Consider the following 57671-nt stretch of genomic DNA (forward strand, 5'->3'; position numbering starts at 1 on the left):
GCCCGGGCAGGTAGCCCATTTGCGCGGCGAGCACAGGGCCGACCAAGGGCCCGGCACCGGCGATGGCAGCGAAGTGGTGGCCGAACAGCACGTGCTTGTTGGTGGGCACGTAATCCAGGCCGTCGTTGTTGGCGACCGCCGGGGTGGCACGGGTGATGTCCAGTTGCATCACCTTGTCGGCAATGAACAGGCTGTAGAACCGGTAGGCGATCAAATAGATCGACACCGCCGCCACCACGATCCACAACGCGTTGATGTGCTCACCACGCCGCAGCGCGACGGTGCCCAGGCAGAACGCGGCCAGTAGCGCCAGCGCGCCCCAGGCCAGCTTCGAGAACCCTTTCATGCATGCCCCTCAGGAACGATTCGCCCAAGGGTCCACCCACGCCCGGCTGCGGTCAATGCCAGCCGGGCGCGAGGGGGTAAAACTTTGGTCGTAGGGTGCTACGGTCACAGATAGGTTAGGGGCGCTGCCGCGCTGGCGGCGTTTGGAACGATCGGTTGGAGTGGTCGCGGTTGGGTGTCGGGCGGCACGCACCCATCATTGGCGCTTCGCAACACAGAGCACAGGGGAAGCGATGAGCACCACGACCACCACAGCGGCGCACGTGCTGCGCACGATCCGCGGCATGCCGACCTCCGACGGAGCCGGCGTCAAGCTGACCCGCGTGATCGGTACGCAGCAGCTGCCGGAGCTGGACCCGTTTCTGATGCTGGATGAATTCGGTACCGACAAGGCCGAAGACTATCTGGCCGGTTTCCCCAGCCACCCGCACCGCGGCTTCGAGACGGTGACTTACATGCTCGACGGGCGCATGCGGCACAAGGACAACCACGGCAACGAAGGCCTGCTGACCCCGGGCAGCGTGCAGTGGATGACTGCCGGCCGCGGCCTGATCCATTCGGAAATGCCGGAGCAGGAATCCGGGCGTATGCGCGGCTTTCAGCTGTGGGTGAACCTGCCGGCGCGCGAAAAGATGACCGATCCCAAGTATCAGGAGTACGCACCCGACCACATTCCGGTGGCGCATCCGGCGCCCGGCGTAACTGTGAAGGTGATTGCCGGTACGGTGGGCGAGGTGGTCGGGCCGATCGTGCAACCTGCCACTAGCCCGGTGTATCTGGACATCGCGTTGGAACCGAACATGGAGTGGGAGTACCTGCTGCCCAGCGGGCATAACGCGTTCGCGTATGCCTTCCAAGGCGCGCTGACGGTGGGCGAGGGCGATGCTGCGCGTGCGCTGCCGGCGCAGCAACTGGCGGTGCTGGGTGGTGGTGAGCGCTTGCGCCTGCGTGCCGGTGCCGATGGCGCGCAACTGATTCTGGTCGCCGGCCGCCCGCTTAACGAACCAGTCATGCGGCATGGCCCGTTCGTGATGAACACCAAGCAGGAACTGATGCAGGCATTCGTCGATTTCCAGGAAGGCCGGTTTTGAACCGGCCCGCTTGCACGACAGTGGGAGCGCGCAATGAGTGACCGGCTTGTTAGCGTCAGTACCGGCGCGGTGCCGTACACGGTCAGCATCCACGATGGGCAGCACACCTGGAGTGGCGACACGCAGCCGGTCTACGGTGGCGCCGACGCCGGGCCGGATCCCGAATCGCAGGTGCTGGGTGCATTAGGTGCGTGCACGGCGATCACGGTGTCGATGGTGGCCGCGCGCAAACAGTGGTCGCTGACGGCGGTGCACGTGCATCTGCATTACACGCAGCGCGGCGCTGCCGGCACGGCGATCACCCGCGAAATCGTGCTCGACGGTGCGCTGGACGATGAGCAGCGCGCCCGCTTGATGGAGGTGGCCGACAAATGCCCGATCCATCGCCTATTGACCGGCGAGGTACGCATCGACAGCCAGTTGCAGGCGGCTGGCGGCAGTGACGACACGGCGATTCAAGGCGACTGACAGACGTTTGGCAGTGGTCTTTGAGTTGGGCCGATGGCGAAACCGGAATCGGAACGGGCGATCTTTCCGTGCCGGTTCCGGGCGCGTGCCGACCTGAGCTACTGCTCCAACGTTCGCGCCTGTGCGTGGTCTCGCGCGCCTTGCCGGCGCACGCGGTGGCAACCGGAATCAAAACCGTTGCGCTGCTGGACGCAGCCGGCGAGTTTTGGTGCACGTGCAAGCAGTCTGGTGGTGCCTCTCGCGTGTCGCATCACACGGGTGAGACGCAGGCATGCGAGCACGCAATGGTGATCCGCGGCGACAAGCTGGCCGCACATACCGTCAGATAGTTTCTGCAGTGCGCCGGGCAAACCGGCGCGCTGCTAGGGTGCTACAAGCGACAGTCAGCAGTGCTGTAACGCGTGCTGCGTTAGCGCTGCAGTGCCAGACTGGCCGGCTGCAGATCCATGTTCTGCACCATTGACTGCATCGAAGCGAGTTCTTCGGCGCTGGCGCCATCGATCCACAACTGCGCGTAGCGCTTCTTGCCCAGCTCGACAACGGTGACGCGGCGCGATTCCATGCCCGGCACCTTGCTGCCGCCGAGATCGAGCTTGTACCAGTAGAACTCTTCCTGCTGGATCTGGCCCTTTTCGGCGCGGCGGTCGCGTGCCAACGCTATGTTCGGGTCGCGGGTGGTGAGCATCACCCCGACCACCTGCCGGCCATCGGCAGTCATGGCCTTGCAGACCAGGTAATCGGCACCGGCGAGCTCGTTCCACTGCAAGCCGGAGGCCGGCGGCAACGGCGGGCAGACCGGCGAGCTCTGAGCGTGGGCGGTGGCAGCGGCCAGCAGCAAGCTCAGGCCGACAAGGCAGAATGCAGACTTCATACACGATTCCCCGGCATTGGATGACGATGCGGGCGCGCCACTCTCGTGCCGTTGCAGTGCCCCGAGCTCCCCCCCCGCTCAAGAGCATGCCGTCCACGTAACGCGCTCCGTCTACGCAGCCATCACTACCACAGTTTCGCGAATTGGCTCAAGTGATGTCGCAAACCTGCGTGGCATCGCATGTGCAGCGTGGCACCTCCATTGCGAGACCTGGTGACGGTGCATGTCAGTCAGTGCGCATCGCGCACGGTTTCAAGGGTAATTAACCGGTTTCGGGGCAGGCGTTTCCGGTAACGGAATGAATTCCTTGTCGTCACCGGGAATGCTGCCGAAGCGGCCGGCCTGCCAGTCGTCCTTGGCTTGCTCGATGCGTTCCTTGGAGCTGGAGACGAAGTTCCACCACAGATGGCGCGGCCCATCCAGCGGCTCGCCGCCCAGCAGCATCGCCTTGAGTGGGGTCTTGGCGCGCAAGCGGCCGCGGGCGCCGGGCGAGGGAACAATGAGATGCCGAGACGGCACGTCGGCACCATCCAGTTGCGCCTCGCCTTCGAGGATGTACAGGGCGCGCTCGGCGTGCCCGGTGTCCAGATCGAGCTCGGCATCGGGCGCCAGATCCAGCGCCACATTGAGCGTGCCGCTGAACACCTGCACCGGCGATTCCTCGCCGTAGGCGCGGCCGGCAATCACGCGCAGCCACACACCGTCGCGGCGCTGCTGCGGCAGGCTGGCTGCCGCGTGGTGATGGAAGGCTGGCGCGGTTTCTTCGGCCGAACGCGGCAGTGCGATCCAGGTCTGCATGCCGTGTAAGGCGTGTTCGCGTGCGCGCTCCGGGCCGGGGGTGCGTTCGGAATGCGCGATGCCGCGGCCGGCGGTCATCCAGTTAACGTCGCCGGGGCGGATCACCTGATCCGAGCCTAGCGTGTCGCGATGGCCGATTTCGCCGGCCCACAAAAACGTCACCGTGGCCAAACCGATATGCGGGTGCGGACGCACATCGATGCCGTGATCCGGCTCCAGCACGGCCGGGCCCATGTGGTCCACGAACACGAATGGCCCGATGCTGCGCGCCTGCAAGGTGGGCACGGCGCGGCGCACTTCCAGCCCGCCGATGTCATGCACGCGTGGAGCGATCAGGGTGGTCATGGTGGCGGCTCGCGACGTAATGGGAGCCAGAGCTTGGCATGCGCGCGGTACGGCATGCGCGTGTTTGACCGCGACGGAATGTTCTGTGCGCGGCGTGCGAACAGTCGCGCAAGTGACGCGCTGCGTGGCGTGGCGTCTGCCTGTCGCTAAAGCAGGCTTGCCTGCGTGGGCACCTCGATCTCGCCGCGGCGCGAGGCCAGCCGGTCGGCCAGACGCGTGGGCTCGGGCAAGCGATACGCTCGCAGCATGCGCAGGGTCCAGTCGAGTGCGCCTTGCATCGACATGCGATGGCCGGGCGAGACGATCAAGGGATTGCAGCGCAGCTTGCTGCGCAGCGCCCAGCCGATCTGCGCGCCACCCAGCAGGATCGGCGTGTGGTCGCCACGTTCCGGGCCGGGCTCGGTGAAGCTACCGGCCAAACGTTGCTTGGCGATGCCGATGCACGGCAGGCCGGTCACCACGCCGAAGTGCGCTGCGATGCCTAGCTTGCGTGGATGCGCGATGCCCTGGCCGTCGATGAAGACCAGATCTGGCATGCGCGAGAGCAGGGCTAATGCCTGCAGCAATGCCGGTAGTTCGCGAAAACTGAGCAGGCCGGGCACGTACGGCATCGAGGTCGGCACGCGCGCCACATGCGTTTCCAGCGGTAGCAACGTGTGCGCATCCAGCAACACCGCGGCCGCGCGCGTGGTCTGGCCCTCGTCTTCAAACCCGACGTCGAAGCCTGCGAGCAACTGCGGCGTTGCGCTTACCTCATCGCGCAGCAGCACGCGCTGGGCCAGTTGCTGTTGCAACTGTCGCGCCTGAATCACGCTGCCGTCCCAACCGGCGAAGACGGGGTCGTTGGTGTGCATGGCAATAGCATCGCGCGCTGTCCGTGGCGATCTCGTGCACGCCTGCGATGCACGCGCTGCCGCTACAATCGCAGGCTGATCGGCCCCAATCGGAGAACCGTAGTGACCCGCAAACTCGTACTGCTGCGCCATGGCCAGAGCCAATGGAATCTGGACAACCGTTTCACCGGCTGGGTGGATGTGGAACTCACCGAGCAAGGCCGCCAGGAAGCTGTGGCGGCCGGCAAGCTGATGAAGGACGAAGGGCTGCAGTTCGATGTCGCCCACACCTCGGTGCTCAAGCGCGCCATCCACACGCTGCAGGGCGCGTTGAAGGAACTCGACCAGGATTGGTTGCCGGTGTCCAAGAGCTGGCGCCTCAACGAGCGCCACTACGGCGGCCTGCAGGGGCTGGACAAGGCCGAAACCGCGGCCAAACACGGCGAGGAGCAGGTCAAGATCTGGCGCCGTTCATACGACATCCCGCCGCCGGCGATGGACGTCAACGATCCGGGTCACCCGTGTCACGACCGTCGCTACGCCACGCTCGATCGCAATGCGTTGCCGGGCACCGAGTCGCTGGCGACCACGCTGGTGCGCGTGTTGCCGTACTGGCACGACGCGATTGCGCCGCAGTTGAAGGCCGGGCAGACCGTGTTGGTGACCGCGCATGGCAACTCGCTGCGTGCGCTGTACAAGTACCTCAACGACGTCTCCAACGAGCAGATCTTGGAGCTCAACATCCCCACCGGCATCCCGCTGTTGTTCGAGCTGGACGACAACCTGCAGGTGCGCAGCTTCCGTTACCTGGGCGACCCGGAAGCGGCCAAGCGCGCAGCCGAAGCGGTGGCCAACCAGGGCAAGGCGAAGTAATCGCCGCTGGTGGTTACAGCGCTGCGTGCATCGCGCGCAGCGCGTGTTTGTTGCGTGGGCATGCGGCTGCAAGATGTTGCGTGCTGTGTTGAATGGAAGCGGTGCGTGGGCCTGAAGCGCACACGCACTGCGCTGATGTGCAGGCGAGACATGATGTCCGGCAAACGTAAAACGCGGCAAATGACGGCTGTTTACTGTCGCGCCTATCTGGTGACGTTGGGCATGCTGGTGGCAGCAGGCAGTGGCTTCGTCGCTCTGGCCGCTGGCGACATCTCAGGCGCCGGGCTGGCGCTGGCGTTGCTGATCTGCGCGCTGGGCGTGCTGCTGCTGGGGTTCGGCGTCATCGGGCCGGTGCGACAAATGGAAGCCGTGGCCGATGCGACATCCGGGCATGAGGCAGCCCTGGTGCTGATGGTATTGGCGTATCCGGTGTACCTGTTGATGGCGCCGTTTTACGCACGGCGGTGACTGCATGCGATGGCGCGCGCTGCGCCGGGGTGCAGGTGTTGCTTGAAGCAGCGTGTTGTGGCGTTGGTGAGACGCGCACGCAGCGTGTGGTTGCAATGACTTTCGCTAAGGCGCGGCAGCGGATGTTAGGGCGCTGCGGTGCTGCTGCAGCGATGTGGTTTAGCCGGTTGCAGAGTGACTGATGAAGAGGCAAGCGCCGTTTGATGCGCTGTTCTTCGTCGGCTCCTGACCGGCTGTGGACTTTTTTCGACCGTGCATGCGCGGTCATGCCTTGGAGAATTCAATGAAGTTGAGCAAGTTCGCCCCGCTGTCGCTCGCGGTGGCTATTGTGGCTGCGCTGTCTGCGTGCGGCGCCTCCGACGATACTGCCAAGGTGGCGCCCACCGCAGCGCAGGCGGTAGCGACCAAGGTTGATGTGTCCAAGCTTGATGCACCGATCGTGGCATTCGGCAGCGGCGATCTGGATCCGTCCATCGCGGCGTGCCAGGACCTCAATGGGTTCGTCAACGCCAAATGGCTCAAGGCTAATCCGGTGCCATCCGATCGCACCAGCTGGGGCAGCCTCGAGGTACTGGCCGAGCGTTCGTTGACCATCCAGCATGCGCTGGTGGAGCAGTTGGCGCGCGGCAGTCTGTCGGCCGGGTCGGTGGATGCCAAGATCGCCGACCTGTGGCGCACTGGCTCGGATGAAGCGGCGATCGACAAAGCCGGTATCACGCCGCTGCAGCCGCAGTTGACGACCATCGATGCGCTGACCGATGCGCCGGCCATCGCGGCCTGGTTGCGCAACAGCTATGCGCAAGGTCAGGGATTCGTGTTCTCGTTCGGCGCCAATGCCGATTACAAACATTCCGAGCAGATGATCGCCTATGCAGGGCAGGGCGGTCTGGGCTTGCCCGAAAAGGGCTATTACACCGACCCGGCGCAGGCAAAGATCCGCGCGCAGTACGTGGCCTATATCGCACGGGTGCTGGAGCTGTCGGGCATCCCGGCCGCGCAAGCGGCCACCCAGGCCAAGGCGGTGATGGCGTTCGAAACGCGTTTGGCCAATGCGTCGTTGTCGCGGATCGAACTGCGCGACCCGGCCAAGCGCTACAACCCGGTCGATGTGGCCGGCGCCAATGCAATCACGCCGCACTTCGACTGGAAGGCGTTCTTCGCCGCGCTCAAGGTGCCGGCCGGCACGTTCTCGTTGAGCCAGCCGGGCTATTTCGCCGAGCTCGATGCGATGTTGGCTGATACACCGGTCGACACCTGGAAGGCGTATCTGCGTTTCCATAGTATCGACGAAGCGGCGCCGTATCTGGCCAAGCCGTTCGAACAGGCCAACTTCGATTTCTATGCAAAGACGCTGCGCGGCCAGCAGGACATGCTGCCGCGCTGGAAGCGCACGTTGAATGCGGTGAACGAGGCGATGGGCGAGGCACTGGGCCAGCTCTATGTGCAATCTGCATTCCCGGCCGAATCGAAGGAGCAGATGCAGCAATTGGTGCAGAACCTGTCGGCAGCGCTCAGGCGCGGCTGGAAAAGCTCGACTGGATGAGCGCAGGAACCAAACAGCGCGCACTGGAAAAGTGGGCCAGCTTCACGCCGAAGATCGGTTACCCGGACCAGTGGCGCGATTGGTCGGGCCTGGAAACGCGTGGCGACGGATTCTTGGCCAACATGCAGGCTGCGCAGGCATTCAACTACCGCTACATGCTGGACAAGATCGGCAAGCCGGTCGACAAGCGCGAATGGCACATGACGCCGCAGACGGTGAATGCGTACTACAACGCCACCCGCAACGAGATCGTGTTCCCGGCGGCGATCCTGCAGCCGCCGTTCTTCGACCCCAAGGCCGATCCGGCGTTGAATTACGGCGGCATCGGTGCGGTGATCGGGCATGAAATGATGCACGGCTATGACGATTCCGGCAGCCAGTTCGATGCCAAAGGCAACTTCGACACGTGGTGGACCGCTGCGGACCGCAAGCTGTTCACCGAGCGCACCGATCAGCTGGTGGCGCAGTTCGACGGCTATGAAGCGATCAAAGGCGTGCACGTCAAAGGCAAGCTGACCTTGGGCGAAAAGATCGGCGACCTGGGCGGCCTGACCGTTGCTTACGATGCCTTGCAGATGGCATTGCAGAAGCAGCCTGCTGCCAACAAGGAGATCGACGGCTATTCGCAGGACCAGCGCTTCTTCATAAACTGGGCGACGGTGTGGCGCCGCAACTTTACCGATGGCGAATTGCGCGTGCGCTTGAATACCGACCCGCATGCGCCGGCGAATTTCCGGGCCAACGGTGCACCGTCGAACATGCCGGCGTTTGCGCAGGCATTCCAGTGCAAGCCCGGCGATGCGATGGTACGCGGCGACAAGGAGCGCGTGGCGATCTGGTAAGTCGATAGCATAACTGGTATGCCTATATTTAATTATTTGACGACTTTCTTCGTTAAGGACGACATGTTTGACTTGATTAAAATTTTTCTGTTAATTTAATAGGGCCTGAATCACAGGCATACAAGGATGGCCGTATGAAAAAGTTACTTGCTCTTGCCGTAGCTGGATTTGCAATGGTTGGCTCGTGGGGCGCTATCGCCCAGACTCTTCCCAACGGCCCTGTCGCAAGTCCGCCTGGATGGAGTTGCGCTGCTAAAGGAGGAGCTGTTTACTGCGTGAGGAAAGGTCCCAACTGAGTAACAAGTGTGCAGGGTGTCCCTGCACACTTCTTCTTGCAGGCTAGGGTGATGGTTAAATGACACGCTTAAAAATAATTCTCTTGTTGATTTTCTTTAATTTATGTGGATGCGCAACATCTACAGTGCGGAAAATTGAGAAGGGTATGATTCTCCCTGATGGTGTTGAGCAGGTTAAGTTGAGCTCTAATCAGAAGTTTTTAATGGCTACCCCTGTCGTTAATTCGATGCCGCCATTTCCAGTTGAGGCAACTGGCTTGGTCGACATTCTTATATGCATTGAATTTGTGGTTATGGAAGATGGCTCCGTCAGTTCTGTACGACAAATTGATGCCTCGCCTGGATGCGAGCGAGTCAATAGCGAGAGTAGTAAAATATTCGCTCCAGAAGTATTAGGTGCTGTTACCCATTGGTCTTTTCTGGGTGCGGCAATCTGTAGCTACAAAGTAAATGAAGCGGAGTGTGATGGTCAAGGTGTGGAAATAACCCCGATACCAATCAAGCTTGCTTACAAATTTAATTTTCTACAGTCGAACGGTGTTCGGAATGTATCTGCAGGCAAAGTCGAATAATTCTTATTCGGCTAGAAGAGTTTATTATTTTGAAAATTTCCTCAAATTGGAAGAAGGTTCCGTTAGTATTTTTTTTGATACTCTTAATAGGAGTGTCGACTATATCTTTAAAAGATCTATTTTACCCTGATTCGGTAGTAGTCACCGAAACCACATCTCATCCGCATGTAGGGCGGATTCTCGTTTCGATCTCGGCGATGGGGCGTATCAGTGCTAAATCTACTGTGGCAGTCGGGACACAGGTTTCTGGTGAAATATCAGAGGTAAGTGCAGACTTCAATCAATCAGTTTCAAAGGGTGAGATCATAGCAAAGATTAATCCAGCGCGCTATCAGGCACAGCTGCAATCAGCCGTTGCTTCGCTTTCTGGCGCGCAGTCATCTTTGGAGCGAAGTAGTGAGCGTGCGTCGCAATCGCTACGAGATTTACAGAGAGCGCGTAAACTTGCAGATCAACAGTTAGTAGCTAAAGCCGACTTGGAGAAAGAGCAGGAAACACAGCGTATTGCCGAATTAGACATGCGTGCAGCCCAGTCATCGGTCCAGTCACTCCAAGCTGCAGTGCAAAGCGCGCGATATGATTTGGATCAGACTATTATTCGTTCTCCTGTTCATGGGGTCGTTCTGGAGCGCTTGGTCGAGTCTGGACAGACAGTAGCATCGTCTTTCGAAACTCCCACCCTATTTCGTATCGCCGAAGATCTTTCTAAACTAAAGATCGAGTTGGCAGTTGATGAGGCTGATATAGGAAAAATTATTGAGGGAAATCCCGTGTATTTTTCAGTTGACGCGTATCCGAATCGCAAGTTTGAAGGGGTAGTGGTGCAAAGGCGCATTGCGCCAAATATTCAGGGGAATAATGCAACTTTTCCAGTTGTTGTTGAAGTTACTAATCCGGAAGGTTTTTTAATTCCTGGAATGTTAGCGGACGCTACAATCAGCGTGGCGGAACGAATCAATGTCCTAAAGATACCGAGCGAATATCTGGTTCCAAGCGCCGGTGGCAATGAGATCCCCACATTTGGTGCGATCCAAGACGCGATCAAGGAGAACTTTAGTACGGTCGGGCTAACTAAGAGGCAGCAAAAGTCGCTTGAGACTGAGCTGGTAATGAAGTTGCCTGAGCAAGGAATAAAATCACGTGTTCCTAGTGAATTGGTGAATTTTTTTGGTGCAGCGGCTGCGTCGCGTATTGTTGTGATAGATGATGAAAGTGGTGATCCAGTAGCTGCAATAAGGAGAGACAGAAAGCAGCGGTTGGGTGAGAAATTTTTTGCTTTTCGATCAACTTTAAATTCTTCTCAGCAACTTGTATGGGATCAGCTCTTGAGTGATCTAGTCGAGAGTCGGTATGCCAGCGTCTTAGTGAAAAATGGTGATAAGGTCATCAAACGTTCAATACTTATTGGGATGAATGATGATGTGTCAACGCAAGTCTTTTCCGGTCTGGCCACGCAGGATCTTATTGTCCTGCAAATTAATAATTTTCAATGAACCTTGATACGCCAGCAATTAAGTTATCTGGTGTTAGTAAGGCTTATCGAGGGGCCATGAAGCCTATCGGCGCCTTAGATAACGTCGATTTAACTGTGTCGCAAGGGGAGCATATTGCAATAATGGGACCTTCAGGCTCCGGGAAGTCCACATTACTTTCTCTGATCGGTTGTTTGGATCGTCCAGATAGTGGTTCTTATCATTGTCTTGGTTTCAATGTCCTGGAATTATCTTCTGCTAACCTGGCTGCGTTCCGTAATTCCAATATTGGTTTTGTTTTTCAAAATCTGAGTCTTTTGCCAAGATTATCGGTTTTGGAGAATGTGGCGCTGCCCTTTGAGTATTCTGATTTGTCTTATAAAGACGCTATTTCACGTTCGTGCACAGCGCTGGAAAAGGTAGGGATGCTGAATCGCGCTCAATCTTTTCCTCGGCAATTATCAGGTGGGCAGCAGCAGCGTGTCGCGGTTGCACGCGCGATGGTGAACAAGCCAAGCCTTATCCTTGCCGATGAGCCGACGGGTGCATTGGACGAAGAGTCCGCAAGCGAGATAATCTTGCTTTTGAACGGATTGAAGGCATACGCTCGAACGATCGTTGTTGTAACTCACGATATAGGGGTTGCCAAACATGCCGACCGTATCATTTATCTCCGCAATGGGCGAATAAAGGTATGAGTCGATTACAAAGAACTTTAAAAAACGCGACAAGAAGTATTGCAGTCCATCCACTTCGATCACTTCTGACATCACTCGGGATCGTCGCTGGTGTCGCAGCTGTAGTGATTGTCACTTCCATAGCTGAAGGGACGCGAAGAGAGATTCAAGCTAGTATCGAATCTCTAGGGGCAGATCGCATTGACGTAATTTCAGGAACCATGAATGGCGTGAAGAATGCAGCTTTGCCTTTCGGAGGGCTTTATATGCTTAAGGACAAAGACGTAGAAGATATTAATCGAATCGCCGGTGTTCGGATGGCTAGCGGAATGCTTCGCGGGAGCGCAGACGCGAGTTTTGGAATCTCTAAGTCGACGCTGGCTTGGATTGGCGGCGGCCCCGGTATAGTGGACATATTGGGATACGAGATTCAGCAAGGTAGGAACTTCACTGAGGCGGAAAGTAGTAGCGCAAGACGGATCGTACTTCTCGGTGAGGCAACGAGTGCAAAGCTCTTTGGTAAGACTAAGCCGATTGGATTACGTGTCCGGATCAATGGATCTGCTTTCATTGTGATTGGCACCATGAAGCGACGAGGGATTTCGGTGGCAGGGCAAGATTTAGATGAAATTGCAATTGTGCCGATCAGATCTGCGAGAAGAAATTTGATGGGAGATTTTCCGCTGCCGCCAAATGCTTTGCAGCAAATCAGTCTTCGCTTCAATAATGGAGTTCAAGAAAATATCTTGAGCGAGCGAATCGCGCAACGTTTGCGTAAGACTCACAAGTTAGCAGTGAGTGAAATTCTAGATTTCCGTATCACGGGTGTCGCTGAGTCGGTAAAGGTAAGTGGAATGGCTAATCGAGCAATGTCGCTGCTCCTAATTTCTGTAGCGGCAATTTGTCTTTTCGTAGGGGGCATTGGTGTCATGAACATCATGCTAGTTTCGATCTCTGAGCGCATCGGGGAAATTGGTTTGCGAATGTCTTTGGGTGCGTCTCCAAATAATATTTGCCAACATTTCCTTGCGGAGTCAGTACTGTTGTCCTCTATCGGTGGTGGCTTAGGAGCTTTATTCGGTATTATTGGCTCGCATCTCATAACGAGGCAGCAGGGATTGGCGACGCAAATCAATTTGCTTGTACTTATTATAGCGATCGTCGTGACAATTGCGACCGGAGTTGTATTTGGGATGTGGCCAGCACTTCAGGCTGCTCGGATGCTACCAGCCGAAGCCCTTCGACGTCTTTGACATTCAGTTAACAACGAATTCTAGAAGGTTGATACTTGTACCTGATTAGCCCATCGCTCAGCCGGCAGTTGCAGGATTTGCGACGAGTCGGTTGGACAACGGTCCCACGTGAAGGCAACGGAGGTGGGGCATGGGCATCAACAGTGTGCAGTTTCGCTAGGCTTTTCGCTGAGCGCGAGTTAGTTGATCGCTATGGAACCGAAGCCAAGTGTTACCGGGCGTTGTATCGGTGGCGCTGGCCGAAGGGATTTCGCTGCCCGCAGTGCGACGGCCGCGCGCGTTCGCGCTTTCGACGCGATGATCAGGTGTACTACCAGTGCCGGGCGTGCCGGCATCAGACCATCTTGCGTGCTGGCACGCTTTTCCAGTCCAGCAAGTTGCACTTGCGCCTGTGGATGCAGGCGATCTACCTGCTGAACTCCAGCAAGACCAACCTGGCGGCGCTGGAGTTGAAGCGGCATCTTGGAGTGAACTACAAGGCGGCCTGGCGGATGAAGCACAAGATCATGCAGGCGATGGTCGAGCGCGAAGAACCGCGAAAACTCAAGGGTTTGTGCAAATCGACGACGCTTACCTGGGCGGCGAACGGACGGGGGGTAAGCGCGGGCGAGGCTCGGAGAACAAGCAGCCATTCGTGATCGCAGTGCAAGTGGACCGGTAATCCCCCCGCTTTTAGCGGTCGCCAAAAGTGGAGCTATGCGGTCATCGCCAATTTCATCGCTGGGGTGATGCCGCCCAGCGCCATGTTGGGGCGCTCGTGGTTGTACGTCCATAGCCAGCGTGTGGCCTCGTCCTGAACCTGCTCGATGGTGTCGAACAACGTTGTGGCCAGCCAGGCATAGCGGACGGTACGGTTGTAGCGCTCGACGTAAGCATTCTGCTGTGGTTTGCCCGGCTGGATGTGGTCGATCCGAATGCCGCGCTGCTGTGCCCAGGCTAGCAGCGCGCCACTGATGTACTCCGGGCCGTTGTCACAGCGAATCACGCGCGGCTTGCCGCGCCACTCGATGATCTGATCCAACGAGCGGATCACCCGGGCCGATGGCAACGACAGGTCGACCTCGATCCCCAGACCCTCGCGATTGAAGTCGTCGAGCACGTTAAACAACCGGAAGCTGCGACCATCGGCCAACTGGTCGTGCATGAAGTCCATCGACCAGAACTGGTTGATCGTCTCCGGCACCGCCAACGGCTCTGGCCGCTCGCGCACCAGCCGCCTCTTCGGCTTGATCCGCAGGTTCAATTCCAACTCCCGGTAGATGCGGTACACCCGCTTGTAGTTCCAGCCAAAGCCCTTCACGTTGCGCAGATGCAGGAAGCACAAGCCGAACCCCCAATCGCGATAGGTCGCGGTCAGTCTCACAAGCCAATCAGCAATCTGGGCGTTCTCCTGGCTGGCCTTGGGCTGATACCGAAAGCAGGTCTCGCTCAGCGCAAAGGTCCGGCAAGCATGCCGGATATTCGTGCGGCCTTCTTCCACCGCCCATCGGGCCATCTCCCGGCGTTGAGATGGCCTTACCATTTTTTTGCCATCGCCTCCTTCAGCAGGTCAGCGCTGAGTTGGGCATCGGCGTACATCTTCTTCAGCCGCCGATTTTCGTCCTGCAGCTCCTTGAGCTGGGATATCAACGACGCATCCATGCCGCCGAACTTGCTGCGCCACTTATAGAACGTTGCCGAGCTGATGCCGTGTTCGCGGCAGAGCTCCGGCACTGGCGTGCCGGCCTCGGCCTGTTTGAGCACGGCGATGATCTGGCTGTCGGTGAAGCGGGATGTCTTCATGGAACCTCCTCGGAAAAGGGTACGAGAAAATTCCACTTCTGGCGTCAGCTAACCTGCGGGGGGATTACCAAGGTACCTTGATGCGCGGTGTGGAAATGGTGCTGCGCATGTTCAGCATCAACCGCCGCATGCACAACAAGGCCTGGATTGCCGATGGCCGCATCGCGGTGGTGGGTGGGCGCAATGTGGGCGACGAATATTTCGATGCGGCGCGCGACACCAATTTCATGGACATGGATGCCGCGCTGATGGGGCCGGCGGTGGGCCAGGCCGAGCAGGTGTTCGATGCGTACTGGAATAGCCCCAATGCCTTGCCGCTGTCTGCGCTGGTCACCGCAAAGCCGCAGGCACTGGAGGCGTTGCGTGGCAGCCTGGACGCCGGCATGGCATCGTCGCGCGCACATCCGTATGTGGAGCGCTTGCAGCGTTCGCCTAGCGTGCGCGAACTGATGCAAGGCGACCGCCCGGTGCATTGGGTGTCGCAGGCGCGCATCGTCTCCGACCCGCCGGAAAAAGCGGCGGGCGCGCCGCCGCAGGCCGACTGGATGACGCCGGTGCTGATTGGCGAAATGGCGCATGCGCAGCACGAACTCAAGGTGATTTCGCCGTATTTCGTGCCGGGCGACGAAGGCATGCGCTGGATCGGCAACCTGCGCCAGCGCGGTGTGCGGGTGAGCATCCTGACCAACTCGCTGGCGGCCAACGACGTGGTGGCGGTGCATAGCGGCTATGCCGGCTATCGCGTGCCGCTGCTGCAGCAGGGCGTGCGCCTGCACGAACTCAAGCCGATGGGCAAACCGGACGGCAGCCTGTTCGGCTCCAGCGGCGCCAGCCTGCATACCAAAGCCTTCGTGGTGGACGACAGCAGTGGTTTCATCGGCTCGTTCAACCTGGATCCGCGTTCGATGAACCTCAATACCGAGATGGGCCTGCTGTTCAACGACCGCGTGGTCACTGCGGAACTCGAGCGCTTGTACAACCACAAGGTCAGTGCGCCGGTGAGTTACCGCGTGACCCTGGACCAGGGCAAGCTGCGATGGCACGACGATGCTGCGCAACCGCCCGAGGTGTGGTCGCGCGAGCCGGCCGCAAGCGTGTGGCGGCGTGGCGCAGCGACGGTGATGGGCTGGTTGCCGCTGGAGTCGCAGCTGTAGCGATTTGATAAGCGTGTTGCTTTCGCCGCCCTTTGGGCACCTTTTCCCACAGACGGAAGAAGAAAGTCTGCTGGCCCTTCCATTGATGGGTGAAACGCGCGTTGGCTTTTCGCAGACGCAGTCGTCCTGTCAGATACGTTTAGCGGGTGACGCGCACATCCGTCGCGTTACTGCAGCTGCGTCACGATCTCGCGCGCCATTGCGCCCAGCGGCAGGATGCGGTCTGCGCCGCCGCGCTTGATCGCTTCCTTGGGCATACCAAACACGATGCTGGTTTGCTCGTCCTGCGCCACCGTGCGTGCGCCGGCTTGCCGCATCTCCAGCAAGCCGGCGGCGCCATCGTCGCCCATGCCGGTCATGATGATGCCCAGCGCATTGCTGCCAGCCGCACGCGCGGCCGAGCGAAACAGCACATCCACCGACGGGCGATGCCGGTTGACCGGCGGGCCTTCCAGTACTTCGACGAAGTACTGCGCGCCGCTACGACGCAGCAGCAGATGTTTGCCGCCGGGCGCGATCAATGCACGGCCTGGCATCACGCGGTCGTTGTTGGCAGCTTCCTTCACTGCGATCTGGCACAGGCCGTTGAGACGCGCAGCGAAGGCAGCGGTGAACTTCTCCGGCATGTGCTGCACGATCACGATGCCGGGGCAGACGCGCGGCAATGCAGTGAGCACTTCTTCCAGCGCCTGGGTACCGCCGGTGGAGGTGCCGATGGCGACAATGCGTTCGGTGGTCTGCGCAAGCGCGCGCCCGCTCTGCGCCGGCAGGATCACATCGGCGGTGTGTTTGACCTCGGTTTCCAGCGGCGCGGCAGTTACGCGTGCGGCCAGCCGTTTGACGTTGGCGCGGGCAGCGCTGCGCACGGTGGCCACCAGTTCGTCGGCAGAGTCGGTGAGAAATTGCTTGAGCCCCAGCCGCGGTTTGGTCACCACCGCCACCGCGCCAGCGGCCAGCGCATCCATGGTGACGCGCGCGCCTTTTTCGGTGAGCGTGGAGCAGATCACCACAGGTGTGGGTCGCTCACTCATGATCTTGCGCAGGAAGGTGATGCCGTCCATGCGCGGCATTTCTACGTCCAGCACGATCACGTCCGGCCACTGCTTGCGCATTTTTTCGATCGCAAGCAACGGGTCGGCGGCGGTGGCGATCACCTCGATGTCGGCCGCGTCGTTGAGCACGTTCACCAGCACCTGGCGCACCACCGCCGAATCGTCGACCACCAGAGCCTTGATGGTCTTGGGGCTGGCGGTCGGGCTGGCAGTGGGGCGGTTGAACGCTGTCGACACGGTGAATCCTTGGGTCATGCCTTGCGGAAAATCGAGGGCGCCACCTGGACCAGATCGATGTCGAGTTCGCTCAGGCTTTCCGAATGGCCAATACAGAAATGCCCACCCGATTTGAGGTTGGACAGCACGCGCAGGATCACTTCGCGTTTGGTCTGGCCATTGAAATAGATCATCACATTGCGCAGGAAAATTGCATCGAAGCTGCCCAGTGCCGGCAACGCGGTATTGAGATTGGCGTGCACGAACTGCACGCGGTCGCGCAGGCGTCGTTCCACCAGCAAGGTGCCGTCGTAGTCGCCCTGGCCGCGCAGGCAATAGCGTTTGAGATACGCCTGCGGAATGCCGTCAATGCGTTGCAGTGCGTAGTGGCCGGTACGCGCCTTGGCAAGCACGCGGGTGCTGATGTCGCTGCCCACCACTTCGAACGGGCGGCCCTGCAAGGTGTGGTCCAGCACCATCGCCATGCTGTAAGCCTCTTCGCCGCTGGAACTGGCCGCGCTCCAGCAGCGAAACGGCAACGCGCCACGGTGTTCGCCGGCCAGCTTGCGTAGTAGCTCGAAATGCTTGGGCTCGCGGAAGAAGTAGGTTTCGTTGGTGGTGAGCAGGTCGATCGCGGTCTGAATCTCGCTGCGGTCCTGGCGGCTTTCCAGCAGCTGCAAATACTGCGTATAGGTGCTGAATTGATGCTCGCGCAGACGCTTGCCCAGGCGGCCGCACAGCATGGCTTTCTTGCCGGAAGAAATGCTGATGCCGGCGGCTTCGAAGATGAAGCGCTGGAAGCGGCCGAACTCCTGTTCGGTGATGGCGGTGGCGGTACTCATCGGCTCAGGCCACGTCCGCGTCGCTGGGCAATGGGCTATCACTCAGGCGCGCGATGCGCACGGCGTGTTCGCGCCACCACTCCGACAGCATCGGCCCGGGCATTGGCGACGCCATCAGATAGCCTTGCGCCAGGTCGCAGCCGAGTTCGCGCAGTAACCGCCAGTCGTCGGGCGTTTCCACGCCTTCGGCCACCGCAGTGAGTTCCAGCCGATGCGCCAGCTCCAGCGTGGATTCGAGCACGGTGCGTTGACTGCGGCTGCGATGCGCGGCATGCACGAAGCTGCGATCCAGCTTGAGTTCGGTGAAGGGAATGCTGGCCAGGCGCTGCAGCGAGGAAAAGCCGGTGCCGTAGTCGTCGATAGATAGGCCGAAACCGTGCAGGCGCAACCGCGCCAGCATGCTCAGGGCGTTGGCCGGCTCCACGATGGCGCTTTCGGTGAGTTCCAGCACCAGATCGGCCGGGCTCAAGCCGTTGTCGCTCAGTTTGGCGCACAGTTCCTCAAGAAAATGGTCTTCGCCCAACAGCCTGGGCGAGAGGTTCAATGCCAGGCTCAGATCGAAGCCTTCGGCGTGCCAATCCACCAATTGCGCGATGGCCTTGTCGATCACCTGCTGGGTCAACGCGTGGATCAAGCCTTCGCGTTCGGCCAGCGGAATGAAGCGGTCCGGCCCGATCATGTCGCCTTGCGGGCGGCGCCAGCGTGCGAGCGCTTCCACACCGCGCAGGCGGCCGTCTTTCAAATCGAGTTTGGGTTGGTAGGCCACACGGATTTCGCCGCGGCGCATGGCACGATCCAGCCGCGAGGCCGCCGCGCCACCGCTGGACATCAGCGGCGAGATCGCCACCGGCGCAAACACCGGTGCGTCGGCGGCAGGCTCCGGTTCGCAATCCAGCACGGTGGCCAGGTCCTGCAGGTTCATCGGTTTTTCGATGCCCCCGAGCACGCGCACGCCGGCGCTGCGGCTGAGTTGCATCACCGCATCGATCAAGGCGCCGCCACGTTGCGACACCACCACCACCGGCACCCTGTATTTGCCGCGCGCCAGCGCGTCGAGCAACTGCACGCCATCCATGCCCGGCATTTCCAGGTCCACCAGCAACAACGATGGCGCATCGGCATGCGTCAGCCACTCCAACGCCGCGTGTCCGTCGACGGCGCCGTCGACCGAGCTGGCGCCGAGTTGGCGACACAGCGCCATGGCGTGTTCGCGCTGGACCACACTGTCGTCCACGACCAAAACCGGGCCGGCCAGCGTGCAGTTGCAGGAGAGAAGGGCAGGGCGCATGAGAGTCCTTATGTGCATGCGTGAGTCAGGCCGCCAGCTCGGCGGCTGGGAGCTGGGCAAGCGCATCGTTGCCCAGTACGGCATCGGCATCGAGCAGGATCACGAAGCGCTGGCCGATCTTGCCCATGGCATGGATCAAGTCGCGCGCAATGCCGGTGCCGAAGCTTGGTGTGTCGACGATGTCGGCCGGGGCAATCTCCAGCACTTCGCTCACCGCATCCACCAATAGCCCGAGCACCTGATGCACCTCGCCGTGCGCGATCTCCACGATCACGATGCAGCTGCGCTTGGTGATCGCGCTGGCGTTGCGGCCGAAGCGGTGCTGCAGGTCCACCACCGGCACCACCGCACCGCGCAGGTTGATCACCCCGCGCAGCGCCGGCGGCATCATCGGCACATCGGTGGGGACGCGGTATTCGATGATTTCCTTGATGCCCAGGATGCCCAGGCCGAACATTTCCCCACCCAGCAAAAACGTGAGGTATTGCTGCGGTGCCGTCGATGCCAGCAGGTCGTGATTGGCTGCAGTGTGCGCGTGCATCGTCGGCTCCTCAAAAGCTGGCGAATTGCGATTCGTCGATCGCGTCGGCGGTCGCGGCCACCGCGCTGATCTGGCGCACGTTGGTGCGTCGTGGCGGCGCGCTGTTCACAGCAGCCGGCGCATGCGCTGCAATCCGACGCGGCCCCTGCTTGCTGCCCGAACTTGCACCACGTCCGCCATTGCCCAGCCGGAAGAAGCCCATCAGCTGCTGCAACTGTTCGGCCTGTGCGCTCATTTCTTCGGAGGTGGCAGCCAGTTCTTCGGCATTGGCGGCGGCCGATTGGGTGGTCTGGTTCAACTGACCCACGGCGGTATTGATCTGGCTGACGCCGGCGGTCTGTTCTTCGGAAGCGGCGGCGATTTCCTGCACCAGGTCGGAGGTGCGGCGGATCGAAGGCACCATCTCGCCCAGCACGCGGCCGGCGCTTTCGGCCAGTTCCACGCTGGATTCGGCCACTTCGCCGATTTCCTGCGCGGCGATCTGGCTGCGCTCGGCCAGCTTGCGCACTTCGGCGGCCACCACGGCAAAGCCCTTGCCGTGTTCGCCGGCACGCGCTGCCTCGATGGCGGCATTGAGCGCCAGCAGATTGGTCTGGTACGCGATGTCGTCGATGATGCCGATCTTCTTGGCGATGTCCTTCATCGCCACCACGGTGGCGCGCACGGTGTCGCCACCGTCGGCCGCTTCGCTGGCGGCCTTGGCCGCCATGCTGTCGGTGACGCGCGCGTTTTCGGTGTTCTGTGCGATGGAGGCAGTCATCTGCTCCAGCGAGGCGCTGGTTTCTTCCACGCCGGCGGCCTGTTCGCTGGCAGCCTGGGCAAGCGCCTGTGCAGTGGCGCTGACTTGTTCCGATGCGCTGGCCAGGTTCTCGGCGTTGCGATTGACCTCATCGACGATCTCGGTGAGCCGGCTCATGGTGGTGTTGACGTAGCGCTGCATGTCGGCGAACGCGCCTTCGTAACGGCCTTCCACGGTGTGGGTGAGGTCGCCATCGGCCATCGCGCCCATGACCTGGATCACTTCGGAAATGCTGCGCAGATTGCCGCGCGCGCGCTCCACGGTGTCGTTGATGAAGGCCTTCTTGCCCGGCAGCTGCGCCAGCGGGGCATCGAAGTTGCCGCGGCCGAACTCGGCCACCACGCCCATCGCCAGTTTCTTGACCGCGATATGCGCGCCCACCATCTGGTTGATGCCCAGCGCCATGCTGCGGAAATCGCCATCGAAGCGGGTGCTGTCGATGACCACGTCGATATCGCCGGCCTCGTGTTCGGCCGACATGTGGTTGATCTCGGCGATCAGGCCGGTGAGGTTGCCACGCACCTGCTCGATGGTGTCGTTGATGAAGCGTTTCTTGCCCGGCAGCAATGGCAGTTGCGCGGTGAAGTTGCCGCGGCCGAATTCGCTGACGCAGGCAATGGCCTGCTTCTTGACCGCGATATGGCTGGCCACCATCGCATTGATGCCTTCGGCCATGCGGCGGAAATCGCCGGTGAAGCGCTGGGTCTCGATGACCACATCGATATCGCCGGCGTCATGCTCGGCCGCCATGCGGTTGACCTCGGCGACCATGCCGGTAAGGTTGCCGCGAATCTGATCGACCACCTCGTTGATGAAAGCCTTTTTGCCCGGCAAATGTTCGAGTTCCGCAGAAAAATTGCCGCGGCCGAACTCGGCCACACAGGTCATCGCCCGCTTGTTCACCGCGATGTGGCTGGCCATCATGCGGTTGATGCCATCGCCCATGGTGCGGAAATCGCCATCGAAGCGTGCCACGTCGATGCGCGCATCGATCTCGCCAGCATCGTGTTCGCGCGAGACGCGGTTGATTTCTTCGTTGACGTGGCGGATGCCGCTCTGCACCTTGCGCAGCCCGCGCAGCACATCGCCGGCCTGCTCATCGCGCACTTGCGGCAGGGCGACATCGAAGTTGCCCCGCGAGAACGCGTCGAGCGTGCTGGTGGCTAGCTCCAGCGACGCGCTGGCGATACGGATTGCCCAGACCAGCAAGGCGCCGCTGATCAATGCGGCAACGATGCTGGTGCCCAACAAGCCCGCGTGCGACAGCGTCAGCGCAAAGCCGGCGATGACCACGACAACGGGCAGTGCGACGGCAAGCGCGGCGGTAAACCACAACTGCGTAGCGATCGGGAGACGGTGTGACATGGCGGTGACTTCCTGGGGTCAGGTAACGACAAACGGCGCGAGTTGTACGGCAGCGGTGGTGCGAGCGCTCAGGCCGCTAACGCGTCCTGGTTAGGGTGCAATTGCTGAATCAGGCTGGGCACATCCAGAATCAGCGCAACATCGCCGCTGCCCAGAATGCTCGAGCCACTGATGCCTTTGACCTGCGCGAAAACCTTGGACAGCGGCTTGATCACCGTCTGCCATTCACCCAGCAAGGTGTCCACCACCAGGCCGAAGCGCTGCGCGCCCTGGCGGATCACCACGATGCTTTCGCGCGGCGGGGTCTTGCCGCCAAGCGCGAACAACTCGCGCAGACGCACATACGGCAATACGCTGCCGCGCAGGTCGATGTAATCGCTGGCGTAGTCGGGCGTGAACTCCACGCACTCTTCCACCACATCCAGCGGCACCACGAAGACCGATTTGCCCACACCAACCTGGAAGCCATTGATGATGGCCAGCGTCAGCGGCAGGCGCACCGAAATGGTGGTGCCCAATCCGGCAGCGCTATCGATCTCGACCGTGCCGCGCAGTGCGGTGATGTTGCGCTTGACCACGTCCATGCCGACGCCGCGCCCGGACAAGTTGGTGACCTTTTCTGCGGTGGAAAAACCCGGTTCGAAGATCATCGCGAATACTTCGCGGTCGCTGAGTTGGCGGCCGGGTTCGATCAGGCCACGTTCGAGCGCTTTGGCCAGGATGCGGTCGCGGTTCAAGCCGCCACCGTCGTCGGTAATTTGAATAACGATGCTGCCGGAGTCGTGATACGCGTTGAGCCCGACGGTGCCGCGGGCAGGCTTGCCGCGCGCCACGCGCACGTCTGCCGGCTCGATGCCGTGGTCCATCGCATTGCGCACCAAGTGCGTCAGTGGGTCGCCGATCTTTTCCACCACCGACTTGTCCAACTCGGTGTCTTCGCCGGCCACCACCAGTGCGATGTCCTTGCCGAGTTCGCGCGCGACATCGTGCACCACGCGCTGGAAGCGGCTGAAGGTGCCACCGATCTTGACCATGCGCAGCTGCAATGCGCTTTCGCGCACATCTTCCACCAGGCCGGCCAAGATCGAGGCCGATTCCAGCAATTGCGCATCGCCGGTGCGTTGCGCATTGGCACTCGTGCTGGAGACGGCAATGATGAGTTCGCCGACCAGGTCGATCATGCGATCGAGCTTGTCGGCATCCACGCGGATGGAACGCGCATCGGCGTTGCGTGCGCCTGCATCGGCGGTGGCGCGTGCGGGCGCCGCAGCCGGCACGGCGGTAAGTGCAACCGCACTCGGTGCCGCCGCCGCTGCAAACGGTGCAGTAGCGACAAGCACCGCACTGTCGGTCGGTGCCGGCACGGCCACGATGTCCAGATCGCAGTCTTCGCGCACGAATTCGAATACGTCTTCGATCGCAGCGCGGTCGGCATCGCTGCGTAGCAGGATCTGGAAACCTAGATAGTTCGCTTCCGGATCGAGGTCGTCGAATGCCGGCAACTGGCTGGTATCGGTGTTGATGGATTCGACCGAGCCCAGGCCGCGCAGGTTGCGGATCAGCTTGAGCGGTGAGTTGCCGAAGCGCAGTGCGTCGGCAAACAGTTTGAGCGTGATGCGCCAATGGCCGCTTTGTTTTTCCGGTGTGCTGTGCTGGATGGCGGCTGCAGTGACGCCGCATGCGCTGCTCTGCAGATAGGTCTGCAATTGCGCCAGCAGCGGCTCGGCTTCGGCAGCCAACGCGGCCGGGTCGGCATGGCTCGGGTCTGCGGCGGTTTCCACCAAGGCATGAATATGGTCGCAGCACACCAGCAGCAGCCCGACCAGTTCCGAGCTCAGCGTGAGTGATTCGTCGCGCACCAGATCCAGTACGCTTTCCACCACATGGGTGAAGCCAACCAGCTGCGGCAGATCGAACAGACCACCGGAGCCCTTGATGGTGTGCGCGGCGCGGAAGATGGCATTGACCGCATCCGGCGAGGATTCGCCACGCTCGGCTTCGAGCAGATGGCGTTCCATGTCTTCGAGCAGATCCCGGCTTTCGGCCAGGAAAGTCTGCATCAGCTGGTTCATGTCCATGCGCGCGTCACAATCCGTTAGTGAATTCGTTCGCCAAGACCTGCAATCGCGTGCGGGCACAGGGCTTCGAGCAGGCCGAGCAGTTCGATCACATCAACCACCGCGCGGCTGGAATCGGTCAGCGAAAACGGCCGGCCATCGGCCTGGATCGCCTGCTTGGTGGCCAGCAATAATTGCAGGCCGGTGGTATCGATCTCGCTCACGGCGCCCAGATCCAGATGCAATCCACCCGGGTGCAGCAAGGCCGGCTGCAGCAGCGGCTTGAGCTCGGCTGCGCGACGAATGGTCATCTCACCCTCCAGGGCAAGTGTCAGCGGCGCGGGTAAATCGGACAATGGCGTGTTCATGGATGCCTCAAGCGATGCGATGGCGCACGGATGCGTGCCATGACCCGGGACGGGTCGCTGCGGCGTGGCTTGCGTGGGCAACTCTGCACACGGGGGACATGCCGGTCTATGCAGGTATCGGCGTCCAATCGAAATATTTAGGCAAAATTCAGCGCAATGACGGATCTGCGAAGCACGTCACCGCTTGGGTATTAACTGCTCAGCTTTGTTGCAAGCAGGCTCAGGAAGCGAATGTCCTGGACAGTCCCGCAGGACAGGTTCCTGCAGCGCCGATCATTTCTTGCGTAGCGATTCGTCATCTCACGCATGGTTTCGCGCTGACTACAGCGCTTTTGGAATGCGCCTCGACGCGCGTGGCGATACGCGTTGCGCGTTTTCACGACGGGTCACAGCGAACACAAGCAGGTGATTATCGCCTGCTTGTCTGTTATTCAAGGCGTGATGGTTGTGCTCGGTGTAATCACCGAGTGCGGCCGTTGCGACCGCGCTTCAGCCTGGCGCCAAGGCTGCCAACAAGCCGCGTGCCGCATTGAAACGGTCGGCTCCTTCGGGCATCGGCAGTTTGATGCGCAGCTTGTCCGGGCCATCCATTGTGTAGATCTTCGGCTGTTTCTGGATCATCTGGATGATGGTCATCGGGTCGATCGCCGGCTTGGCCTCGAACACCAACCGCCCGCCGTTTTCGCCCAGATCCAGCTTGCGCACGCCCAACGCGTTGGCCTGCAGCTTGAGCTCGGCGATGGCGAACAGATGCTTGACCGGATCCGGCAGCAAGCCGAAGCGGTCGATCATCTCCACCTGCAATTCGCGTAGCGCTTCCGGATCGCGTGCGCTGGAAATGCGCTTGTACAAGGTCAGGCGCGTATGCACATCGGGCAAGTAATCCTCGGGAATCAGCGAGGCCACATGCAATTCGACGTCGGCGCCGCGCACTTCTTCGCCGGCATCCAGATCGGGCAACTTGCCCTGGCGGATGCTGCGCACCGCGCGTTCCAACAACTCGGTATAGAGGCTGAAACCGACCTCGGCCATCTGCCCGCTCTGGTCTTCGCCCAACAACTCACCGGCACCGCGGATCTCCAGATCGTGCGTGGCCAGGGTGAAGCCGGCGCCGAGCTCGTCCATCGAGGCGATCGCCTCCAGACGCTTTTCTGCATCGGAGGTCATCGAACGGCGGTCCGGCACTACAAGGTACGCATAGGCGCGGTGATGCGAGCGACCAACGCGGCCACGCAACTGATGCAACTGCGCCAAGCCAAAGCGGTCGGCGCGATTGATGATGATGGTGTTGGCGTTGGGAATGTCGATGCCCGATTCGATGATCGTGGTCGACAGCAATACGTTGAAGCGCTGCTTCTGGAAATCCAGCATCACCCGTTCCAGCTCACGCTCGGGCATCTGCCCATGCGCGATGCCGATGCGCGCTTCCGGCACCAGTTCCGACAGATCGCGCTGCATGCGCACGATGCTTTCGACATCGTTATGCAGGAAATACAGCTGACCACCGCGGCTGAGTTCGCGCTGGAAGGCTTCGCGCAGCAGCGTGTTGTCCCAGGCAGTAATAAAGGTCTGCACTGCCAGGCGGTTTGGCGGCGGGGTGGCAATGATCGATAGATCGCGCAGGCCGGCCATGGCCATATTGAGCGTGCGCGGAATCGGTGTGGCGGTGAGGGTGAGCAGATGCACGTTGGCGCGCATCGCCTTGAGCGCTTCTTTTTGCCGCACGCCGAAGCGCTGTTCTTCGTCGACGACGACCAAGCCGAGATCCTTGAACTTCACGTCCGGCTGCAGCAGGCGATGCGTGCCGATGATCACGTCGATATCGCCGCTGGCGACTTTCTCCAGCTCGGCCTTGATCTCCTTGGTGCTCTTGAAGCGCGAGAGCACTTCCACCTTTATCGGGTAATCGGCGAAACGGTCGCGGAAATTGCGGTAATGCTGTTCGGCCAGCAACGTGGTGGGCACCAGCACGGCGACCTGCTTGCCGGCACTGGCGGCGGCGAACGCTGCACGCACCGCCACTTCGGTCTTGCCGAAGCCGACATCGCCGCAAACCACGCGGTCCATCGGTTGGCTGCTGCCGAGGTCGCGCAGCGTTGCATCGATGGCGGCGAGCTGATCAGGCGTTTCTTCGAAAGGGAAGCCGGCTGCGAAGGGTTCGTACATCGCACGGTCCACCTGCAATGCCAGGCCTGCACGTGCGCGTCGGCGCGCCTGGATTTCCAGCAATTCGGCAGCGACATCGCGGACCTTTTCGGCCGCCTTGCGCTTGGCCTTGGTCCATTGCTCACCGCCCAGCGAATGCAGCGGCGCAGTTTCGGCCGAGGCGCCCGAGTAGCGGCTGATCAGATGCAGCTGCGCCACCGGCACATACAGCCGGTCGCCCTTGGCGTATTCGATCTCCAGGAACTCGCCGGGCATGCCGCCGGCATCGAGCACGATCAGGCCGCGGTAACGGCCCACACCGTGGTCTTCATGCACGATCGGCGCGCCTTCTGACAGCTCACCAAGATCGCGGATGATCGCTTCCGGCTCGCGTCCGACCCGGCGCGTACGGCGCGGCTGGTTGGCCCGTTCCGGAAATAGCTGGCGCTCGGTGAGCAGCGCAATCTGCGGTTGATCCAGCGCAAAGCCATCTTCCAGTGGCGCCACGGTAATGCCGAAACGCAGCTTACCCGCCAGGAATGCAGGCACGTCGGCGACCAACTCCGGCTTCAATTGCGCGGCGGCCAGCACTTCCATCAAGGCTTCGCGGCGGCCAGCCGAATCGGCAGCCACCAGCACGCGGCCCGGGTAATGGCTCAGGAAGGAGGCCAGCGCCTGGCCGGCAGGTGCGTCCTTCGCAGCCACCGGCAGCGGCGGCAACGGTTGGTCGCCGAGCGGGGCGGCTTCCTCAATGCGCGCATGATCGCTGGCCCACACTTCGATGCGCGCCAGCTTGTTGAGCCGCTCGCGCAGCGCGTCCGGCGATTGATACAACGCGTCCGGCGGCAGCAACGGGCGCTCGACATCGTGGCGGCGCTGTTCGTAGCGGTTCTGCGCCTGCGTCCAGAAGGTATCGGCGGCGTTGGACACGCCGGTGGCGATCACCGGCAATACGCGCTTGTCCAGATAATCGAACAGGGTTGCGGTCTTGGCGAAGAACATCGGCAGGTAATACTCGATGCCCGATGGCGCCAGCCCGGATTTGAGATCCTGATACAGCGCGCTGCGCCGGGTATCCACGTCGAAGCGTTCGCGCAGGCAGGCCAGCACGCGTTCGACGCTGGCATCGTCCATCGGCACTTCGCGGCCGGGCAGCATCTTGACCGCGTCCACTTTGTCCAGCGAGCGCTGCGATTCCGGGTCGAACACGCGAATGGAATCGATATCTTCGTCCAGCAACTCGACCCGCAATGGCGTGTCTGCGCCCATCGGGAAGACGTCGAGCAGGCCGCCGCGCACCGCAAAATCGCCCGGGTCCATCACCTGCGGCACGTTGCGGTAGCCGGCACTTTCCAGACGGCGTTTTTCCGCATCCAGATCCAGCCGTTGGCCGACGGTGAGATCGAAACTGCCGCCGACGATGTAACTCAGTGGCGCCAGCTGCTGCAGCAAGGTCTGCACCGGCACGATCACCACGCCGCGGGTCAGGCCGGGCAGGCGGTGCAGGGCAGCCAGACGCTGGCTGATGATTTCAGGGTGCGGGCTGAACTGGTCGTAGGGCAGGGTTTCCCAATCGGGAAACGGCACCACCGGCAGCGCGGCGTGTTCGCCGCGCAATGCATGCAGATCGGCTTCGATCTGGTGCGCGCTCTGGTTATCGCGTGCGATCACCAGCAGTGGGCCGGCATGCGCCTCGGCTGCCCGCGCGATCGACCACGCCAGCGCAGTCGGAGAGGACGGGGCGCGCCAGTAGGCGCGGAGTTGGCCGGATTTGGGCAGCGGCGGGGAGGGGAAGGTAGGCGACGGCATCAGCCCGCAATTTTATCAGAGCGCCTGCCTGGGCCGGTCCATCTGACGTGAAAGGCGGCGGGGCCGCGCAGGTTGACCTTGGGGCGGCTGGCGTGACGTAAGCACGGAGCGAAGTCACGAAGTCCAAAGCCGCGGCGCTGGTCGATTGCGCTTTGCTCTCAGCGCTCGCGGGACACGCCGTGAGCCGGTCCTTGGGGCTCGCTAGCGGCATCCATGCCGCCAGCGGTCCTGCAATCGGCGAGGACACCGCACCAGACCGTTGGCCGGTGGCCAAATGAGAGCGGCTCGTTGCACCTACTAATGAAGCATTTGCAGCGTGTCCTGCGATGGTGGGCGGGCAAGGACCGCAGCAAACACGTCAGCCAAGCCGCTTTTAGGAATCCCAAGTCCCGAATCACCAATCCCAGCAACTCAAGCATCCAGCTCCAGCACCATCCGCACCAGCTCCGGTGAATCCGGGTGCGCCTGCGGTTTGAAGCCCAGCGACTCGGCCAGCTGCAGCATCGGCAGGTTGCTCTGCAGCACATCGCCGAACAGGCAATCCAGATACTTGCGCCTTGCCCATTTGACCAACTTGCGCATCAGCTGACGCCCTAGTCCCTGACCGGCGACGAAGCTGCTGACCAGGATGGTGTATTCGGCCTGGCGGGTGCCCGGTACCAACGCGGCGCGCGCTACCGCGCCTACCAGCGCTTCACCTGGCGGCAGCTGCTCGGCGGCGACCAGCACGATCTCGCTCTTCGGGTTGGGGTGGGTCAGGCGCTGCACCATCTCCGGGGTGATTTCGGCGGAGGAGCGCACGAAGCGCGCGCGAATTTCTTCCGGCCCCAACAGGCTGAAAGCCCCCTGCAGCGGCGGACCATCCTCGGGACGGATCGGGCGGAGCAGAAGGGTGCGGCCATTGGGCAGACTGAAGTTTTCATGCCAGGGAGGCATGCGATTGCGAATGGCCATGACCGGTGTTCCTTAAAGATCGGAAGATTCTGGCACCAGCCCGGCGCGCAACCGTGAATGAATCCGATGTGCCGCCGGGGGCCGACAGGAGATGGCAGTGCTTCCCACGCAACTTTAACGAGCGAAGCCGTGAGCCGGTCGTGAGTGTGGGGCAGGGCAACGCCGCCAGGTGACTGGCCTGAGTCCTTGCTGGCCGGGAGGCCTGTGTAAGAGGAAGAGGGTGTCGTTCCCTGCGCACGTGCAGGAATGGGATCCTGCGTCCGTGGGTACAACGCCCGCTTGCATACCTTGCGCCCCCCATGCCCGCGGTAACTCACAGGTCGGGTACACGGAGCGCGCGGCCTGTGTCACTGCACCGTTCACCGACAACGCCGCCGGACCGTGGCACCACAGCCGCAGCAACGGGCGCACTCCGGTATGCCGACTCAGCCGTCCTGGCGCAGCCACTCCAGCCGGGTCGAGGCGCCGGGCTCGCCGAGATGCTTTTTAAGGCCCGGCAACGCGGGCGCCAGCATCTGGTCGAACTGCCAGGGCGCATTGACGATCAGCAGCCCGCTACCGGTCAGGCGCAGCGGCGAGTCGTCCGGCCGCACCTGCAGCTCGGCCACCAGCACCGACTTGGCCGGCAGCGTGGCAGCTTTGCGCATGAACGGCTGCAGGCTGCGGCGCAGCTTGATCGGGTACCACACCATGCAGATCGCCTGCGGCCAGCGCGCCAGCGCCTCGCGCACGCTGTGGATGATCTGCTGGTATTCGGCATCCTGCGATTCGTAGGGCGGGTCGATCAGCACCAGCCCGCGGCCGATCTTGGTTTCGCCGGCACGCGGCGGCAGGAAGGCGCGGATCGCCGCATAGCCGTCGCCGGCATGCACGCGCACCCGGCTGTCCTTGGCGAACAAGCCCTTGAGCGCTTCGGCTTCGTCCGGCTGCAGTTCGCAGAACGCCATGCGGTCTTGCTCGCGCAGCGCCTGCGCGGTCAGCAGCGGTGAGCCGGGGTAGTAATTGAGCTGGATGCCGGCCGTGGTGCGCGTGGGCTTCTGACCGGGCGTGGCCGGGCGGGCGACGGACTGGTTGTCGGCCTGCACCGCGCGCAGGTAGCGCTCGATGACCTCGGGCAAGGTCGCTTCGGCCATTAGCCGCATCACGCCGGCATCGGCTTCGTTGGTCTTGCGGCTCTCTTCGCCACCGAGTTGGTAGCGCCCGCGCCCGGCGTGGGTATCGAGCACGAAGAACGGAGTGTCCTTGCGCTTGAGGGTGTCGATCAGGGCAAGCAGGGCGATGTGCTTGAGCACGTCGGCATGGTTGCCGGCATGGAAGGCGTGGCGATAGTTCATCGCGGCAGTGTAGAGGCTGCGGCGCAGTTTGTTGCAGGCCATCGCGGGGTAAGCCGGCGCAGGCGCACCGTGGCGGCAGCGGGTCGCTGCGCGATGTGGCAAGCGCGGTGCGGTCGCGCCTCGCGCCCTGCGCGGAACACCTCGGTCGGTAGGCGGTGCCCGCATGCCGTTATGCTGCGCGGCATGTCCGAGTCTCCTGCCCGCGTGCTCGTCGTCGAAGACGAAGCCGCCATTGCCGATACCGTGCTCTACGCGCTGCGCAGCGAGGGCTATGCGCCTGAGCACTGCCTGCTGGGCCGCGATGCGCTGGCGCGGCTGCGTGCCGACCCGGCCGATGTGGTGGTGCTCGATGTGGGCTTGCCGGACATCAATGGCTTTGAGGTGTGCCGCACGCTGCGCAGTTTCAGCGAGGTGCCGGTGATCTTTCTGACCGCGCGCAACGACGAGATCGACCGCGTGCTCGGGCTGGAGCTGGGCGCCGACGATTACATGGCCAAGCCGTTCTCGCCACGCGAACTGGTGGCGCGCGTGCGCGCACGCCTGCGTCGACGCAACGCGGGCGCGGTGGTCGAATCGGGCTGGCAGCCGCACGGCGCGTTTGCCATCGACCGCGACGGCAGCCGCATCCGCTATGGCAAGACCTTGCTGCCGCTGACCCGCTACGAATACGCGCTACTGGCGGCGTTGCTGCAGCGCCCCGGCGCGATCCTGAGCCGTGCACAGCTGATGGACCGCGGCTGGGATGCCAGCGCCGACAGTGCCGACCGCACCGTGGACACCCACATCAAGACGCTCCGCGGCAAGTTGCGCCTGGCCGGTGTGCCGGCCGACCCCATCCGCACCCACCGTGGCCTTGGCTACGCGCTGGAGCTGTAGGCATGCGCCGGCACCTATTTGGAGGGGCTGACAAAAGGACTGCGCAGCTGCCGGCCTGGCGCGGCAGTTGCTCGGACTCGGCATGTGCCACTCGCACACCGCAGTTCCTGTGTGCCGGCCCTATCCACTTGGAGACTTCCCGCTACGTGTTGTCAGCCGCTCTCAGTGATCTGAGCGAGGCCACGCGCTGACATGCGGCTGGGTCTGAAGCTGTTTCTGGGCTTTTTCCTGATCGTGGGTCTGGCCGCGTTCTTCGTGATGCGGGTGTTCGTCAACGAGGTCAAGCCAGGCGTGCGCCAGGCGATGGAATCCACGCTGGTGGACGCGGCCAATGTGCTGGCCGAAATCGCCAGCAGCGAACTGGCGGCCGGCACGCTTGCCGATGGCAGCTTCGCGCATAACGTGGCCAGGGCGCAGCAGCGCGACCCCAAAGCGTGGGTATGGCGCTTTCGCAAGAACAATGTGGACTACCGCGTCACCATCACCGATGCCCGCGGGGTGGTGGTATTCGATTCGCTGGGCCGCGACGTGGGCAGCGACAACTCGCGCTGGAACGATGTCTACCGCACCTTGCGTGGCGAATACGGCGCGCGTTCCAGCCCGGAAATCGATGGCGATCCCCGCGCAACGGTGATGCATGTGGCTGCGCCGATCTACGCGCCGGACGACCCGAAGAAACTGATCGGCGTGCTGACGCTGGCGCAGCCCAACCGCAGCATCGACCCGTTTATCGAAGCCAGCCAGCGCAACATCCTGCAACGCGGCGCGTGGTTGATCGGCATTTCTGCGTTGATCGGTATTTTGATGACCTGGTGGTTGATGCGCGGCATCGGCCGGCTCAATCGCTATGCGCAGGCGGTGAGCGCCGGCATCCCGGTGCCGCCACCCAAACCGCGTGGCGATGAAATCGGCGATCTGGGCCAGGCGCTGGAATCCATGCGCCGCAAGCTAGAAGGCAAGGCCTACGTGGAGCAATACGTGCAGTCGTTGACGCACGAAATGAAGAGCCCGCTGGCGGCGATTCGCGGTGCATCGGAGTTGCTGGCCGAGCCATTGCCCGAAGCCGATCGCCAGCATTTCGTGGCCAGTATTCGCGCGCAGGAACAGCGGCTCACTGAAACCATCGACAAGCTGCTGGCGCTGGCCGAAGTCGAGCAGCACGGCTGGCTGCAGACGCGCGAGCGCATTGGTATCAGTGGGCTGCTGCAGGCTGCTGCGGAGGCGGTATCGCTGCGCGCTGCGGCGGCGGGCGTGGCGGTGGAAGTGGATGCAAGTGCTGTGACCTCAGGCGACCACCACGTACTCGGCGATGGTTTTTTGTTGCGCCAGGCATTGATCAATCTGCTTGAGAACGCCCTCGCGTTCTCGCCGCAGGACAGCCGCGTGCGCCTGCATGCGCAGCTGCGCGATGGACGTTGGGAGTTGGCGATCGAAGACCGCGGCAGCGGCGTGCCGGATTACGCGATCGAGCGCGTTTTCGAGCGCTTCTATTCGCTGGCACGTCCGCAGACCGGGCAGCGCAGCTCCGGGCTCGGCCTGCCGTTCGTGCGCGAGGTTGCGCGCCTGCATCGCGGGGACGTGGTGCTGGGCAATCGTGATGGTGGCGGTGCGCGAGCGGTGTTGTGCCTGCCGATCGGCTGAGTCGCCTGGCAGACAGTTGTCGTGGTTGGCTAGCGCCGGTGGCAGCCATGCGTTCAAGGCTGCGGCATGCGCCAGAGCACATGCCGCAACCGTTTCAATCGCCCCGCAAGGCGCGTGGTCGCTGGGTGTTAGTACACCACGTCGGCGCCGATCACATCCTTGGCGACCACCGACCAGGACAGCTTGGCAAAGCCCTTATTGCCCCATTCGGTACCCCAGCTGTTTTCCACGATCAGTCCTTCGCGGTCGTAGCCCAGCGCGATGACGGCATGCCCGCCCAGAATTGGCGTCGTGATGTCGTAATCGACCTGATTTTTAGGTGTCAGTTCTTTAAAGCCCTGGCGCACATAGAAGCCGATCGCCACTGGCGTGGACGAGGCAAGGGCGAGCTTGATCTGTTCGATCAAGGCGCGTCCCCCGTTTCCGTTGCCCGAAAACAGCACGGTGTAGTGGCCATACGGCGTCGGGTTCCTGGCAGCGTTGGCACGGTCGGCGGCAGTGGGCTGGTGTTTCCAGTCGTAGTTGCCCCACGAATAGTGCTGCTCGGTGTCGATGCCCTGCGCCAGCGCGATCTCCAGCGGCGCTTCCAGGGTGGAGCCTTCATCCACGCCGCCGTTGACTTGGCTGTACAGGTACATCGGCGCAAAGCGCCTCCGGGCCTGTTTGTTGGCGTTGGCATACCAACCGGTCAGGGTGTGAGCGGCCGCCCACGACGCGCATGATCCGACCTGGCCCTGGTCGCCCGGCGTGATCGCCCACGCGGTCAAGTCGACACTGGCAGGCAGCGGTTCGCTAACGCTTTCGGTACCGAACAGCGGGTGACCGGCTGCTTCAATGACGACGGTTTCAGGCCCATTCCGTGCACTGCAGCCTGTGCGGCGGCAGTGGTCAGGCTCAAGGTGGCGAGCAGGCAAAGGGCAAGCGAACGTTGCGTGTTCATGCAGGGCAGACTCCAGGCGATAGAGGAATGCAGTCGTGCGCAGTTCTACAACCCCAGCCGAGCAGGTAAGCAGCCGCGATGGCGCTGAGGCAGCGCACGTGGCTAAAACGTCATTGAAGAACGGCGGAACGGGAAAGCTGCACTCACATAAGCAGGGGTGGTCGAGGACTGCGCAACTGCCCATGCATCGTTACGCCTGGCGACGCTGCGTGTGGCGAAGATGCGAAGCGATGCCGACCGAATGGAAGTCTGTTTTGGGCATGTATTGCACTTTTGGAATCTGACACCTGCATTTCCTCGTTGCGTCATAGTGCCGTCCGGCAGGCACGCGATGCGCCCACTTCACGTTCGCTTCAAATTCGCCTCAAACGCCCGCCACCGGCGCATCGCACGCTGGCCACCTCCCAAGATGAGGATGGCCGATGAAATCCCTGAAACTGTTATTGCGCTTCGCCACCGTCGGCGGGCTGATCCTGCTGTTGCTGATTCCCTTATTGCTGGTCCGTGGCGCGGTGCAGGACCGCGCGCGCTACCGCGACGAGGCGGTTGAGCGGGTGGCGCAGAGCAAGGCCGGCGAGCAGCAATTCATCGCGCCAGTGCGGGTGCTTCCTTATACCGAAGATGTGCAGGTCACCGAGCCGGACGAGCAGGGCAACCAGCGCAAGGTCTGGCGCAAGCGCGAGGGTGCGCTGCTGCAAACACCGCGCAGCCTGAAACTCAGCGGCGAGATGGTGCCCTCAGTAAGAGAGGTGGGCCTGTACCGGGTGCAGGTGTATTCCTGGAAAGCTACCCTGCATGCCGAATACGATCCCTTCGACTACGCGGCCGAGCCGACCCGTGTGTATGGTCAGCCGCATCTGGCGATCGGTATTTCCGACGTGCGTGGGCTGGTCGGCACGCCGCGTTTGCAGGTGGATGGCCGCACGCTGGCACTGGAAAGCGGTGCCGGTGCACTGGCGGATCGATCGGTCGGCATCCACGCCCAACTCAACCCGCTGACCGATCCGGTCGCCGGCCGGCTGCGGGACGGCAACAAGGTGGACATGCAGTTCGTGCTGGATGGAACGCGCCGGCTGGCGATCGCGCCGATCGCCGACAACAACGAGATCGGGTTGCGCTCCACCTGGCAGCACCCCTCCTTTGGCGGCCGCTTCCTGCCGAATGCGCCGAGCATCGGGCCGAAGGGCTTCGATGCAAGTTGGTCGCTGTCGTCGCTGGCCACCGGTGCGCAGACGCAGTTGCAGTCCAGCAGTACGTCGCTGGATACGCTGGAAGTGCGCTTGGTCGACCCGGTGGACGTGTATACCCAGGCCGACCGCGCCAGCAAGTACGGCATCCTGTTTGTGGTGCTGACCTTCGTGGCGTTCGTGTTGTTCGAGTTGATCAAGCGTTTGCCGATTCACCCGTTGCAATACCTGTTGGTGGGCCTGGCGCTGGCGATCTTCTTCCTGCTGCTGCTCAGCCTTTCCGAGCACATCGCGTTCTGGCAGGCCTATCTGATCTCCGCGGCGGCGTGTATCGGCTTGCAGTTCTTCTATCTCTCTGGCGTGTTGCGCAGTTGGGTTCGTGCGGCAGGATTTTCGGTGATGCTCACCGCTTTGTACGCGGTGCTCTACAGCTTGTTGATCTCTGAAGACAACGCGCTGCTGATGGGCTCGTTGCTGCTGTTCGGCATCCTGGCCAGCATCATGTGGGTGACCCGCAAGCTGGATTGGTACGAGCTTGGCAATAGCCTGCGTTGAGGCCGGCATGACCGCGCATGCGCAGTTCCACCGGCGGGCGCAGCGTTTGCTGCCAGCCGGGATTGATACGGCGGCGCTGCTTCCCGCAGCGCTGCCGCAAGCCTGGGATACTCCGCGCTGTCGGCCTTGCCATTGAATCGCGACGGGCGCCACGGCGTGGTGCGTCTGCAGATGCACGCACGCACCGCGCAGACATTACGCACCGGCGCGCAGGCGTTGTTGCAGGCAGCACCGCACCGCCACACATTCCCCGGCAACACACGCACCCGCAGCTACGGCCCGTGGCAACGGCTGCGCAATGGCAACTACTGGGCCCGCAGCACCGATGGGCTACTTGGGGTGTTGCTGGGCATCGAAGAGGCAGCGGTGTGGTTGCTGTGGCAACAGCCCGGGGCCAAGGTCTTGCACCATGGGCATTGGCTGCGTTGACCGGTGGCGTTGCAGCCGCGCCTGCCTGACTTACCATGGCCGGCATGACTGGCTCCTCCCTGATTGTGGAAGCGGTGCGCGGCACGGATGTGCTGCCGCATCTGGATGCGGTGGCGCAGCTGCGCATCAGCGTTTTTCGCGCTTGGCCGTATCTGTACGAAGGCGATCCCGCGTACGAACGCGCGTATCTGGCCGCCTATGCGGCGTCGCCAGAGAGCGTGTTCGTGCTGGCACGCGATGGCGATGCGGTGATCGGTGCATCCACCGGGTTGCCGTTGCTCGACGATAGCGCTGCCTTCCATGCACCGTTCCGCGCTGCCGGCATCGACCCGGCCAGCGTGTTTTATTTCGGCGAATCGGTGTTGCTGCCGACGTATCGCGGGCAGGGTATCGGTCACGTATTTTTCGACCAGCGCGAAGCGCACGCATGCGCGCTGGGCCGCTTTGCAATGACGGCGTTCTGTTCGGTGGAACGTGCACCCGACGACCCGCGCAAGCCAGCCGACTATCGCCCCAACGATGTGTTCTGGCGCAAGCGTGGCTATGCCCCGCAGCCGGGCGTGCGCGTGCATCTGGAATGGGCAGAGTTGCAACATGGCGAGATCGACCACAGCTTGAGTGTGTGGACACGTGTGTTGCCGCAGTGAGCGACAGCGACCACCGGAGTGCGGCTGACAACACGTAACCGGGTGCCCGCCCGGCGGCTGCACAGTCGTCTTGTCACTGTTTCATTGCTTCGCTAATTCGATCCAACCACACAAAGGCCACCAGATGAAAATCGCCGTCGCCAAATACCCCATCGGCAAGCCTGTCGATTTCGCCGCGTTTGCTGCGCGCCAGTCGGCCCTGATTGGCGAGGCCGCCGCTGCCGGTGCGCGGGTGGTGGTATTGCCCGAATATCTGTCGCTGGAACTGGGCGCAACGTTCGATACGCATATTTCTGCCGGCTTGCCCGAGTCGCTGGCGGCCATCCAGGCGCTGCGCACGCCATGGCTGGAGCTGTTTGCGGGGTTGGCGCAGGAGCATCAGCTGCATTTGATCGCCGGCAGCTTTCTGCTGGATCGGGGGCAGGGCCGCTACCGCAATCGCAGCGATTGGTTTACCCCCGAGGGCCTGCATGGCTGGCAGGACAAGCTGCAGCTCACCGGCTTCGAAAAGGCCACCGGGCTGATCGAGCCGGGCGACGAGCTGAAGGTGTTCGAATTCGACGGCATCCGCGCAGCGATTGCGATCTGCTACGACAGCGAGTTCCCGCTGCCGGTGCGTGCGCAATACGAGGCCGGCGCACGCTTGTTGATCGTGCCCAGTTGCACCGATACCGCAGCCGGTGCCATGCGCGTGCGCGTAGGTTGCCTGGCGCGCGCGCTGGAAAACCGCGTGTTTGTCGCGCAATCGGTCACCGCGGGCGAAGCACTGTGGAGCCCCGCGTTGGACATCAACACCGGCGAGGCAGCGGTGTTTGCGCCGATGGATGTCGGCTTTCCCGCCGATGGCGTGCTGGCGCAGACCCAGGGCGAGACGGTCTGGGCACTGGCCGAGTTGGACTTCGCGGCGTTCGAAGCCAGCCGCGCGCAGGCGCAGGTGGCCAACGACTGCGATTGGCCAGCGCAGTTGGCGGCCGACGTGGCGCGTGCCAAGCTGGCCGCGTTCGGTTGATCCACCACCCACAGGTTCCCAATGGCCAATAAAACCCTGATTCCGCATAGCGTCCGGCTCGAATTCGCGCCCGGTGCGCTGGTGCACAGCAATCTGTCCGGCGCCGCCTTCACCGATGACTGGCTGTGGGTGGCCGGCGATGAAGCCTGCGCGGTGGACCGGCTGCGCAAGCTCGACCCGGTACAGCGCGAGACGCTGCGCTTCGGCGAAGGGCAGAGCTTTCCGTTGGCTGACCTGCTGGATCTGCCCGGCGAAGACGGCGAGGAAGCCGACCTGGAAGGCATGGGCCTGTCGGATGGATTTCTATGGGTCATCGGCTCGCACGGCAGCAAGCGCAAGAACGCCAAGCCCGGCCGCGACGATGCCGAAAACGCCAAGCGCCTGGCCAAGTTGAAACTCGACGGCAACCGCCGTCTGCTGGCCTGCCTGCCGATCGAACAGGCGCAAGACGGCACCCCGCAGCTGGTGCGCAAAGCCGCCGACGGCCGCCGCGCGCTGCGGCTCAAGGGCGATGCCAAACACAATCAGCTCACCGACCTGTTGGCCGACGACCCGCATTTCGGCCCGTTCCTGAAGATTCCTGGCAAGGACAACGGCTTCGATATCGAAGGCATCGTCGTCGATGGACAGCGCTTGCTGCTGGGCCTGCGCGGGCCGGTGCTGCGCGGCTGGTCGGCGATGCTGGAGATCCAGGTGGAAGCGCATGGCGACCATCTGCGCCTGGCACCGCTGGACGAGGACGGCACGCTGCTGCGCAAACACTTCCTGCAACTGGGCGGGCTGGGGATTCGCGATCTGCATTATTCCGGCGACGATCTGTATCTGCTGGCCGGACCAACCATGGTGCTGAACGGCGAGATCCGCCTGTTCAAATGGCCGGATGCGCGCACGGTGCTGGCCGCCAACCAGGCGCCGGTGCGTTTTCAGCACGACCTGCTGGAATCGGCGGTGCTGCCGCATGGCAAGGACAGCGACCGCGCCGAGGCCATCTGCAACCTGCCCAAGCAACTGGCTGGCAAGATCCCCACCTGGCTGGTGCTGTACGACGCCCCGGGCGCGGCCCGCAGCGGCGGCGATTGCGTCGTGTACGGCGACCTGCTGCGCAACCGCTGAGCCGTGGGCCGGGCAGGGCCACGCTGCGCAAGGTAAAATCGGCGCAGTCCCGTTTTGTCGAGCGCTCCATGACCTGCCGCACCCGTTTCGCCCCCAGCCCCACCGGTTACCTGCACATCGGCGGCGCCCGCACCGCCCTGTATTGCTGGCTGGAGGCGCGCCACCGCGGCGGGCAGTTCGTGCTGCGCATCGAAGACACCGACCGCGAGCGCAGCACCCAGGCGGCCATCGACGCCATCCTGGAAGCAATGGACTGGCTGGGCCTGGGCTACGACGAAGGCCCGATCTACCAGACCCAGCGCATTGCCCGCTACCAGGAGGTTGCCGAGCAGTTGCTCGCGCAGGGCAAGGCGTATTACGCCTACGAAACCCGCGAAGAGCTCGACGCCATGCGTGAGGCCGCCATGGCCAAGCAGGAAAAGCCGCGTTACAACGGCGCTGCCCGCGAGCAGAACCTGCCGTATCGCGACGATCCCAATCGCGTCATCCGCTTCAAGAATCCCATCGGCGGTACGGTGTTGTTCGACGACCTGATCAAGGGGCGTATCGAGATCGCCAACAGCGAGCTCGACGACATGGTGATCTTCCGCCCGGACGGCTTCCCCACCTACAACTTTGCGGTGGTGGTGGACGACTGGGACATGGGCATCACCGAGGTGATCCGCGGCGACGACCACATCAACAACACGCCGCGCCAGATCAATATCTACGAAGCGTTGGGCGCACCGGTGCCCAAGTTCGCGCATATGCCGATGATCCTGGACGAGCAGGGCGCCAAGCTGTCCAAGCGCACTGGCGCGGCCGACGTCATGCAGTACAAGGACGCCGGCTATCTGCCGCACGCATTGATCAATTACCTGGCACGCCTGGGCTGGTCGCATGGCGACCAGGAGCTGTTCACGCCGCAGGAATTGCTGGACCTGTTCGACGTCAAAGACGTCAATTCCAAGGCAGCGCGGCTGGACATGGCCAAGCTCGCCTGGGTCAATCAGCATTATCTGAAGACCGACGACCCGGCCAGCATCGCTCCGCAGCTGGAATATCAGCTCGCCAAGCTCAGTGTGGATCTTGCCGCCGGCCCGGCTGCTGCCGACGTGGTGGTGGCATTGCGCGAGCGCGTGCACACGTTGAAGGAAATGGCCGAAAAAGCCGTGGTCTGGTATCAGCCGCTGGAAACCTACGACGAAGCGGCGGTGATGAAGCACCTCAAGCTGGGTGCCGAGGTGCCGCTGGGCAAGGCGCGCGAGCTGTTGGCTGCAGTGGACCAGTGGAGCGTGGAGAGCGTCTCGGCCGCGCTGCACGATGCCGCCGCCGCGCTGGAATTGGGCATGGGCAAGGTTGCCCAGCCGCTGCGCGTGGCCATCACCGGCACGCAGGTCAGCCCGGACATTTCGCAAACGGTGTACCTGGCCGGACGCGAGGGTGCCTTGAAACGCATCGATGCGGCACTCATCAAGATTGGAGCGGCCTGACGCCGGAGCCTGTATGACCAAGCACACCTACGCACCAGACCTCGCCTGCACCGCACCGCATCACCACGTCGACGACGCCAACGGCTTCGTGCGCGCGGTGGAGCGTGCCTGCAGCGAACGCGGCCTTCGCCTGACGCCCATCCGCGCCAACGTGCTGCGGCTGATCGCCGACGCCGGCAAACCGGTCAAGGCCTATGAACTGCTGGACTGGGTGCGCGAAGGCAAGGGCGTCGGCGCCGACGCACCTCCCACGGTGTACCGCGCGCTGGATTTCCTGATGGCCAATGGGTTCGTGCACAAGCTCGAATCGGTCAACGCCTTCGTCGCCTGCCACCACCCCAACAGCGCCCAGCACTCGGTGCCGTTCCTGATCTGCGACCGCTGCCATAGCGCGGTGGAACTGGAAGACCGCGACGTGGTGTCGCAACTGGAAGCCCGCGCCAAGGCGCTGGGGTTCCAGCCGCAGGCGCAGACACTGGAAGTGCATGGTTTGTGTGCTAAGTGCGCGGTGGCGGAGTAATCAGTCGCAAGGTCGTGTGCAGAGCGCGGCCTGTTCAAGGCGCGCGCCCCTGTTTCTGGCGGGCCACGCCAACCTGCTTTTTTGAGCGCCCGCTCCAGCAGGCTCATCCCTTCATCGTCCACTTCGCTCCACTTGGCAAAGTGGGAATGCAGCGTGCGCCATTTCGGAAAGTCACTGGGCAACGCACGCCACTGGCAACCTGTTGGCAGTAGATACAGCACTGCGCACCACACCTCATACACATCTACCTTCGCAGGCTTCGTGCGTTTGCGGGCTTGTTCCAGAAGCGGACGGATGTGCTCGAACCGCTCACGGCGCATGTCACTTGGGTAGTCTTCTCGCGCATTCGTGCAGTTTGCACGGCTTGAAAAAGATCGTGAACAGGTTCTTAGGAATGGACCGCCGCAGAGAATCGCCAGTTCCACGCCACAATCGCAAGAGCGGCATCATCTGGCAATAGCATGGATGTATCAAGGCAAAGATGGCTGTCCGCTTGGATCGCGAGCGTATATGCGCATTGCTGCAGGATTACTGCAAGTTCACTGCTGCTGTTCACCTTTCCGAAAGCGCGTCTGTCGATGTTTTCGACTCTGTCCAGAAGCTGCCTGCGCTGCGCGGTGAGCTGAACAAAGTGCGGTGTCACGAGATGATCTGCGCAGAGCGTCTTCAGCGCGTCGATGTACCAGTCGTCCTCAGGGCCGCCGTAGCAGAACGTCGTAATAATGGTGCGGGAGTCGGACTTAAACAGGAGCGCCAGCGCATGGAGCCTGAGTTTGCACGCAAACTGTCTGCGCGCGTCGAAATCGCTATCGGCACCTAGTAGCTCGATGGCGAGATCGTAGGTCAGGTGATTGTGAAACAGGCATGCGGAAAGCCGATTCGCCAGCGCCTTCCCAACGGTTAATTTGCCGACGGCTGGCGGGCCATAGAGCATGACCAACTGTCTATCGTGGTGGAACAAGGGCATCCTCGCGTCATTGGGCTGTGCTTGTGGTCCCGGGCGCATAGTAGGTGACATTGAGCGTGTTGCGAGTGACGCTGCCCGTGGTGCACAGCCGCGTCACTTCGTGCCACGTGTCTTCGTAGGCCCCATCGCGAATGATCACTGTTGCGTTTCCGACAATGGGGAGCACAACGTGGCGCACGTCATGGTGATTGCGTGGATGAAGAATACGAAGCAGCCCGCCCCAGTCGCGCTCCCAGTGGGCGTTGAAGTAAATGATCAGGCGAAATCCCTTGCACAACGATGCATCGACGTGGGGCAGGTAATGGGTGTCCTGCCCTCCACGAAACGCAACGGCCTCCATCGGGAATTCGCTCAGGTCCGTTCCGCAAAAGTCGGACATCGCGGACCTGAAGTCCTCCGACACGAGCTCGCCGCACATCGCCTGCCACGCATCCGTTAGCGCCGCTGGCTGGTCGACGCCGCACGAGCCCAGAGGGACGATCGTGCGTCGATAAAAATGCCCGCCGTTGCGTTTCCGGAAGTTGAATCCCTCTGTCGGAAATTCATCTGCGAGTTTGTAGGCCAACGCGTCGTTTTGCCATATGCACTGCAGTTCTCCCCATTGGAACGGCGCGTCGTGGCGTGTTCCTCCTGCAATCTGCCTGAGCGCGAAGTATGCGGACGTCATGTTCTCCCTCGTACGAAAAGAAAGCGTCAGTAATGCGATGGGTTGTCTATCGCATGGCTCAATCGTTGCGCCAACTCGTCGATCTCGGCATCATCGATCATGAACGACGGCGCGAGCTTGAGATGTCGATCCGCAGCGCCGATGAACAGACCGTGTCGACGCGCGTCGTGTTGCGCTTGGCTACATGCCGCTGGCGACGAAAAGGTGATCGACAACATCAGTCCTTTTCCTTGCACACTCACGACATCGTCGGTGGCGGGTAGACGGTCACGAATTGCCTGCAGCAAGCGCATGCCCTTTGCTTTGACGCGTTCGTAGCAATCCTCGGCATCCAGGTGCTCAAGAATGAATAAAGCTGCGCGGCAACCCAGCAGGTTGCCGGATTGGGTGTGGCCGTGGCGGAAAAGCGGGAGCGGCTGTGTGGCGAAGATATCGGCGATCTTGGCGGTCGTCATGACGGCGGTGATCGGGAAGCCGCCACCGAGACATTTGCTGAAGATCACAATGTCCGGACTCGCGCCCTGGGAGACTGACTCGCACAGGACGCCGGTGCGTCCGATGCCACAATACACTTCGTCGAAGATCAGGGGGATATCGTAGGTCCTGGCGAGCGACGACAGGGCTCGCAAGAAGCCAGCTGGGAACTGCCGGGTTCCCGCCATCGCCATCACCGGTTCGATGATGATCGCCGCTACGGTCGATCCATGCTCGGCAAGAAGCGCTTCCCAGTCTGCCACCTCGTCAATGCTCTGCGGCAATGGCATCGTCATTGAGCAATCTGCGACAAGCGCCAAGGAGCCTTCGTTGATGAAGGGGCGTCGTGTCGCGAGCGTCGCGCCAAGCGTGCAGCCGTGATATGCACCGTCGATGGCAACGACTTTCACCCGCTGTGGCTGCCCGCGACCGCGTTGATACTGCCAAGCCATCTTCATTGCGGCTTCGACTCCCTCGCTGCCGCTTCCTACCAGGAACGTTTGTACGAGTCCGGCTGGCGCCAATACCTCGCTTAGCCGCTCCGCAAGCGCATCGGGTAGGAGCGTACTCGTTCCGATGTTGCATGCGTGCACCAGGCTGTCCATCTGCCGTTTGACGACGTCGATCAGTGCCGGGTGAGAATGACCGAGGCAATGGTTGTAGCTGCCGGCAATGCCGTCCAGATAGGGCTTGCCGGCATCATCGTAGAGATAAACTCCTGCGCCGCGCACGATCCTGGGCCGACAATCCTCAAGGGTCATTGGCGTATACGGCGGCCAATAAGCGCGCGGCCTAGATGTAGCGTTCATAGGGTGTCCCGCTAATCGAACATCTCAGTTGCGCGTCGTTTTCAACGATCGACGAGATCGACGCAGTTTCCTTTTTTCCGGTTCCCGGTTCCAGTCGCACGACCGATACTCCCAGGAACGCGAGTAGCTCGGCATGTGTGCTCTCAGGGTTGTCCAGCAGTTGCTCGTATTCGATGGAGAGGATGTCGTGGTGGCCGAAGCGTTCGCAGAACGCGGCGCGATTGGCAAGGTCGTGATCGATGAAATCTACGAGTTCCTTCTGCGCTACGGACAGCCGGACATCCCCGTGCGCGCGTTTATCGTCCCTGCCGACATACCAGACATGATCTAACAGGCTTTTCCTCAGAGAAACCATGCGCTCAAGGCGATTGCGTCGATCCAGCAGAATGATCTTCAGCTCAGGCAAGCCAGCCAAGATCTCCCAGACATTGACGCCTCCCCATTGCGAGTCGAGATCGCGAAAGAGGACGAACCCGACAGCCTGCACGTACTCAAAGTACGGGCGAAACAGATGTTTCTCGAGGATGTGTTGCGCAGTGGTGTCCTGTACGGTATAGGGCAGCAAGTGCTGGCTAAACCGATTGAATGCTTCGCCATGCATCTCGATGCATGGGTGGGAGCCGAGCAGCGTGCGCAATAGGTGCGTCCCGGAACGGGGCGTCGAGATGATGACGAATTTCGTGTACTGCTTCTGCGCCGCGGCAACCGTGCCGTTCAGGCTGCCACCCACCCATTTGTTGTGCTGCGCCTGGGCAACCTTCAAGCGGAAGAGATCAAAGACCACTGGCGAGTGCTTTGCCAGACCGAGCAACGGTGCGATCACCTCGTCACCCCGTAGCCCTTTGCTGCTCCAGTTTTTTCCGCCGTTCCGGTACTCGCGAACAAACTCGACGATCGCCGCGGTCATGGACGGGTCGATCGGGTGCCCTGCAAGATCGCTGCCAATGCGTGCCTCAAGTCCGCTGGTTGGGTGTGACATCCACAAGGACCATTGGGACGCAAACAGGGGCGGCGTTGTCTCAGCCATTCGAGCGGCTCCTGCTGTCAGGGGCCTTCGACCGACGCGCGGACCGTCTCTGCACAGCGCATGCGCCAGGGGCGGAGAGGAACAAGCCTCGCAGCAGAATACGCGGGTTGCCCGGATCTTCGACGTAGGCGCTTCGTCCGTGCGAGAGTTGGTCATTGCGCATGATCAATGCTTGCCCCTTTCGCAGCGGAAAACTCAATGTGTAGCCGCTGTCCGGCTTGGTGAGACGCGTCAAGTAAGCAGCCGCATCGAGCACTCTCGGGTCCATGCGCCGGGAATAGTCCCAGTCTGCCGTCACGTCCAGGGTAAACCCACCAACCATTGCGCCGTCTTCTTCTGCGAGGAAGATCGGGCCAACGTGCTCGTACTGCCTATCTAGCCGCGGATCGGTGGACCTGCGTCGGAAGGCCTTTGGGGCCAGTAGGCATTGGGCGAGATCCGGGTGATGGTGAGCAAGCGTCTGAAATGCCGACACGCTGTCGAACAGGATCGATTCGCCGCCACGCAGCGCGTGCTGCTTGCAAAGGAGGATCGAGGTCTTGATCGTGCCGATGGGCAGATACGAACCGTCAGTATGCAATGCCGCGCTTGACGTGCTGTTGAAGACATCATGCGCACCTGTAGTCAAGCCACCGACTTGGTTCATGCCTGACGGTAACATGCCCTCCGAGTGCAAGCGACGATTGAAGTCAGACTGATACATCGGGCCAAGATAATAGCGTGCCGACATCTTATTGAAATCGGAAGCATCGAACCGCCATTGATCCCTGACGATCGCGAATCCATATCTGCCGACGTCACGCATGACTGCTGTGACATCTTCCGCATCGAGCACCTGTGCAGACCAACCGCTGAAGCGACTTTGCATACCATTCTCTGATAAGAATTAAGGTTGGCGCGTGACGCCCTGAGGAGAGTCTAGGCTTCAGGTTTTCACGAAGGTACGGCGCGATCGCCCACCGACTTCATATCTACAAATTTACTTATTTTCTATCGATGATGGAGCCTTGTGCTTTCTCGAAGGGCAGACGCATCCTGCGTCAGGATCGAGACGTTATTGCCTCAGATGATCTCTTATGTCCTCGGCGAGATATCGCAGAAATCTGCTCTTGAGCGCGCGGTTGTCGATGTCTATGACGTCCATGAAACGCTTGCCATTCATCATATGCCGCGCTCGTCCGAGAGATCATTCCAGCAATACGCTGCGAACATCTCCTGCGACTTACCGTTTTATATGGTGTGTCTACAAGGGTATCTGATGGGCGCGTCGTAACAGCGCATGTCGTTAATACACGGCCATGCGCTGTCACGCTCCGGTAGCAGCCTGCTTACGAATCACTCATTGCTTGTCGGCCTAAAGTCAGCTGCGATGGGCATGGTGATATTTAATGCTCTGGTCTGGTCGGCTTCGTCTACATCCCCGCACGGGTTGTCATTACATAATGTGATATGTGGATTGGCGAAGTATGGAACCCTCTCCTGATCGTCGGCGGCATAAGCCATGATGGTATTGAAACTGCCCTCATCCAACGTCTGCCGCCATCCGTAAGCATAAGTGAACGCACCAGGGCCGGAATCGGCTTTGTCGTGAGCCAGACCCAGATTATGGCCAATTTCATGTGCGAAGGTAATATCTTCGCAGTAATTTCCGGCTTCTTCGTCAGTACCGTCACTCACTGCGGAGTAGCCCGATCCCTGCATATTGCTATTGTACGATTGAAGCCCGCCACCGTTCAGCCAAGCCATGCCGCAAGCGCCTTGATTTGCGCTGTAGGGGCGTAGCAAGGTGACAAGATCGGCACCCTGGGTGTCACGCGTGCTGTGCAGTGCCGCTAATGAAGAGCTACCTGAGGCTTCGGTCAGGTCCTGAAGTGCGGCAACATCCGTGGTGGAATCGGTGTAATTAACCTGCTGCGTACCGATCAGGCGCAGGCGTCCATTCACTTGGCTATCGATGTAGGCACGGTTGGTAACGGCGACCAGATAGTTGATGCGTGTGTTAACGGCATCCACCGATCCTAACTCGCGGACCAAGCCTGGGGTATAACCTACAAGCACGTCGACCACTGCCGGGGTCGTTGCGCTGGCCGCCTGCTTCACTAGTGCAAGGGTGTGTTGTGAATCTTGCTGGCTTAACGGTTGCTTTGGCGGGATCAGGTAGTCGGACGCCATGGCACTCTCATTGCTCTTGAGGCGATTAATAGCAATGTTTTTTGGTAGGCGTTCTGCGATATAAAGCTTTCCGCCCCGGGTGACGATACGAAGCGATGTGTTATTGCCGGCCGGAATGATCCGAATACTGCGTTGCGCCCAAAAGTGATCACTACACTTTGCTTTTCTGAGGGTAGGGCGCCGACAAAGGTCCAATGATCTTTGTCTTGGGTGTTCTGCGAGATGGTTTTTGCATAGATGCGTCGGCCGTCAGGCAGCGGTAGCCAAAGCCCACCGGCAGCCGCATCATCGTAGGCTTGCGATTCGCTGATTTTGATCGGGCTTAGCCTTTCCGTTGAAGTGATACTGGTCTTCTGTTGGCTTGAAAATGAAAGCCATTGGTCTGCTGCCAATGCCATGGAGGTAGCGGAGCAGCTAAGTCCAAAAAATATCGTCGCTGCTAAAAAATTTATTTTCATTTCAACTTTTTGTTTGGGTAATTAATTGAATGGTACGGAGCGAAATGCGCCGTTGCGAAATCATATTTGCAGCGCTACGCGTAGAAAATCATGCCGGCCTGCGGTTAACTATGCTGAAGAGATCAAATAAATTCAACGCCTCTCTAGCTGGCCTGTGATGTAATTGTGATGAATTGTGCTTTTATTTGTGGCATCCGTCATAAGTGCATTTAATGCACCTGAAAAAGTTATGAGGGCATGTATACGAAAATCATTAGAGGTCTGGATATGAGACTTTTTATGGAAATTAATAAGTTTCATGTCGCAACGTTCCCGATTTTGAGCTGCGCGACGTCGGTTGCTCTTAAGGAAACTCTAAACAACTCCCCCTGGTCCTGCGACAATCCCACAGATGCAACGGGACGACGACGATGCAACTGACCTTCGGCGACGCGGAGTACAACGGCAAGCGCAAGCGCAAGCGGACGCGGCGTGAAGTGTTCTTGGCCGAGATGGACCAGGTCGTGCCGTGGAAGGACCTGCTGGCGCTGATCGAGCCGCACTACCCGACGTCGGGGCAGCCCTGGCGCCAGCCGTATCGGTTGGAAGCGCTGCGCCCAGCTCGGCCAAGAACAAGGAGGGCGAGCGCGATCCGGACTTCACCAGACCAAGAAGGGCAACCAGTACTCCTTCGGGATGAAGGCGCACATCGGGGTGGACGACGACTCCGGGCTGTTGCACCACGTCGCATGCACGGCGGCCAACGTGGCCGATGTGACGCAAGCGCACAAGCTGCTGCACGGCAAGGAAGACGGTGTGCGGGGACAGCGGCTACACCGGGCTTGAGAAGCGCGATGAGATGAAGGGCAAGCGCACGCTGCGCTACCTGATCGAGGAGAAGCCCTCGACGCTGAAGCAGATCAAGAACAAGCGCGAACTGAAGTTGGCCAAGCGCTGGGAGCACACCAAAGCCAGCCTGCGTGCGAAGGTGGAACACCCGTTTCGGGTGATCAAGCGCCAGTTTGGCTACGCCAAGGTGCGCTATCGCGGTTTGGCGAAGACCACCGCACAGGTGCTGACGCTGTTTGCACCGTCGAATTCTGTGGCTGACGCGCAATCAGTTAATGCCTGCTGCGGAGAAGGTGTGCCTGCAACCCGGGCAACACTCCGCAAACGCGCCGAAAGCGGCAACAAATCAGGGATTTGAGCGCCCTTAGCGCGGTGGATGTAGCTTGCTTCGTTTTCCGGCCCCGTTGATCAGACCATCCTTAGGGTGAGCGAGGCGGGCAGGGCGCCATCGGCTGTGGGGTCACCCGAGCATTTCACCGGCAAGATGCGCATCGACGCACCTTTCCAGGCCGACGCACCGGCGCGGGTAGGCGGTGCCACCGTCACCTTCGAACCGGGCGCGTGCACTGCATGGCACACCCATCCGCTGGGCCAGGCCCTGATCGTCGCTGCCGGCGCCGGGCGCGTGCACGAGTGGGGCAAACCGGCGCAGCAGATCCGCCCAGGCGACATCGCTTGGATTCCGCCGGGCGCCAAGCATTGGCACGGTGCGAACGCCAACGTGGCGATGACGCATATCGCGATTGCCGAATCGCAGGACAGCTTGCCGGTGACCTGGCTGGAGCAGGTGAGCGAGGCGCAATACGCCGCTGAGTGATAGCGTTGATGCTCATGCGGTGAAAGTGCCGCGTTGGCGGACTCTGCGGCGATGTGCTGGTTCGCTGTGGTGCCTGCGCCGCGTACACCAGGCATCACGCCGCTTCGGTTGCATCCTGCGCAGTGGCACGCAGCCGTTGCGCATCGCGTGCGGGCGGGATGCCGAGAATGCGTGCGTAGTCGCGACTGAACTGCGATGCGCTCTCATAGCCAACCCGGAAGCCGGCGTCGGCAGCGGTCAACGCCTCGGCGACCATCAGGCGGCGCGCTTCGTGCACGCGCAGCTGCGAGCGGTATTCCAGTGGCGTCATCGTGGTCACCGCCTTGAAATGCGCATGGAAGGTGGAGCGGCTCATCGCCGAGAGATCGGCGATCTGCTCGATGCTGAAGCGCTGCGCATAGTGCTCGCGCAACCACACGATGGCCCTGGAAATCTGGTTGAGCCGGCTGTCGGCGATGGCCATCTGGCGCACTGCCGCATTGGCCGGGTCGGCCATCAGGCGGTACAACAGTTCGCGCACGATCAGGGGAGCGAGCGCGGCAATTTCATGCGGTCGATCGAGCAGGCGCGCCAGCCGTAACGCTGCGTCCTGCAACTGCGGCGTGCTGCGATTGAGCAGCAGCCCGGCCGATGCCGCATCGCGCTGCGTGTCCACCAGTTCCGGATGATTGATCGCCAGCTCGCTGAGCACCGCGGTGTCCAGGTCCAGGCAGAAACATAGGTACGGTTGCGCGCTGCTGGCTTGGATCACCGAGCCGACGATGGGCAGATCCACCGACGCCACCAGGTACATCTGCGGGTGATAGACATACGCCTGCGCGCCCAGCATTGCCTGCTTGCGGCCTTGCGCCACCAGACACAGCATGGGTGTATAGACAGTGGGCATGGCCACTGTCGGCGCTGCGCTACGCATGATCTGCAATCGGGGGATCTGCGTGGGATGCATGCCGTCGCCAGGCGCATGACGCAGCAAGATCGTGCTCAATTCGGTCAGCGAAGACATGCGAAAACCCGTCGACGATGCATGCGGCCCGGCCGCGAGGGCACCGATCGTACAAGAGTGCAGGTGGTGTGGGCGGCAAGGTCCATCGCGCAGGCGGTGGGCTTGCGCCCGTTAGACAGCGCGGCAGCAGTCGTGGCCGCCTGCGCGTGAACTGCGTCGGCCCTGATAGGGCGATCACAGGCCGGCCGTATCATGGCGAGGTCTCTCGCATTCACCTGCTGCCATGCCCGCAAAACGTTCCAGCTTTCCAACGCCGACCAGCCCTGCAGAGTGGAAGCGGCTCCAAGCCGCTGCCGCCACCGAATTGGCGCGGCGCACCGCACAGGCGCATCTGCAGATCCTGGGGCTGTTGCGGACGCATGGACATCTATTGAGCGATGCGCAGCGGCGTAGCCTGCACAAACGCCTGCTGCGCGGCGGGCGTTGATCTGCGGGAGCGATTGCCTCGGCGGTTGCGCATGCTGCCGGCATCAGCTTGCGGTCGTGCACGGTCATGCCGATAGCCGATGCAGCAGCTCGCCGGTGACCTCATGCGGCCGAAGGGTGCGCGTTCGGGCCGCCAGCCAGTCGCGCAGTCGGGGCGCGTGAGATGCAGCGACCACGCATCGATGCCGTCGTTTCCGGTGGTGACTGGCATACCGCAGACGGCGCCCTACGCCGGCTCGCAGTCGCGGCAGGCGCTTTCGCTGCAGCGCCATCCGCACGGCAACCGCCGGTGCCGGCCGCCCCGTGCGTGGCGGCGTTATGTCGCCAGGTCCCAAGGCGGCTGTGCGCCCAGCCGCTCCAGCAGGAAATCCACGAACGCGCGCACGCGCGGCGGCTGCAGCTGGCGCGCCGGCGTCACTGCGCTGATGTGCGAGGTGGGCGGGGGGTAGTCGCGCATCACTTCGACCAGGCGGCCGCTGCGCAATTCGTCGGCGATGTGCCAGTACGAATGCACCGCGATGCCCTGGCCGGCGACCACGGCGTCGCGCACCAGCTCGCCGAAGTTGCTTTCGAAGCGGCTCTGCATGCGCACGCGCACCAGCCCACCGTCGGGCGTTTGCAGTGTCCACACGTCCTGGCGGCCGTCACGGCCCATCAGCAACACGCCGGCGTGCTGTGCAAGTTCGTCCGGCGTGCGCGGTGTGCCGTGACGCTGCAGATAGGCGGGCGAGGCCGCCAGGGTACGGCGGTTGTCGGCAATGCGCCGGGCCACCAGCCCGGAGTCCTCCAGTGGTCCGATCCGGATCGCCAGATCGAAGCCCTGTTTGACCAGGTCCACCAGGTCGTCGCTCAGGTGCGCGCTGATGCGCAGGCGCGGATGGCGGGCCTGGAATTCCGGCAGCAGCGGCGACACGTATTGCCGCCCGAATGAGGCGGACATGGTCATGCGCAGCACGCCACCCACGTCGTGCGCGCTTTCGCGCAGATCCTCGGCCAGCGCGTCCAGATCTTCCACCAGCACGCGGCCACGTTCGGCCAGCCGCTGCCCTTCGACAGTGGGATGCAGGCGGCGCGTGGTCCGGTGCAGCAGGCGCACGCCCAACTCGCGTTCCAGGCGCTTGAGACGCTGGCTGGCCACCGCCACCGACAGATCCAGGCTACGCGCGCCCGCGGTGATCGAGCCCAGGTCGAGTACGCGCAGGAACAGGGCAATGTCGCCAAGACGGTCCACGCGATTCTCAATGATTGATTGAAGGTGAATCAGGATAGCAGGGGTTTTTGCGAACAACTGCCAAGCGCAGGCTGTGCGCAGTCTTCCTTGGTCCATCCCCATGTCTAGCCTCACATCCACGCGTTCGTCGCGCTTTCCGCCAGCGTTGCTGGCATTGACCATCGGTGCCTTCGGCATCGGTACCACCGAGTTCGTGATCATGGGATTGCTGCAGCAGGTGGCCACCGATCTGGGCGTTTCGCTCAGCGCGGCGGGCCTGTTGATCAGCGGTTATGCGCTGGGTGTGTTCGTCGGTGCGCCGGTGCTGACCCTGGCCAGCGCACGCCTGCCGCGCAAGGCGGTGCTGGTCGGGCTGATGTTGATCTTCACCGTCGGTAACGTGGCCTGCGCGCTAGCGCCGGACTACGCCAGCCTGATGGTCGCGCGGGTGCTGACGTCGTTGGCGCACGGCACGTTTTTCGGCGTCGGCGCGGTGGTGGCCACCTCGCTGGTGCCGGCCGAACGCCGTGCCTCGGCCATCTCGCTGATGTTCGCCGGGCTGACCGTGGCCACCTTGCTCGGCGTGCCGGCGGGTGCCTGGCTGGGCCTGCAACTGGGCTGGCGCGCGACCTTCTGGGCGGTGGCAGTGATCGGCGTGCTAGCCACTACCGCGGTCGCGTTGTGGGTGCCGGCGGCCGCCGGTGCTGCCACCCCGGTGTCGTGGCAGCAGGAAGTGGCGGTGCTGCGACGTGGCCAGGTGCTGCTGGCCCTGGCGATCACGGTGGTGGGCTACGCCGGCGTGTTTGCGGTGTTCACCTACATCCAGCCGCTGCTGCTGCAGGTCACCGGGTTTGCGCAGTCGGCGGTGTCGCCGGTGCTGCTGGTGTTTGGCGTGGGCATGATCGTCGGCAATCTGCTCGGCGGGCGGCTGACCGACCGCCGTCCCACGGCGGCGTTGCTGGGCAGCCTGGCTGCGCTGGTGGTGGTGCTGGGCGCGCTGGGATTCGCGCTGCACAGCAAGACCGCGATGGTGCTCTTTGTCGGGTTGCTGGGCGTGGCCGCCTTCGCCACCGTGGCGCCGTTGCAGTTGCGCGTGCTGGAACATGCGCGTGGCGCCGGCCAGAACCTGGCGTCCAGCTTGAATATCGCCGCCTTTAACCTGGGCAACGCGCTGGGCGCGTGGCTGGGCGGCGTGGTGATCGCCACGCAGGTCGGCCTGGTCGCAACGCCGTGGGTGGCCGCGCTGTTGAGCGCTGTCGGCCTGGGCCTGGCGCTATGGAGCGTGCAGTTGCAACGCCGCGGCGCTGCATCGCCAGCGGTGTGCGCGCAGGTGGGTTGAGTTCGTTGCTCGCTGATCACTAGCCGCGTTGGCGCAGTGCGTGTCCGGCGGATTTCGATGTGATGCACAAACGCTGGTTTCGCTGCCAGCAAATGCTGTCGCGAGCATGAGCGATAACGCAGCGCATCTCTCATTCAACGTTGCAAGGAGTTATTCGATGGAAACCCGTCTACTCGGCCGTTCCGGTTTCAAGGTGCCCGTGCTCGGCTTGGGTGCCGGCACGTTCGGCGGTAAAGGGCCGTTGTTTTCCGCCTGGGGTGATACCGATGTGGCACAGGCGCGGCGCATGATTGATGTGTGTCTGGATGCAGGGCTCAACCTGTTCGACACCGCCGATGTGTATTCCGATGGCGCATCCGAAGACATCCTCGGCCAAGCGCTGCAAGGCCGCCGCGATCAGGTGATCATCTCGACCAAGACCGGCCTGCGCCTGGGTGATGGGCCAAACGATGCCGGAGCATCGCGTTTCCGTTTGCTGCGTGCGGTGGATGCATCGTTGCGACGTTTGCGCACCGACTACATCGATCTGCTGCAGCTGCACGCCTTCGATGCGATGACGCCGATGGAAGAAACCCTGTCCACGCTCGACGGCCTGGTGCGTGCGGGCAAGGTGCGCTATCTGGGCGCTTCCAACTACGCAGGCTGGCAGTTGATGAAATCGCAGGCAGTGGCCGATGCGCACGGCTGGAGCCGCTTCTTCGCCAACCAGACCTATTACTCGCTCGCCGGGCGCGACTACGAGTGGGAACTGATGCCGCTGGGCATCGACCAGGGCATTGGTGCGGTGGTGTGGAGCCCGCTCGGTTGGGGACGACTCACCGGCAAGGTCCGCCGCGGCCAGCCATTGCCGCAACACAGCCGCCTGCATGCCACCGCTGCGGCCGGCCCGGCAATCGACGATGCGCGCTTGTTCGACATCGTCGATGTACTCGACGCCATTGCCGCAGAAACCGGCCGCAGCGTCCCGCAGATCGCCATCAACTGGTTATTGCAGCGGCCGACCGTGAGCACGGTGCTGATTGGTGCGCGCGATGAAGTGCAGCTGCGCGAAAACCTGGGTGCGGTGGGCTGGTCATTGACCGATGACCAGCGTGCGCGCCTGGATCAGGTCAGCGCAGTAGAGCCGCCGTATCCCTATTACTCCTATTGGCGCGGGCAGTTTGCAGGGCGCAGCCCGCTGCCGGTGTAAGGCGGGCTGCACCAACGCGCCACGCTGCAACCCAATGCAGCAGCGTGGCGGCGTTGCTGTGGAGGTTCTAGCGCAGTCGCGTCACAGCGGTCGTGCCGCCGGAACGATCACTTCCGGCTTGATCGCTCCCACGCCGTTGCTGCCTTGCAGCTGTCGGCAATTGTCCAATGCCGTCATCGCCGAGTCGTAGCCGATCATCGCGCTGCCGTCGATGGCCGATGCATAGAGCAACCTGCCGCCTGTACGCGTGGCCAGGGCACGCGCGATGGCTGGCGTGGTATCGAACAATTTGATCGAAGCACCAAGCAATGCGAGCTGGCCGCTACGCGTTTCCAGCGCGGCCAGCACGGTCGCCGATGGTTGGCTACGCGTGGTGCGCGCGACCGATGCCATGGCGCTAGTGTTGTCGAGATAGATTGCATAGCGATCGACGCGGCCAACGGGTGCGGTCGCACTGGTCTGCGTGCATGTTGGCGATTGCGTGGCAGCCGTACTGCGCGTGGCGTCGGCCAGCTGTACCACTGCGCTTGGAATCAGCCGGAAATTGGCGCGGCCCACCACAACGGTTTGCCCGGTGGCGGCAGCACGCAGGCGTGTGCGATCAAATACCTGTGCCGAGGCCGGTGCGGAAATGCTGGCGACAACGACGCACAGCAGTGTGATCAGAAAGGTCTTCATGTCAGTGGCCCACCACGCGCATTTCGAATTCCTGCAGTTGTGCCTTGCCGTTATCGGCGAGCATGTCGTCCACCTCCAATGTCCAGCGACCAGCTGACGGCTCGTCCAGGAAGGCATTGCTGGAAGTCAGGAAGACCACGAAGCCATCACCCGAATCGAGCGTGGAAAACGGCGTCATCAAGGTGCTACGGGTGCCGCTGGGCGATACCAGCACGGCGCGCAGGTTGCGGGGATTCTTGTGCGTCCCCGAGAAGTACAGCTGCACGCCTTCCACCTTGAAGGACTGCTTGATGTCGATCGCCAATCGCGCTGGTGACCCGATCCCGCCGATGGTGCTGCTCTTCCCGTCATAGTCGGTCCACTCGGTATCTTGCATTGCAGGCAGTGGAGTGAAATGCACGGCGCGCTCCACCGCCGCGGCTGCATCCACCAAGCCGAAGCCGTACCAGTTGCTGAAACGGTGACCGGCCGCGTTGGTGATCCAGGCGGGCTCGATCACGGTGTCCTTGTAAAACACCTTGGCTTGGTTGGGGTCGACTTGCACAGCGGTCGTGGCCAGGATGTATTTGACATCGCGCAGCGTCAGTTGCGGGTTGGCGCTCAGCATCAGCGCGGCGACGCCTGCAACCGTTGGTGCGGAGGCAGAGGTGCCATTCATGCGTGCGGTGTACTTGCACGATGCATCGATTTTTGAGTGGCTGGTATCCAGCGCGTTTTGCGGCGCGCGCGTGCGATCGCGATTGTTGCCTGCCGCGCATCCGCTCAGATCGGTGGTGACGATCGCCGGTGAGAAGAATGGCTGCGGGCCCTGCTTGGCGAGCAGTGTATAGAGCTCCTTGAATGTTTCCGGATGCGGGTCGAAGCGACGCTGGAAGCCAAACTCGCCAGACAGCCCGGACACCCATAAAGAGGATCCAGGCGATGAGTAACTCGCACGCACGCCGTTGGCATTGACTGCACCCACCACGATCATCGTGGTCAGGCTATTGAGATTGTCGATATTTGCACTGCTGCAGGCGACGCCCAGCTGCCGGGTCTGGTCGCTGCAGCGATCGATCAGCTTGCCCTGTGCATCCACATCGATCAGCGTGTTGAAATCATTGCCAGCCGACTTGACGTAGATGCCGCCCTTGCCGCCACGCTGGGCACGCATCAGTTTTTCCAGAGAGCGTTGCTCGTCGAGATCGCTGAAGGGATAGACCGCTGTCGAGACGCCGAAGCTATTATTGAACACGTCCATTGCACGGGCTTCTGGACCATCGCCCCAGGCGTAACGGACGTCGACGTACTGCTTGCTGCCATCGCTTTCGGAGAGAGCGTTGAAGCCCGCCAACTGCGCCTCTGGGGCAACACCGCGTCCACCCAAACCATTCCATCCACGCGCCGCAATGATCCCGGCAACCGCGGTGCCGTGGTCGGTATCGATTTCATCCGCAGGCGGCGTCGGATCGTTGGAGCCATTCAAGAAGTTATGCGAGCCGCCGGCAACGATGTTGTCGACAAGATCCTCATGCGCAATCTCAAGCCCGTCATCGATGACCGCCACCTTGACCCCGGCTCCGCGGATGCCGAGCGTGTGCAGGACGTCCACATCCAGATCGACGCCTGGCCGTGGACGTTGGTCGCCGAACACCGGCTGGCCTTGATTGAGCAGATGCCATTGGTAGCGGAACAACGGATCGGTGCCGGTGGCTTTTGCGGTGGCGCTGTGTGTCGCGTTGGTGCTTGCAGTAGCGTTTGCAATGGGCGTGACAGCGACGGCCGGGGTTGCAGCCAGCACCGAATGCGGCGCGCTTCCGATCAGCAGCGCGCAGATCAGCGATGCGAGCGGGCGCCTGCGAAAAGAGTGCATTACTGCGAAACAGCGAGCAGCAGGAGTCATGTCGGTTTATCTCGATACGGCTAAAAATCGCATTTCCATTAATGGAATAAATGCGGTCAGGTCGTGCCTCGGCTCCCCTGTGCGTGTCGACGCAGCCGATGTTGGCAGTGCGTCTGCACCGGCAACAGCCAGAGTTAAGAGTGGGAGCTCAGTGCCTGCAATGCCTGCGACCGATGGTGCCTGCGTGACACGCCGCACAATTTACGACGTGTTGGCCCAGTTGCGTCTTGCACGCGAAGTTTTCCGCAGAAAATCTTCTGCGAAATTCGGCAAGAGCGGTCATATTGATTGAAATAACCCATCACGATGCGTCGCGTTTCTTCGCATCTGGTGCTGCTTTCAATCGCGGGCGTCTCGCTATTCTTACCGCCTGCCACGCATGGGGAAGGTGCCTGCGTTGTTGCCACGCAACGTTTTGCAATGCATGACATGACTGGCGGTCGTGCCCGCGCCGCGATCATGTAAAACGGCGCACTGTCGTTTGCAAGGTTCCGCGCAGCAGTCTGCGCTGCTGCGCGGCTCGGTGCTGCGCCGATCTACCAGCGATACGCCACCGACATCTGGTATTGGCGCCCGGCAATCGGCCGTCCCATGAAGACACCACCGGTGGCCGCACCAGGCACGCGCACGTTGCCTTCGGTCAGGCCCAGCGTGTCGGTGACGTTGCTCCCGCTGGCGGTCACTTCCCAATGCTCGCCCACATGCAGGTTGGCGCCGATATCCAGCATGTCGTACGAGGGCAGGCGCTGGCTGTTGGCCAGATCCGCGAAGCGCTCGCCAATGTACGAATAGGTGGCAAACACCTTGAGATCGCCGAACGGCAGCATCCAGTAATAGCTGGGCGTGATGCGGAACTGGCGCTTGGGCTGGCGCATCACCTGGT

General features: G+C 61.9%; 48 protein-coding genes, 1 other RNA gene and 7 pseudogenes (2 of these 56 only partly in view). 27 read left to right on the forward strand and 29 right to left on the reverse strand.

What is annotated here, in order from left to right; translation table 11 throughout:
- Positions 1-346 carry the 5' end (the start) of a carbon starvation CstA family protein gene (locus KWO_RS07580; protein WP_010375482.1) on the reverse strand. The gene continues 1727 nt to the left of window position 1, outside the view, so 346 of the gene's 2073 nt are visible here — the first part of the coding sequence; it begins with the start codon at positions 344-346; its stop codon lies off the left edge, out of view.
- A 232-nt stretch (positions 347-578) separates the two neighbouring features.
- Between KWO_RS07580 and KWO_RS07585 the strand changes: the two genes are divergently transcribed.
- Both KWO_RS07585 and KWO_RS07590 read left to right on the forward strand, forming a co-directional pair.
- A complete protein-coding gene (locus tag KWO_RS07585; protein WP_010375484.1) occupies positions 579-1436 on the forward strand; it encodes a pirin family protein in 858 nt (285 codons plus the stop codon).
- Between the two features lie 33 nt (positions 1437-1469).
- Positions 1470-1904, forward strand: coding sequence for an OsmC family protein (locus KWO_RS07590; RefSeq protein WP_010375486.1), 435 nt, complete (start codon positions 1470-1472; stop codon positions 1902-1904).
- A gap of 409 nt (positions 1905-2313) precedes the next feature.
- On the opposite strand, the gene KWO_RS07600 is transcribed toward KWO_RS07590, so the two are convergent.
- From KWO_RS07600 to nfi, 3 genes are all read right to left on the reverse strand, one after another.
- Positions 2314-2775 carry a hypothetical protein gene (locus KWO_RS07600; RefSeq protein WP_010369463.1) on the reverse strand — a complete coding sequence of 154 codons (462 nt, stop codon included), beginning with the start codon at positions 2773-2775 and terminating at the stop codon, positions 2314-2316.
- Between the two features lie 252 nt (positions 2776-3027).
- Positions 3028-3918, reverse strand: a complete 891-nt coding sequence (locus KWO_RS07605; protein ID WP_010375490.1) for a pirin family protein — start codon at positions 3916-3918, stop codon at positions 3028-3030.
- 146 nt (positions 3919-4064) lie between these two features.
- On the reverse strand, positions 4065-4772 hold the full coding sequence (nfi, locus tag KWO_RS07610; protein WP_010375492.1) for a deoxyribonuclease V: 708 nt from the start codon (positions 4770-4772) through the stop codon (positions 4065-4067).
- 102 nt (positions 4773-4874) lie between these two features.
- On the opposite strand from nfi, the gene gpmA reads away from it, so the two are divergent.
- From gpmA to KWO_RS07650, 8 genes and pseudogenes are all read left to right on the forward strand, one after another.
- Positions 4875-5624 carry a 2,3-diphosphoglycerate-dependent phosphoglycerate mutase gene (gpmA, locus tag KWO_RS07615; RefSeq protein WP_010375494.1) on the forward strand — a complete coding sequence of 250 codons (750 nt, stop codon included), beginning with the start codon at positions 4875-4877 and terminating at the stop codon, positions 5622-5624.
- A gap of 153 nt (positions 5625-5777) precedes the next feature.
- Complete coding sequence (locus KWO_RS07620; protein ID WP_026113272.1) at positions 5778-6092, forward strand: hypothetical protein; 315 nt, start codon at positions 5778-5780, stop codon at positions 6090-6092.
- Between the two features lie 283 nt (positions 6093-6375).
- Positions 6376-8477: pseudogene (locus KWO_RS07625) on the forward strand (M13 family metallopeptidase).
- A 355-nt stretch (positions 8478-8832) separates the two neighbouring features.
- A complete protein-coding gene (locus tag KWO_RS07630; RefSeq protein ID WP_126709080.1) occupies positions 8833-9345 on the forward strand; it encodes a hypothetical protein in 513 nt (170 codons plus the stop codon).
- A gap of 197 nt (positions 9346-9542) precedes the next feature.
- On the forward strand, positions 9543-10838 hold the full coding sequence (locus KWO_RS07635; RefSeq protein ID WP_082320270.1) for an efflux RND transporter periplasmic adaptor subunit: 1296 nt from the start codon (positions 9543-9545) through the stop codon (positions 10836-10838).
- Positions 10835-11515: an ABC transporter ATP-binding protein gene (locus tag KWO_RS07640; protein ID WP_010375500.1), complete on the forward strand. Its 681-nt coding sequence runs from the start codon at positions 10835-10837 to the stop codon at positions 11513-11515. The genes KWO_RS07635 and KWO_RS07640 overlap by 4 nt, the downstream gene beginning before the upstream one ends.
- A gap of 104 nt (positions 11516-11619) precedes the next feature.
- Positions 11620-12747 (forward strand): ABC transporter permease, encoded by a 1128-nt coding sequence (locus KWO_RS07645; RefSeq protein ID WP_230597630.1) that lies wholly within the window; start codon positions 11620-11622, stop codon positions 12745-12747.
- Between the two features lie 130 nt (positions 12748-12877).
- Positions 12878-13402 (forward strand): annotated as a pseudogene (locus tag KWO_RS07650) (IS1595 family transposase); the annotation flags it as partial.
- A gap of 39 nt (positions 13403-13441) precedes the next feature.
- Here KWO_RS07650 and KWO_RS07655 read toward each other — a convergent pair.
- A protein-coding gene (locus KWO_RS07655) for an IS3 family transposase (protein WP_227479791.1) occupies positions 13442-14529 on the reverse strand; the annotation gives its coding sequence in 2 pieces (ribosomal slippage) (positions 13442-14277 and positions 14277-14529; 1089 coding nt in all).
- A gap of 68 nt (positions 14530-14597) precedes the next feature.
- Between KWO_RS07655 and KWO_RS07660 the strand changes: the two are divergent.
- Positions 14598-15683, forward strand: a pseudogene (locus tag KWO_RS07660) (phospholipase D-like domain-containing protein); the annotation flags it as partial.
- A 167-nt stretch (positions 15684-15850) separates the two neighbouring features.
- On the opposite strand, the gene KWO_RS07665 reads toward KWO_RS07660, so the two are convergent.
- From KWO_RS07665 to KWO_RS07710, 10 genes are all read right to left on the reverse strand, one after another.
- Positions 15851-16990: a protein-glutamate methylesterase/protein-glutamine glutaminase gene (locus KWO_RS07665; protein WP_017113073.1), complete on the reverse strand. Its 1140-nt coding sequence runs from the start codon at positions 16988-16990 to the stop codon at positions 15851-15853.
- The gene (locus KWO_RS07670) at positions 16987-17793 is read right to left on the reverse strand and encodes a CheR family methyltransferase (RefSeq protein WP_010369497.1); all 807 of its coding nucleotides are present in this window, start codon (positions 17791-17793) and stop codon (positions 16987-16989) included. The genes KWO_RS07665 and KWO_RS07670 overlap by 4 nt, the downstream gene beginning before the upstream one ends.
- 4 nt (positions 17794-17797) lie before the next feature.
- Positions 17798-19081 carry an EAL domain-containing response regulator gene (locus KWO_RS07675; protein ID WP_010375512.1) on the reverse strand — a complete coding sequence of 428 codons (1284 nt, stop codon included), beginning with the start codon at positions 19079-19081 and terminating at the stop codon, positions 17798-17800.
- 25 nt (positions 19082-19106) lie between these two features.
- Positions 19107-19622 (reverse strand): chemotaxis protein CheW, encoded by a 516-nt coding sequence (locus KWO_RS07680; protein ID WP_010369506.1) that lies wholly within the window; start codon positions 19620-19622, stop codon positions 19107-19109.
- Positions 19623-19632: 10 nt separating this feature from the next.
- The gene (locus KWO_RS07685; protein ID WP_010375514.1) at positions 19633-21786 is read right to left on the reverse strand and encodes a methyl-accepting chemotaxis protein; all 2154 of its coding nucleotides are present in this window, start codon (positions 21784-21786) and stop codon (positions 19633-19635) included.
- Positions 21787-21854: 68 nt separating this feature from the next.
- Positions 21855-23864 carry a chemotaxis protein CheA gene (locus KWO_RS07690; protein WP_010369512.1) on the reverse strand — a complete coding sequence of 670 codons (2010 nt, stop codon included), beginning with the start codon at positions 23862-23864 and terminating at the stop codon, positions 21855-21857.
- A 17-nt stretch (positions 23865-23881) separates the two neighbouring features.
- On the reverse strand, positions 23882-24211 hold the full coding sequence (locus tag KWO_RS07695) for an STAS domain-containing protein (RefSeq protein WP_010369516.1): 330 nt from the start codon (positions 24209-24211) through the stop codon (positions 23882-23884).
- A 489-nt stretch (positions 24212-24700) separates the two neighbouring features.
- Positions 24701-28165 (reverse strand): transcription-repair coupling factor, encoded by a 3465-nt coding sequence (mfd, locus tag KWO_RS07700; RefSeq protein ID WP_010375520.1) that lies wholly within the window; start codon positions 28163-28165, stop codon positions 24701-24703.
- 411 nt (positions 28166-28576) lie between these two features.
- Positions 28577-29119 (reverse strand): GNAT family N-acetyltransferase, encoded by a 543-nt coding sequence (locus KWO_RS07705; protein WP_010369530.1) that lies wholly within the window; start codon positions 29117-29119, stop codon positions 28577-28579.
- 425 nt (positions 29120-29544) lie between these two features.
- Positions 29545-30453, reverse strand: coding sequence for a 23S rRNA (adenine(2030)-N(6))-methyltransferase RlmJ (locus tag KWO_RS07710; protein WP_033006763.1), 909 nt, complete (start codon positions 30451-30453; stop codon positions 29545-29547).
- 171 nt (positions 30454-30624) lie between these two features.
- On the opposite strand from KWO_RS07710, the gene creB reads away from it, so the two are divergent.
- The 3 genes from creB to creC all read left to right on the forward strand — a co-directional run bounded on the left by creB (position 30625) and on the right by creC (position 32970).
- Entirely contained in the window at positions 30625-31329 is a 705-nt protein-coding gene (creB, locus tag KWO_RS07715; protein WP_010375524.1) for a two-component system response regulator CreB, read from the forward strand.
- Positions 31330-31411: 82 nt separating this feature from the next.
- A non-coding RNA gene (locus KWO_RS07720) (sX9 sRNA) lies at positions 31412-31487 on the forward strand.
- A 34-nt stretch (positions 31488-31521) separates the two neighbouring features.
- Complete coding sequence (creC, locus tag KWO_RS07725) at positions 31522-32970, forward strand: two-component system sensor histidine kinase CreC (RefSeq protein WP_010369535.1); 1449 nt, start codon at positions 31522-31524, stop codon at positions 32968-32970.
- A gap of 128 nt (positions 32971-33098) precedes the next feature.
- On the opposite strand, the pseudogene KWO_RS07730 reads toward creC, so the two are convergent.
- A pseudogene (locus KWO_RS07730) lies at positions 33099-33910 on the reverse strand (C1 family peptidase).
- 422 nt (positions 33911-34332) lie between these two features.
- Here KWO_RS07730 and creD point away from each other — a divergent pair.
- The 7 genes and pseudogenes from creD (at position 34333) to KWO_RS07765 (ending at position 40842) form a co-directional block, all read left to right on the forward strand.
- A complete protein-coding gene (gene creD, locus KWO_RS07735; RefSeq protein ID WP_010375528.1) occupies positions 34333-35652 on the forward strand; it encodes a cell envelope integrity protein CreD in 1320 nt (439 codons plus the stop codon).
- A gap of 7 nt (positions 35653-35659) precedes the next feature.
- A pseudogene (locus tag KWO_RS07740) lies at positions 35660-36081 on the forward strand (hypothetical protein).
- Positions 36082-36116: 35 nt separating this feature from the next.
- Positions 36117-36728, forward strand: coding sequence for a GNAT family acetyltransferase (locus KWO_RS07745; RefSeq protein WP_010375532.1), 612 nt, complete (start codon positions 36117-36119; stop codon positions 36726-36728).
- Between the two features lie 124 nt (positions 36729-36852).
- Positions 36853-37737, forward strand: coding sequence for a carbon-nitrogen hydrolase family protein (locus KWO_RS07750; protein ID WP_010369552.1), 885 nt, complete (start codon positions 36853-36855; stop codon positions 37735-37737).
- Between the two features lie 21 nt (positions 37738-37758).
- Complete coding sequence (locus KWO_RS07755) at positions 37759-38850, forward strand: DUF3616 domain-containing protein (protein WP_010375534.1); 1092 nt, start codon at positions 37759-37761, stop codon at positions 38848-38850.
- Positions 38851-38918: 68 nt separating this feature from the next.
- Positions 38919-40322, forward strand: a complete 1404-nt coding sequence (gene gltX / locus KWO_RS07760; RefSeq protein WP_010375536.1) for a glutamate--tRNA ligase — start codon at positions 38919-38921, stop codon at positions 40320-40322.
- Positions 40323-40335: 13 nt separating this feature from the next.
- Positions 40336-40842, forward strand: a complete 507-nt coding sequence (locus KWO_RS07765; RefSeq protein ID WP_010375538.1) for a transcriptional repressor — start codon at positions 40336-40338, stop codon at positions 40840-40842.
- A 41-nt stretch (positions 40843-40883) separates the two neighbouring features.
- Here KWO_RS07765 and KWO_RS07770 read toward each other — a convergent pair.
- From KWO_RS07770 to KWO_RS07810, 8 genes and pseudogenes are all read right to left on the reverse strand, one after another.
- A pseudogene (locus KWO_RS07770) lies at positions 40884-41162 on the reverse strand (transposase); the annotation flags it as partial.
- Between the two features lie 68 nt (positions 41163-41230).
- Entirely contained in the window at positions 41231-41809 is a 579-nt protein-coding gene (locus KWO_RS07775; RefSeq protein ID WP_010375542.1) for an AAA family ATPase, read from the reverse strand.
- A gap of 7 nt (positions 41810-41816) precedes the next feature.
- On the reverse strand, positions 41817-42476 hold the full coding sequence (locus KWO_RS07780) for a 2OG-Fe(II) oxygenase (protein WP_010375544.1): 660 nt from the start codon (positions 42474-42476) through the stop codon (positions 41817-41819).
- Between the two features lie 26 nt (positions 42477-42502).
- On the reverse strand, positions 42503-43681 hold the full coding sequence (locus KWO_RS07785) for an aminotransferase family protein (protein ID WP_010375546.1): 1179 nt from the start codon (positions 43679-43681) through the stop codon (positions 42503-42505).
- Positions 43682-43742: 61 nt separating this feature from the next.
- Positions 43743-44786: a sulfotransferase gene (locus KWO_RS07790; protein ID WP_010375548.1), complete on the reverse strand. Its 1044-nt coding sequence runs from the start codon at positions 44784-44786 to the stop codon at positions 43743-43745.
- Complete coding sequence (locus KWO_RS07795; protein WP_010375549.1) at positions 44779-45654, reverse strand: TauD/TfdA family dioxygenase; 876 nt, start codon at positions 45652-45654, stop codon at positions 44779-44781. Before KWO_RS07795 ends, KWO_RS07790 begins: the two co-directional genes overlap by 8 nt.
- Positions 45655-46121: 467 nt before the next feature.
- Positions 46122-46958: a reprolysin-like metallopeptidase gene (locus tag KWO_RS07805; RefSeq protein ID WP_010375553.1), complete on the reverse strand. Its 837-nt coding sequence runs from the start codon at positions 46956-46958 to the stop codon at positions 46122-46124.
- Positions 46940-47416, reverse strand: a complete 477-nt coding sequence (locus tag KWO_RS07810; RefSeq protein WP_125168803.1) for a hypothetical protein — start codon at positions 47414-47416, stop codon at positions 46940-46942. Before KWO_RS07810 ends, KWO_RS07805 begins: the two co-directional genes overlap by 19 nt.
- Before the next feature lie 410 nt (positions 47417-47826).
- Here KWO_RS07810 and KWO_RS07815 point away from each other — a divergent pair.
- Together KWO_RS07815 and KWO_RS07820 are read left to right on the forward strand one after the other, a co-directional pair.
- A pseudogene (locus tag KWO_RS07815) lies at positions 47827-48546 on the forward strand (IS5 family transposase); the annotation flags it as partial.
- 113 nt (positions 48547-48659) lie between these two features.
- Entirely contained in the window at positions 48660-49061 is a 402-nt protein-coding gene (locus KWO_RS07820; protein WP_227479783.1) for a (R)-mandelonitrile lyase, read from the forward strand.
- A gap of 94 nt (positions 49062-49155) precedes the next feature.
- Here the strand turns inward: KWO_RS07820 and KWO_RS07825 are convergent, their stop codons facing one another.
- A complete protein-coding gene (locus KWO_RS07825; RefSeq protein WP_010377418.1) occupies positions 49156-50064 on the reverse strand; it encodes an AraC family transcriptional regulator in 909 nt (302 codons plus the stop codon).
- A gap of 223 nt (positions 50065-50287) precedes the next feature.
- Here KWO_RS07825 and KWO_RS07830 point away from each other — a divergent pair, with 223 nt between their 5' ends.
- Complete coding sequence (locus KWO_RS07830) at positions 50288-50491, forward strand: hypothetical protein (protein WP_014090619.1); 204 nt, start codon at positions 50288-50290, stop codon at positions 50489-50491.
- Between the two features lie 315 nt (positions 50492-50806).
- Here the strand turns inward: KWO_RS07830 and KWO_RS07835 are convergent, their stop codons facing one another.
- On the reverse strand, positions 50807-51721 hold the full coding sequence (locus KWO_RS07835) for a LysR family transcriptional regulator (protein ID WP_017113081.1): 915 nt from the start codon (positions 51719-51721) through the stop codon (positions 50807-50809).
- A gap of 100 nt (positions 51722-51821) precedes the next feature.
- Here KWO_RS07835 and KWO_RS07840 point away from each other — a divergent pair, with 100 nt between their 5' ends.
- Complete coding sequence (locus KWO_RS07840; protein WP_017113082.1) at positions 51822-53039, forward strand: MFS transporter; 1218 nt, start codon at positions 51822-51824, stop codon at positions 53037-53039.
- Between the two features lie 157 nt (positions 53040-53196).
- The gene (locus KWO_RS07845) at positions 53197-54228 is read left to right on the forward strand and encodes an aldo/keto reductase (protein WP_010377429.1); all 1032 of its coding nucleotides are present in this window, start codon (positions 53197-53199) and stop codon (positions 54226-54228) included.
- An 81-nt stretch (positions 54229-54309) separates the two neighbouring features.
- Here the strand turns inward: KWO_RS07845 and KWO_RS07850 are convergent, their stop codons facing one another.
- Both KWO_RS07850 and KWO_RS07855 read right to left on the reverse strand, forming a co-directional pair.
- Positions 54310-54906, reverse strand: coding sequence for a hypothetical protein (locus tag KWO_RS07850; RefSeq protein WP_010377430.1), 597 nt, complete (start codon positions 54904-54906; stop codon positions 54310-54312).
- 1 nt (position 54907) lies between these two features.
- Positions 54908-56581, reverse strand: coding sequence for a S8 family serine peptidase (locus KWO_RS07855; protein ID WP_227479781.1), 1674 nt, complete (start codon positions 56579-56581; stop codon positions 54908-54910).
- Between the two features lie 13 nt (positions 56582-56594).
- Here KWO_RS07855 and KWO_RS22925 point away from each other — a divergent pair, with 13 nt between their 5' ends.
- Complete coding sequence (locus KWO_RS22925; RefSeq protein WP_227479782.1) at positions 56595-57080, forward strand: hypothetical protein; 486 nt, start codon at positions 56595-56597, stop codon at positions 57078-57080.
- Between the two features lie 244 nt (positions 57081-57324).
- Here the strand turns inward: KWO_RS22925 and KWO_RS07865 are convergent, their stop codons facing one another.
- Positions 57325-57671: the final stretch of a TonB-dependent receptor gene (locus tag KWO_RS07865; RefSeq protein ID WP_010377433.1), read on the reverse strand. It continues 2035 nt past the right edge of the window; 347 of the gene's 2382 nt are visible here — the last part of the coding sequence; its start codon lies off the right edge, out of view; its stop codon occupies positions 57325-57327.

The organism is Xanthomonas vasicola pv. musacearum NCPPB 4379 (genome assembly GCF_000277895.2).
Classification (GTDB): Bacteria; Pseudomonadota; Gammaproteobacteria; order Xanthomonadales; family Xanthomonadaceae; genus Xanthomonas; species Xanthomonas vasicola.

Coding starts and splice junctions, on each gene's coding strand:
- KWO_RS07585 (WP_010375484.1), top strand. CDS start 579: ATGAGCACCACGACCACCACAGCGGCGCACGTGCTGCGCACGATCCGC.
- KWO_RS07590 (WP_010375486.1), top strand. CDS start 1,470: ATGAGTGACCGGCTTGTTAGCGTCAGTACCGGCGCGGTGCCGTACACG.
- KWO_RS07600 (WP_010369463.1), bottom strand. CDS start 2,775: ATGAAGTCTGCATTCTGCCTTGTCGGCCTGAGCTTGCTGCTGGCCGCT.
- KWO_RS07605 (WP_010375490.1), bottom strand. CDS start 3,918: ATGACCACCCTGATCGCTCCACGCGTGCATGACATCGGCGGGCTGGAA.
- nfi (WP_010375492.1), bottom strand. CDS start 4,772: ATGCACACCAACGACCCCGTCTTCGCCGGTTGGGACGGCAGCGTGATT.
- KWO_RS07620 (WP_026113272.1), top strand. CDS start 5,778: ATGTCCGGCAAACGTAAAACGCGGCAAATGACGGCTGTTTACTGTCGC.
- KWO_RS07630 (WP_126709080.1), top strand. CDS start 8,833: ATGACACGCTTAAAAATAATTCTCTTGTTGATTTTCTTTAATTTATGT.
- KWO_RS07635 (WP_082320270.1), top strand. CDS start 9,543: ATGGGGCGTATCAGTGCTAAATCTACTGTGGCAGTCGGGACACAGGTT.
- KWO_RS07640 (WP_010375500.1), top strand. CDS start 10,835: ATGAACCTTGATACGCCAGCAATTAAGTTATCTGGTGTTAGTAAGGCT.
- KWO_RS07665 (WP_017113073.1), bottom strand. CDS start 16,990: ATGACCCAAGGATTCACCGTGTCGACAGCGTTCAACCGCCCCACTGCC.
- KWO_RS07670 (WP_010369497.1), bottom strand. CDS start 17,793: ATGAGTACCGCCACCGCCATCACCGAACAGGAGTTCGGCCGCTTCCAG.
- KWO_RS07675 (WP_010375512.1), bottom strand. CDS start 19,081: ATGCGCCCTGCCCTTCTCTCCTGCAACTGCACGCTGGCCGGCCCGGTT.
- KWO_RS07680 (WP_010369506.1), bottom strand. CDS start 19,622: ATGCACGCGCACACTGCAGCCAATCACGACCTGCTGGCATCGACGGCA.
- KWO_RS07685 (WP_010375514.1), bottom strand. CDS start 21,786: ATGTCACACCGTCTCCCGATCGCTACGCAGTTGTGGTTTACCGCCGCG.
- KWO_RS07690 (WP_010369512.1), bottom strand. CDS start 23,864: ATGGACATGAACCAGCTGATGCAGACTTTCCTGGCCGAAAGCCGGGAT.
- KWO_RS07695 (WP_010369516.1), bottom strand. CDS start 24,211: ATGAACACGCCATTGTCCGATTTACCCGCGCCGCTGACACTTGCCCTG.
- mfd (WP_010375520.1), bottom strand. CDS start 28,165: ATGCCGTCGCCTACCTTCCCCTCCCCGCCGCTGCCCAAATCCGGCCAA.
- KWO_RS07705 (WP_010369530.1), bottom strand. CDS start 29,119: ATGGCCATTCGCAATCGCATGCCTCCCTGGCATGAAAACTTCAGTCTG.
- KWO_RS07710 (WP_033006763.1), bottom strand. CDS start 30,453: ATGAACTATCGCCACGCCTTCCATGCCGGCAACCATGCCGACGTGCTC.
- creB (WP_010375524.1), top strand. CDS start 30,625: ATGCTGCGCGGCATGTCCGAGTCTCCTGCCCGCGTGCTCGTCGTCGAA.
- creC (WP_010369535.1), top strand. CDS start 31,522: ATGCGGCTGGGTCTGAAGCTGTTTCTGGGCTTTTTCCTGATCGTGGGT.
- creD (WP_010375528.1), top strand. CDS start 34,333: ATGAAATCCCTGAAACTGTTATTGCGCTTCGCCACCGTCGGCGGGCTG.
- KWO_RS07745 (WP_010375532.1), top strand. CDS start 36,117: ATGGCCGGCATGACTGGCTCCTCCCTGATTGTGGAAGCGGTGCGCGGC.
- KWO_RS07750 (WP_010369552.1), top strand. CDS start 36,853: ATGAAAATCGCCGTCGCCAAATACCCCATCGGCAAGCCTGTCGATTTC.
- KWO_RS07755 (WP_010375534.1), top strand. CDS start 37,759: ATGGCCAATAAAACCCTGATTCCGCATAGCGTCCGGCTCGAATTCGCG.
- gltX (WP_010375536.1), top strand. CDS start 38,919: ATGACCTGCCGCACCCGTTTCGCCCCCAGCCCCACCGGTTACCTGCAC.
- KWO_RS07765 (WP_010375538.1), top strand. CDS start 40,336: ATGACCAAGCACACCTACGCACCAGACCTCGCCTGCACCGCACCGCAT.
- KWO_RS07775 (WP_010375542.1), bottom strand. CDS start 41,809: ATGCCCTTGTTCCACCACGATAGACAGTTGGTCATGCTCTATGGCCCG.
- KWO_RS07780 (WP_010375544.1), bottom strand. CDS start 42,476: ATGACGTCCGCATACTTCGCGCTCAGGCAGATTGCAGGAGGAACACGC.
- KWO_RS07790 (WP_010375548.1), bottom strand. CDS start 44,786: ATGGCTGAGACAACGCCGCCCCTGTTTGCGTCCCAATGGTCCTTGTGG.
- KWO_RS07795 (WP_010375549.1), bottom strand. CDS start 45,654: ATGCAAAGTCGCTTCAGCGGTTGGTCTGCACAGGTGCTCGATGCGGAA.
- KWO_RS07805 (WP_010375553.1), bottom strand. CDS start 46,958: ATGGCGTCCGACTACCTGATCCCGCCAAAGCAACCGTTAAGCCAGCAA.
- KWO_RS07810 (WP_125168803.1), bottom strand. CDS start 47,416: ATGAAAATAAATTTTTTAGCAGCGACGATATTTTTTGGACTTAGCTGC.
- KWO_RS07825 (WP_010377418.1), bottom strand. CDS start 50,064: ATGTCTTCGCTGACCGAATTGAGCACGATCTTGCTGCGTCATGCGCCT.
- KWO_RS07830 (WP_014090619.1), top strand. CDS start 50,288: ATGCCCGCAAAACGTTCCAGCTTTCCAACGCCGACCAGCCCTGCAGAG.
- KWO_RS07840 (WP_017113082.1), top strand. CDS start 51,822: ATGTCTAGCCTCACATCCACGCGTTCGTCGCGCTTTCCGCCAGCGTTG.
- KWO_RS07845 (WP_010377429.1), top strand. CDS start 53,197: ATGGAAACCCGTCTACTCGGCCGTTCCGGTTTCAAGGTGCCCGTGCTC.
- KWO_RS07850 (WP_010377430.1), bottom strand. CDS start 54,906: ATGAAGACCTTTCTGATCACACTGCTGTGCGTCGTTGTCGCCAGCATT.